The 48,953-nt window shown below is 44.6% G+C and carries 44 protein-coding genes, 1 pseudogene and 2 riboswitches (1 of these 47 only partly in view); of the genes and pseudogenes, 34 read left to right on the top strand and 11 right to left on the bottom strand.

The window, feature by feature from the left end:
- Nucleotides 1-69 precede the first annotated feature (69 nt).
- The 4 genes from FFM73_RS02720 to FFM73_RS02705 are packed head-to-tail and all read right to left on the bottom strand — an operon-like array spanning nucleotide 70 to nucleotide 3,342.
- Nucleotides 70-735, bottom strand: coding sequence for a PhnE/PtxC family ABC transporter permease (locus tag FFM73_RS02720; RefSeq protein WP_137630248.1), 666 nt, complete (start codon nucleotides 733-735; stop codon nucleotides 70-72).
- Nucleotides 732-1,532 carry an ABC transporter permease subunit gene (locus FFM73_RS02715; RefSeq protein ID WP_137630247.1) on the bottom strand — a complete coding sequence of 267 codons (801 nt, stop codon included), beginning with the start codon at nucleotides 1,530-1,532 and terminating at the stop codon, nucleotides 732-734. The genes FFM73_RS02720 and FFM73_RS02715 overlap by 4 nt, the downstream gene beginning before the upstream one ends.
- Nucleotides 1,522-2,292, bottom strand: a complete 771-nt coding sequence (gene phnC, locus FFM73_RS02710; RefSeq protein ID WP_137630246.1) for a phosphonate ABC transporter ATP-binding protein — start codon at nucleotides 2,290-2,292, stop codon at nucleotides 1,522-1,524. The genes FFM73_RS02715 and phnC overlap by 11 nt, the downstream gene beginning before the upstream one ends.
- A 24-nt stretch (nucleotides 2,293-2,316) precedes the next feature.
- On the bottom strand, nucleotides 2,317-3,342 hold the full coding sequence (locus tag FFM73_RS02705; RefSeq protein ID WP_137630245.1) for a phosphate/phosphite/phosphonate ABC transporter substrate-binding protein: 1,026 nt from the start codon (nucleotides 3,340-3,342) through the stop codon (nucleotides 2,317-2,319).
- 222 nt (nucleotides 3,343-3,564) lie between these two features.
- On the opposite strand from FFM73_RS02705, the gene FFM73_RS02700 reads away from it, so the two are divergent.
- From FFM73_RS02700 to FFM73_RS02660, 9 genes are all read left to right on the top strand, one after another.
- Nucleotides 3,565-4,902 (top strand): dihydrolipoyl dehydrogenase family protein, encoded by a 1,338-nt coding sequence (locus FFM73_RS02700; protein ID WP_137630244.1) that lies wholly within the window; start codon nucleotides 3,565-3,567, stop codon nucleotides 4,900-4,902.
- Nucleotides 4,903-4,992: 90 nt separating this feature from the next.
- Entirely contained in the window at nucleotides 4,993-5,577 is a 585-nt protein-coding gene (locus FFM73_RS02695) for a uracil-DNA glycosylase family protein (RefSeq protein ID WP_137630243.1), read from the top strand.
- Between the two features lie 135 nt (nucleotides 5,578-5,712).
- Complete coding sequence (locus FFM73_RS02690) at nucleotides 5,713-6,375, top strand: HAD hydrolase-like protein (RefSeq protein ID WP_137630242.1); 663 nt, start codon at nucleotides 5,713-5,715, stop codon at nucleotides 6,373-6,375.
- Between the two features lie 104 nt (nucleotides 6,376-6,479).
- Nucleotides 6,480-7,424, top strand: coding sequence for an ABC transporter ATP-binding protein (locus FFM73_RS02685; protein WP_137630241.1), 945 nt, complete (start codon nucleotides 6,480-6,482; stop codon nucleotides 7,422-7,424).
- Nucleotides 7,417-8,943: an ABC transporter permease/substrate-binding protein gene (locus tag FFM73_RS02680; RefSeq protein ID WP_137630254.1), complete on the top strand. Its 1,527-nt coding sequence runs from the start codon at nucleotides 7,417-7,419 to the stop codon at nucleotides 8,941-8,943. Before FFM73_RS02685 ends, FFM73_RS02680 begins: the two co-directional genes overlap by 8 nt.
- 344 nt (nucleotides 8,944-9,287) lie before the next feature.
- Complete coding sequence (locus FFM73_RS02675) at nucleotides 9,288-10,661, top strand: Nramp family divalent metal transporter (protein ID WP_137630240.1); 1,374 nt, start codon at nucleotides 9,288-9,290, stop codon at nucleotides 10,659-10,661.
- An 83-nt stretch (nucleotides 10,662-10,744) separates the two neighbouring features.
- The gene (locus FFM73_RS02670; protein ID WP_137630239.1) at nucleotides 10,745-11,350 is read left to right on the top strand and encodes a TetR/AcrR family transcriptional regulator; all 606 of its coding nucleotides are present in this window, start codon (nucleotides 10,745-10,747) and stop codon (nucleotides 11,348-11,350) included.
- A 122-nt stretch (nucleotides 11,351-11,472) separates the two neighbouring features.
- Complete coding sequence (locus tag FFM73_RS02665) at nucleotides 11,473-12,243, top strand: sulfite exporter TauE/SafE family protein (RefSeq protein WP_171001172.1); 771 nt, start codon at nucleotides 11,473-11,475, stop codon at nucleotides 12,241-12,243.
- Nucleotides 12,244-12,424: 181 nt separating this feature from the next.
- Entirely contained in the window at nucleotides 12,425-13,042 is a 618-nt protein-coding gene (locus FFM73_RS02660) for a LysE/ArgO family amino acid transporter (RefSeq protein WP_137630238.1), read from the top strand.
- A gap of 62 nt (nucleotides 13,043-13,104) precedes the next feature.
- On the opposite strand, the gene FFM73_RS02655 is transcribed toward FFM73_RS02660, so the two are convergent.
- Nucleotides 13,105-14,994: a heavy metal translocating P-type ATPase gene (locus tag FFM73_RS02655; protein ID WP_137630237.1), complete on the bottom strand. Its 1,890-nt coding sequence runs from the start codon at nucleotides 14,992-14,994 to the stop codon at nucleotides 13,105-13,107.
- 141 nt (nucleotides 14,995-15,135) lie between these two features.
- On the opposite strand from FFM73_RS02655, the gene FFM73_RS02650 reads away from it, so the two are divergent.
- From FFM73_RS02650 to FFM73_RS02635, 4 genes are all read left to right on the top strand, one after another.
- Nucleotides 15,136-15,471, top strand: coding sequence for an ArsR/SmtB family transcription factor (locus tag FFM73_RS02650; protein WP_137630236.1), 336 nt, complete (start codon nucleotides 15,136-15,138; stop codon nucleotides 15,469-15,471).
- Between the two features lie 153 nt (nucleotides 15,472-15,624).
- Nucleotides 15,625-15,996, top strand: coding sequence for a cupredoxin domain-containing protein (locus FFM73_RS02645; protein WP_137630235.1), 372 nt, complete (start codon nucleotides 15,625-15,627; stop codon nucleotides 15,994-15,996).
- A 57-nt stretch (nucleotides 15,997-16,053) separates the two neighbouring features.
- Nucleotides 16,054-17,982, top strand: coding sequence for a copper-translocating P-type ATPase (locus FFM73_RS02640; RefSeq protein WP_137630234.1), 1,929 nt, complete (start codon nucleotides 16,054-16,056; stop codon nucleotides 17,980-17,982).
- Between the two features lie 166 nt (nucleotides 17,983-18,148).
- Entirely contained in the window at nucleotides 18,149-19,465 is a 1,317-nt protein-coding gene (locus tag FFM73_RS02635) for a Na+/H+ antiporter NhaC family protein (protein WP_137630233.1), read from the top strand.
- Between the two features lie 87 nt (nucleotides 19,466-19,552).
- Here the strand turns inward: FFM73_RS02635 and FFM73_RS02630 are convergent, their stop codons facing one another.
- The gene (locus FFM73_RS02630; RefSeq protein WP_137630232.1) at nucleotides 19,553-20,959 is read right to left on the bottom strand and encodes a C69 family dipeptidase; all 1,407 of its coding nucleotides are present in this window, start codon (nucleotides 20,957-20,959) and stop codon (nucleotides 19,553-19,555) included.
- 214 nt (nucleotides 20,960-21,173) lie between these two features.
- Between FFM73_RS02630 and FFM73_RS02625 the strand changes: the two genes are divergently transcribed.
- Both FFM73_RS02625 and FFM73_RS02620 read left to right on the top strand, forming a co-directional pair.
- Nucleotides 21,174-22,004, top strand: coding sequence for a YitT family protein (locus FFM73_RS02625; RefSeq protein WP_235874433.1), 831 nt, complete (start codon nucleotides 21,174-21,176; stop codon nucleotides 22,002-22,004).
- A 102-nt stretch (nucleotides 22,005-22,106) separates the two neighbouring features.
- Nucleotides 22,107-22,337 carry a hypothetical protein gene (locus tag FFM73_RS02620; protein WP_137630231.1) on the top strand — a complete coding sequence of 77 codons (231 nt, stop codon included), beginning with the start codon at nucleotides 22,107-22,109 and terminating at the stop codon, nucleotides 22,335-22,337.
- Nucleotides 22,338-22,491: 154 nt separating this feature from the next.
- On the opposite strand, the gene FFM73_RS02615 is transcribed toward FFM73_RS02620, so the two are convergent.
- Nucleotides 22,492-25,233: an HAD-IC family P-type ATPase gene (locus tag FFM73_RS02615; protein ID WP_137630230.1), complete on the bottom strand. Its 2,742-nt coding sequence runs from the start codon at nucleotides 25,231-25,233 to the stop codon at nucleotides 22,492-22,494.
- A 341-nt stretch (nucleotides 25,234-25,574) separates the two neighbouring features.
- Here FFM73_RS02615 and FFM73_RS02610 point away from each other — a divergent pair, with 341 nt between their 5' ends.
- The 7 genes and pseudogenes from FFM73_RS02610 (at nucleotide 25,575) to ribH (ending at nucleotide 33,216) form a co-directional block, all read left to right on the top strand.
- Nucleotides 25,575-27,143: an Nramp family divalent metal transporter gene (locus tag FFM73_RS02610; RefSeq protein WP_137630251.1), complete on the top strand. Its 1,569-nt coding sequence runs from the start codon at nucleotides 25,575-25,577 to the stop codon at nucleotides 27,141-27,143.
- A gap of 13 nt (nucleotides 27,144-27,156) precedes the next feature.
- Nucleotides 27,157-27,597, top strand: coding sequence for a universal stress protein (locus tag FFM73_RS02605; protein ID WP_137630229.1), 441 nt, complete (start codon nucleotides 27,157-27,159; stop codon nucleotides 27,595-27,597).
- Between the two features lie 154 nt (nucleotides 27,598-27,751).
- Nucleotides 27,752-29,557 (top strand): annotated as a pseudogene (locus FFM73_RS02600) (heavy metal translocating P-type ATPase).
- A 61-nt stretch (nucleotides 29,558-29,618) separates the two neighbouring features.
- A riboswitch (FMN riboswitch) is annotated at nucleotides 29,619-29,775 on the top strand.
- Nucleotides 29,776-29,900: 125 nt separating this feature from the next.
- The gene (gene ribD / locus FFM73_RS02595) at nucleotides 29,901-30,944 is read left to right on the top strand and encodes a bifunctional diaminohydroxyphosphoribosylaminopyrimidine deaminase/5-amino-6-(5-phosphoribosylamino)uracil reductase RibD (RefSeq protein ID WP_137630228.1); all 1,044 of its coding nucleotides are present in this window, start codon (nucleotides 29,901-29,903) and stop codon (nucleotides 30,942-30,944) included.
- Between the two features lie 2 nt (nucleotides 30,945-30,946).
- Nucleotides 30,947-31,549, top strand: a complete 603-nt coding sequence (locus FFM73_RS02590; protein ID WP_137630227.1) for a riboflavin synthase — start codon at nucleotides 30,947-30,949, stop codon at nucleotides 31,547-31,549.
- Nucleotides 31,546-32,754, top strand: coding sequence for a GTP cyclohydrolase II (gene ribA / locus FFM73_RS02585; protein ID WP_137630226.1), 1,209 nt, complete (start codon nucleotides 31,546-31,548; stop codon nucleotides 32,752-32,754). The genes FFM73_RS02590 and ribA overlap by 4 nt, the downstream gene beginning before the upstream one ends.
- Nucleotides 32,755-33,216 carry a 6,7-dimethyl-8-ribityllumazine synthase gene (gene ribH, locus FFM73_RS02580; protein ID WP_137630225.1) on the top strand — a complete coding sequence of 154 codons (462 nt, stop codon included), beginning with the start codon at nucleotides 32,755-32,757 and terminating at the stop codon, nucleotides 33,214-33,216. It begins immediately after the preceding gene.
- 131 nt (nucleotides 33,217-33,347) lie between these two features.
- Here the strand turns inward: ribH and FFM73_RS02575 are convergent, their stop codons facing one another.
- On the bottom strand, nucleotides 33,348-34,037 hold the full coding sequence (locus FFM73_RS02575) for a GTP pyrophosphokinase (protein ID WP_137630224.1): 690 nt from the start codon (nucleotides 34,035-34,037) through the stop codon (nucleotides 33,348-33,350).
- 157 nt (nucleotides 34,038-34,194) lie between these two features.
- On the opposite strand from FFM73_RS02575, the gene FFM73_RS02570 reads away from it, so the two are divergent.
- The 8 genes from FFM73_RS02570 to FFM73_RS02540 all read left to right on the top strand — a co-directional run bounded on the left by FFM73_RS02570 (nucleotide 34,195) and on the right by FFM73_RS02540 (nucleotide 42,181).
- Nucleotides 34,195-35,079 (top strand): LysR family transcriptional regulator, encoded by an 885-nt coding sequence (locus FFM73_RS02570; RefSeq protein ID WP_137630223.1) that lies wholly within the window; start codon nucleotides 34,195-34,197, stop codon nucleotides 35,077-35,079.
- Nucleotides 35,080-35,201: 122 nt separating this feature from the next.
- Nucleotides 35,202-35,945, top strand: a complete 744-nt coding sequence (locus FFM73_RS02565; RefSeq protein WP_137630222.1) for an SDR family oxidoreductase — start codon at nucleotides 35,202-35,204, stop codon at nucleotides 35,943-35,945.
- A 13-nt stretch (nucleotides 35,946-35,958) separates the two neighbouring features.
- Nucleotides 35,959-36,366, top strand: coding sequence for a cupin domain-containing protein (locus FFM73_RS02560; RefSeq protein WP_137630221.1), 408 nt, complete (start codon nucleotides 35,959-35,961; stop codon nucleotides 36,364-36,366).
- A gap of 11 nt (nucleotides 36,367-36,377) precedes the next feature.
- Complete coding sequence (locus FFM73_RS02555; protein ID WP_137630220.1) at nucleotides 36,378-36,704, top strand: carboxymuconolactone decarboxylase family protein; 327 nt, start codon at nucleotides 36,378-36,380, stop codon at nucleotides 36,702-36,704.
- Nucleotides 36,705-36,793: 89 nt separating this feature from the next.
- Entirely contained in the window at nucleotides 36,794-36,961 is a 168-nt protein-coding gene (locus FFM73_RS12710) for a hypothetical protein (RefSeq protein ID WP_171001171.1), read from the top strand.
- 166 nt (nucleotides 36,962-37,127) lie between these two features.
- Nucleotides 37,128-39,887, top strand: a complete 2,760-nt coding sequence (locus FFM73_RS02550) for a cation-translocating P-type ATPase (RefSeq protein WP_137630219.1) — start codon at nucleotides 37,128-37,130, stop codon at nucleotides 39,885-39,887.
- Between the two features lie 129 nt (nucleotides 39,888-40,016).
- Nucleotides 40,017-41,219 carry a class I SAM-dependent methyltransferase gene (locus tag FFM73_RS02545; RefSeq protein ID WP_137630218.1) on the top strand — a complete coding sequence of 401 codons (1,203 nt, stop codon included), beginning with the start codon at nucleotides 40,017-40,019 and terminating at the stop codon, nucleotides 41,217-41,219.
- A 149-nt stretch (nucleotides 41,220-41,368) separates the two neighbouring features.
- Nucleotides 41,369-42,181 carry a hypothetical protein gene (locus tag FFM73_RS02540; RefSeq protein WP_137630217.1) on the top strand — a complete coding sequence of 271 codons (813 nt, stop codon included), beginning with the start codon at nucleotides 41,369-41,371 and terminating at the stop codon, nucleotides 42,179-42,181.
- Nucleotides 42,182-42,225: 44 nt separating this feature from the next.
- Here FFM73_RS02540 and rpsN read toward each other — a convergent pair whose 3' ends face one another.
- The gene (rpsN, locus tag FFM73_RS02535; protein ID WP_137630216.1) at nucleotides 42,226-42,495 is read right to left on the bottom strand and encodes a 30S ribosomal protein S14; all 270 of its coding nucleotides are present in this window, start codon (nucleotides 42,493-42,495) and stop codon (nucleotides 42,226-42,228) included.
- Nucleotides 42,496-42,712: 217 nt separating this feature from the next.
- Nucleotides 42,713-42,810, top strand: a riboswitch (TPP riboswitch).
- A gap of 77 nt (nucleotides 42,811-42,887) precedes the next feature.
- Between rpsN and cytX the strand changes: the two genes are divergently transcribed.
- Complete coding sequence (gene cytX / locus FFM73_RS02530; protein ID WP_137630215.1) at nucleotides 42,888-44,072, top strand: putative hydroxymethylpyrimidine transporter CytX; 1,185 nt, start codon at nucleotides 42,888-42,890, stop codon at nucleotides 44,070-44,072.
- A gap of 77 nt (nucleotides 44,073-44,149) precedes the next feature.
- Here the strand turns inward: cytX and FFM73_RS02525 are convergent, their stop codons facing one another.
- Nucleotides 44,150-45,094 (bottom strand): FAD:protein FMN transferase, encoded by a 945-nt coding sequence (locus FFM73_RS02525; protein WP_137630214.1) that lies wholly within the window; start codon nucleotides 45,092-45,094, stop codon nucleotides 44,150-44,152.
- Between the two features lie 501 nt (nucleotides 45,095-45,595).
- Between FFM73_RS02525 and FFM73_RS02520 the strand changes: the two genes are divergently transcribed.
- From FFM73_RS02520 to FFM73_RS02510, 3 genes are all read left to right on the top strand, one after another.
- The gene (locus tag FFM73_RS02520) at nucleotides 45,596-46,030 is read left to right on the top strand and encodes a GNAT family N-acetyltransferase (protein ID WP_137630213.1); all 435 of its coding nucleotides are present in this window, start codon (nucleotides 45,596-45,598) and stop codon (nucleotides 46,028-46,030) included.
- A 195-nt stretch (nucleotides 46,031-46,225) separates the two neighbouring features.
- Entirely contained in the window at nucleotides 46,226-47,572 is a 1,347-nt protein-coding gene (gene gdhA, locus FFM73_RS02515) for an NADP-specific glutamate dehydrogenase (protein ID WP_137630212.1), read from the top strand.
- Between the two features lie 166 nt (nucleotides 47,573-47,738).
- Complete coding sequence (locus FFM73_RS02510; RefSeq protein ID WP_137630211.1) at nucleotides 47,739-48,338, top strand: hypothetical protein; 600 nt, start codon at nucleotides 47,739-47,741, stop codon at nucleotides 48,336-48,338.
- Nucleotides 48,339-48,406: 68 nt separating this feature from the next.
- Here the strand turns inward: FFM73_RS02510 and FFM73_RS02505 are convergent, their stop codons facing one another.
- Nucleotides 48,407-48,953, bottom strand: the 3' portion of a protein-coding gene (locus tag FFM73_RS02505; protein ID WP_137630210.1) for a hypothetical protein. Its footprint extends 275 nt past the window's final position; 547 of the gene's 822 nt are visible here — the last part of the coding sequence; its start codon lies off the right edge, out of view — the gene reads right to left on this strand; it ends in the stop codon at nucleotides 48,407-48,409.

Here is a 48,953-nt window from a genome sequence, read left to right as displayed (position 1 = left end):
TCCAGTGCTGTGTGTTTGGATCTAGGCATACAAAAATCCCTCCATAGTCATCAAATGAATTATTGTATTTCATCTGACAACCATAAAGGGATTATCGCAACTAGAGACGAGGTAGGGGATGATTGCTTGACGAATAATCGTCCCCTTTTTAAGCCCCATGGCCTGCATTGTGTCGATGATGTCAGGTGAAAGTTCATCCATGCTGTCGGCGTAGACTTTAGTGAGGTAGGCAACACTGTGGAAGGTGATACCAACCACTGCGGCGTCAGCACCTAATCCGAAGACCACACTATAGATCAGTACCCAGAGAACGGTTGGAATCGCACGGATGACGGCCATCAGGCTTTGAATACCGAGGACTAAAGACGTGGGTGCCAATCGTCTCGTACTGGCTAGAGCGAAGAAAAAAGCCAATACTGAGCCAAGTAGCGTGGTTAAAAAGGCTAATAAAATACTTTGACCTAATGCACCTAAGAGGGTGGAAAAGGTGGTGTTGGTAAGTCGCGGTTGCAGGAACATGATTTTAATGTTTTCGGCAAAACTTACGAGAGCTGCACCTAATTTAAAGTGGCTTGGAATCATCGTTGGTAACGTGATGAGTGTGATATAGGTCAGTACAAGCAGTGTCAGCATAATGGTTATTCGGCGTCGATCCCGAAAGCGGAGGGGAATTGTCAGCCTCGGACCTGCTGGTATTTGAGTGGGCAATGAAATTTGATTCTCAGGTTTGATCATGATAATAACCTCCCAATCAGATTGGAAATCAGCTCAACCGTGACGACTAAAATAATGACTGACAAAACGACTAGACCGGCAGCCCCGTATCTAAGGCTTTTAAAGTAGAGGTTAAAAATAAAGCCAATACCAGTTCCTGTCAGCAAACCCACTAAAGTTGCATCACGAACGTTATTTTCAATCATATAAAGGATCCAGGACATGAGTGCCACGGCGATTTCCGGTAATAATCCTTGAAAGATAACCTGAAGGTAAGTGGCACCGGTAGCCTGTAATGCCTGAATCTTTTCGGTGCCAAAATCCTCAATGGTTTCCATAAAGGCCCGCGTCAGAAAACCCAGAGTCATGAAAAAGAGTGCGAGGAACCCAGTTAGGTCGTTTTGCTTGAACGAGAAGAGTAGGATCATCGCCCATGCAACGATTGGAATGTTTCGAAGCAGGGATGAAAATCCACGAATGACCCAACTGACAGTAATGGCTGCGGTCAGTGTTTTGGCACCGATAATCGCTAGAAATAAGGCACCGATAGCGGCACAAGTAGTCGCTGCTACGGCTACTAAAAAGGTTCGGAAGAGTTGCTGGCTGATTTCTTGCCAATAACCTTGTGAAGCTTCATTGGGAATGAAATTTTGAATCAACCAAGCAATACCATCCTGAATATTTAATAACGAATGGGTCTGAAATCCCAGTCCAAAAGATGCACCGGCATAGGCTAGTCCGAGAATGACTAATATGAGTGACAGCCGGAAACGTTTTTTATTGAAGAAATGGTTTACTTGCTGAAGGTTAGAATTCATGGACTAAACTCCCTTCAGAATGGGCATCCTTTCGGTATATTCCGGTAACTGCAGTATCGGAAAGGGCTGGCGTACGATCATCGAAAACGACCTGGCCGTTGTTAATACCAATCACATGATCGGCATATTTGCGTGCAATATCGACTTGGTGGAGGTTGATCAAAACGGAGATACCCTCATTAACAGCAAGGTCTTTCAAAATATCCATGACGGTAATGGTTGATTTAGGATCTAGTGAAGCAATCGGTTCATCACACAAAATAATTTTGGGATGTTGCATGAGTGCCCGGGCAATCCCAACCCGCTGTTTTTGACCGCCACTGAGATTCCGGCATTGCTGATAGGCAAATTCTTCGAGGCCAACTTTTTGAAGCAGTTTTAAAGCTTCTTCTTTTTCGCGGGTATTGTAAATCGAGAAAATGCCAGCGAAATTTGACTTGGTCCCTAAGCACCCATGCAGAACGTTTTCAATGGCTGTTAGCGGTTCAATGAGGTTATAACTCTGAAAAATCATCCCGATATGACTGCGGGCACGACGCAATTGTGCTCGATTTAACTGACGCATATCGACCTGATCAAATAGGATTTCACCTTCATCGTCACGAATAAGTTGGTTGATACTGCGCAAAATGGTTGTTTTACCGGCACCAGAAGGCCCGATAATGACGGTTACTTCACCGGGCTGAACGCTAAAAGAAACATCCGTCAGCGACATTTTTTCGCCATCGTAGCTCTTAGCTAGATGATTCACGGTTAGCATATGGAGGACCTCCTTTGTCAGTAATTACTCACCTAATACTTTATGAGTGGGTGCGTACCATTTATCGGAAATGGCAATGAACTGAGTATCACCATTCTTAGGCAGCAAACTGTGCACTTTGGAATTGGCTGGTGCGAAGAACTTTTTATCTTTAGTGATTCGCGATGAGGTTAGCGCTGCGATAATCTTCTTGGTATCTGATTTGCTAACTGTCTTTGTATTCACCGCAATCGGTTCATTTTGGACTGGATAAGCTGCCAAAGCGATGCTTTCCTTACCGCGAACGTGATTAAACGGTGCCGGTGCATTGGCATTGATCTTAAAGTCAGCCCCTGCTTTGGTTGAATCGTTGGTAAACTTACCGTATGATACCAGATCCATATCATCGAAAGCCGCTACATCAGCGTCTCCCTTAAGTAGGTTGACGGCTGAACCTTGGTGCGAGCCGCCAAACAGGACCTTAGAGAAGAATTTATTGCTTTGTTGAAGATCATCCTTATTTTTGAGTTTAAAGCTGGTTTGGATGGCTCCCGCTGGAATGGCAAAGCCAGATGTTGAGGTGTTTGAAACGAACGACATCTTCTGACCTTTGATTTTTTCCAGGCTAAATTTACCATTCACTTTGTACTGGTTGGCCTTATCTTTCGGGACCATAATGTAACTGTGGTACTGTGCGTCTTTTAATGTGCCGGACTTACCAGAGTAGGTTAAAATTGGTTCAACTGAAGCGTTTTGCTTATGTGCTTGAATGTAACTGTCTGGCCCCATTAGTGCGATCTGGGCCTTTCCAGATGAGATTGCTTGAATGGCTACGTTATAGTCAGTAGTGGTCTTAACGGTAACCTTTTTTCCGGTTGCTTTGTGAATCTCGTTAGCTAGTGCTGTTCTAGCAGGACCAGCTTCTTTAGCTGAGTCGCCAGGTAGGAAAACGACTGTGAGATCTTTAGCTTTTTGATGACCGCCTGATGTATTCGAAGAACTACAGCCTGCAGCTGCAAGTGAAAGGCCGATGATCCCCGCGGTAAATAAACTTGATTTTAAAATATTCATGTGAATAACCCCTATCTAGTTTGATAGGGTTAATAGTAACGGGTGATTGTAAATACAACATAAATCCTTCGTAAATGTTTATAGATAACGTGTAAATATTTGGTAAATAAGACTAGCAATGGTATTAGAAAAAGCTATGGAAAGGCGTAATTTTGGTGTCATAGTCCAGTTTGTAGTATGTTGGAAGGGAAAAGTAGTTAGTTGTAAACAGGAGGGATGAATATGGCATTTGATTACGATACGATTGTGATTGGTGGCGGACCAGGCGGATTAGCCGTTGCATATGGTTTAAATGATAGTCAAAGTGTTTTAGTGATCGAGGGCAACCTATGGGGTGGCACGTGCCCTAACTTCGGCTGTGACCCGAAAAAAATGCTTTATGGGGTCGTTGAAGCTCGGCGACAGGCTATCCGCTATCAGGAGAGCGGTTTGCCGGTAGAGCCCAAAATCGACTGGTCGGCAATGATGGCGTTTAAGCATAGTTATACGGATAAAGTGCCGACTGGGACTGCGGCTGGTTTAAAAAGTGCGGGAATCAATCAGCTTCACGGCACCGCTTCATTTGTAGATAAACACACCTTACGAGTGGGAGATCAACAGGTCACGGGTAAGCAAATTGTCATTGCAACTGGTGCTAGGCCTAATATTCCTGATATTCCTGGTAAAGCAGCCTTTAAAACGAGTACTGATTTTTTGAACTTGGCGCATTTACCAAAGAAAGTTGGTTTCGTGGGTGCCGGCTACGTGGCTATTGAACTGGCAAACATTGCGGTGGAAGCGGGTGCTGAAGTCCATATTTTTCAGCATAATGATCGGCTGCTGCGTAATTTTCCGCGAGCCTATACTGAACGCTTAAAAAAGCTTTTGGCAGATAAGGGCATCCAGTTTCATCTGAATACAAACGTGACAGAACTCAATGCGGTTGGTAATGATCAGATCAAAGTTATCACCGATCATGCGGCCCCCATCACGCTGAACGCTATTTTTGCGGCGGCTGGACGGCGACCAAATCTAGATCAGCTAAATCTGACCGGTATCGGCGTTGACATTGAACCGCAAGGCGTTAAAGTTGATGATCATTTAAGAACCAATGTGTCATCGATCTATGCGATTGGTGATGCAATTGCTAAATCGGTACCTAAGTTGACGCCAGTTTCTGGTATTGAAGGGCGTTACGTGGCAGGACTGCTCACTGGTGAAAATAGTGGACCGATTCATTATCCAGCAATTCCGCATACCGTGTTTGCAGGACCAGAACTTGCTCAAGTTGGGATGACACTGGAAACAGCTGAACGGGAAACGGAACAATATGTGATTCATGATCAGCCTGTGGGGACTTGGTATACGTACCACCGGCTGCAGGATAAAGATGCCCACGTGACGACGATCGTTGATAAAGCCACTGGCAAATTAGTTGGGGCTGTCGTTTTAGCGGTCAACGCTGAAGAGCTGATTAACGATTTCTCTGAGTTGATCACCCATCAAACGTCAGCTGAAAAGGCCACTGACTGGACGCCAGTTTATCCCAGTGTTACCAGTGATTTAGGCTATTTTTATTAATTGAATAAACGACTAAGATCCCTCGTGTGCACCTGCATACGAGGGGTTTAGCGTGTTAAAATAAATCATTAGAATTTAGGAAGTGGCAAAATGAATAAAGCAGCAGATATTTACCAGCAAATTATGGCTGATCCGCAAAACGCGACCTTTACGCAACAGGGGATTGAGCCGTTGTATCACGTGGAACCAGAAGCACGGATCCTGATTATCAGTCAGGCACCCAGCCGTAAGGGTCAAGAATCGATGACGTACTGGGATGATCCCAGTGGTGACCGGTTGCGCGCATGGATGGGTATGAGTCGTGAAGAATTCTATCATTCTGGGGAATTAGGGGTGGTGCCCTTGGACTTTTATTTCCCGGGAAAAGGTAAGCAGGGTGATCTACCGCCACGAAAGGGTTTCGCCGAAAAATGGCACAAACCAGTTCTTGAATTGATGCCAAAGGTTTCGTTGACGCTGTTGATCGGTGCCTATGCGCAAAAGTATTATCTGCAAAAGCGCCGGCAAAAGACGCTGACGGAAACGGTGGCCCATTATCAGGATTATTTACCAGAATATTTCCCCATCGTTCATCCTTCACCACTAAATTACGGCTGGATGCACCAGCACCCTTGGTTTGAGGAATCAGTGGTACCGGAATTACAGGCGGATATTAGACGGTTACTGGCTGAATAAGCAGACTGTGGGTAATGTGCAGCCAGTTAACGGTCTATTTATTAATAAAAAGTAAGTATTTTTGATTAATGGCTTGAAGATTCACCAAATTTACGGTACTGTATACGCCAGGATTACTAGAAATGGAGTAAGAGTATGGATGAGCAGGTATTCTTTGATTTTGATGGTACCATTGTTGATTCTGAACGCGGAATCGTTTCAGCCGTTAAAAAAATGGTCACGGAGATGCAGTTGCCACGGTTAACGGATGCTCAGTATCGGTTATTTATTGGACCAACATTAACGGTTAGTCTGAAACGGTTTTTCCCAACTCTGTCCCAAGAGCAGGTGACCGCTGCCGTTAAACAATACCAAGCAGAATATGATACTAAGGGGTTGTTTCAGTTAGATGTTTATCCTGGGATTGAAGCGGCACTGACAACGTTGAAGTCTACTGGCTACCAGTTGAACGTGGCTTCGGCTAAACCAGAATGGGTGCTGCGCCGAATCATTGATAAATTTCAGTTAAACACGTATTTTAATGGGATTTATGGCGCTGCTTCAGACGAACGGGTTCGCTCCAGTAAAACGGCGATATTGGCTTACGGCATTGAAAAAAGCGGTGCTTCACGAGATCACAGTGTGATGGTTGGCGACCGCTATACCGATATGGCTGGCGGTAATGCAAACCAAGTGAAAACTTTGGGTGTGACGTATGGTTTTGGCGATGCAGCAGAGCTCAGAGCTTCCAATGCAACGGCACTGGTTGCCTCTCCAGCAGAGTTACCGGCTGGTGTGACAAAATTATTGAGATCTTAAAGTTAAAGAGCGCTTTAAAAATGGCGACTCTTTTTTAGTCAAATTAAGTAGTATCAAGTGGTAGTTAATGCGTAAAACGAGAAAGTAAAATCGAGGTAATTCTAGTGATTGAACTGCTTAACGTTAACAAGGAGTATCAAGATCAGCACGCCCTGGATCATTTAAGTCTCACCATTAATGACGGTGAGCTCTTTGTGCTGGTCGGACCTTCCGGTAGTGGAAAAACCACGCTGTTAAAAACGATCAATCGGTTGGTCGTCCCAACGTCTGGACAGGTTAAAATTGATGGCAAAGATGTGGCAACTGTTAATTTACAGCAGTTACGCCGGCGGATTGGCTATGTTTTGCAGACTGGGGCTTTATTTCCCAATATGACTGTGGCTGAAAATGCCAGCGTGCAACTGGATAACTTAAAGTGGCCAGCAGAGAAGAAGCACAAAAGAATTGCTGAACTCATGACGGAAGTTGGTCTGGACCCAGACCATTTTCTGAGCCGGATGCCCAGCGAGCTTTCCGGTGGAGAGGCACAGCGGGTCGGCATTGTGCGGGCCTTAGCTGCGAAACCTAGTTTAGTTTTAATGGATGAATCATTCAGTGCCTTAGACCCAGTTTCACGAAGACAGCTGCAGCAAATTGTCATTAACCTTCATCGGGATCTAGACAGTACCATTGTGTTTGTGACTCATGATATGCACGAAGCTTTGCGGCTAGCAGACAGGATCGCTGTCGTGTACAATGGCAAGCTGCAGCAGGTAGGCACGCCCACTGAGATCCTGACAGAACCGGCGAACGCTTTTGTTAGCAACTTCTTTGCGGATGAACAGCAGGCGAACCAGTTATTGGGACAAGTCTTGGCGGCTGGTTTTGGTCGACCGGCCAAGGCTCACGAACCAGGGACAAAGATGGTCAAGGGGCAAAGTATCTTCGAATGGGCAACTGCGCTTCAAGAGTCGCAGATCGATCAAGTTATCGTGGGTGACACAGTCTTGAGTGATCACGATTTAATTGATTATTTAGCTTCACTGGAAACGGAAGGTGACCATCATTAATCAATTGATCAGTTATATTAATAAGAACCATAGTGATCTGTTACAAGCTTTGTGGCAGCATATTTCGATTTCTCTGATTGCCATGCTGATCACAATTTTGATTGCCATACCGTTAGCCATCGTCCTGATCAATCATCGCCGTATTGGTGAATTTTTCTTACAAGTTACTGGGGTGATTCAAACGATTCCCAGTCTAGCGGTCTTAGGGATTCTCATTCCGTTCGTTGGGATTGGGACGGTTCCTGCAATTATTGCTTTAGTACTGTATGCAATCATGCCGGTTTTTCAAAATACCTATGCCGGGCTCACCAATATTGATCCCGTTTTGTTAGAGGCTGCGGATGCGCTTGGTGTCACGCCACAATTTAAACTGTTTAAAGTTGAATTACCGTTAGCTATGCCGATGATCTTATCGGGGATTCGAATCGCCACCGTGCTCGTTATTGGGACCGCGACGTTAGCTGCCTTGATTGGCGGTGGCGGTTTGGGGACCTATATTCTGTTGGGTATCCAAACCAATAACAACACTGCGCTACTGGTGGGTGCGATTCTCTCAGCTATTTTGGCATTATTAGCTAATTGGCTGATTGCGGCGTTATCAAAAGTACCTTTAAAGCGGCTAGGAATCGGTGTTTTAGCGTTGGTTATCATCGGTTTTGGCGGCACCGTTGGCCGTAACCTATTGAAGCCGCAGACTGAAACTGTGACGATTGCTGGTAAATTAGGCGGTGAACCTGAAGTCCTGATCAATATGTATAAGGATTTGATTGAACAAAATGATACCAAGGTTAAAGTGACGCTAAAGCCTAACTTTGGTGGCACTAGCTTCCTGTTTAAGGGACTTCAAAGTAATAAGATCGATATTTATCCTGAGTTTACGGGAACCATTTTACAGACGTTGGTCAAGGGTAACCATACTGTTAATCATGATCCGCAGATTGCTTATCAAGACGCCCGTCACGATGTCAAACAGCAGTTCAACATGACTTACTTGAAACCGATGGCTTATCAGAATAACTATGCGGTGGCCGTTCGCAGGGAGACCGCAACGCGTTATCATTTACGCACGATTTCTGATTTAGCACGGGTTTCTAATCAGCTCTCCGGAGCGTTTGATCCGGACTTTTACCAGCAAAGCAATGGTTATCCAGGGTTGACTAAGGCTTATGGGCTGCGCTTGAAATCAGCCAAAACTATGGAACCGTCATTGCGCTATGAAGCGCTGGCTGATAAACGGGTGGACGTAACGGATGGGTATACAACTGATCCGCAGATCAAGGAATATCACTTAGTTGTGCTCAAAGATAATCAGCACTTTTTCCCAACGTATCAGGGAGCGCCTTTGATGAAAGCTAGCTTTGCCAAGCAGCATCCGGCAATCGTTAAACAGCTCGACCGATTAAGCGGTAAAATTTCAATTAGTGATATGCAGAGTATGAACTATCAGGTGACCGTTAAGCACCGTAAAGCTTCAGTGATTGCGCGGCAATATTTAACAGCGCATCATTATTTGAAGTAAACTAAAGCACCAAACAAGCTGGCAACAGTTTGTTTGGTGCTTTTTTTGGGAAAGATTTAGGCATTCCAAATTATATTTTCATGGGGATTCCAGGTGAATATAACTAAAGCCTTAATTAATCCGCTTACATCATGAAATTTTCCTTGTAATTAAAATTTATGGTGGTAATATTAGTTTTGGAAATTGAGCGGGCGCTCAGTCGAAAACAATTGAATTGCTTTGAATGTTTGGATCAAAGAAATGATAACTTGATATGGAATTAAACCCGGACGCTTATCTTTATATCAAATTTGGATTTCAATGACCAACCGAATTTCTAAGCCAATAGAAAAGAGGTTTTAACGATGAAAGAAACAAATACAGAGAAACATAACTTCGTACAGGGCGTTAACGGTGAGGGTAAGAGCCTGGATGAGGTTAACGGTTCAGTCGAGGTTCCGAAGAACGCAGGTTTTTGGAAAACCTTGATGGCGTATACCGGCCCTGGTATTTTAATTGCCGTTGGCTACATGGATCCCGGTAACTGGATCACGTCAATTGCTGGTGGGGCACAGTTTAAATATAAGTTACTTGCCGTGATCCTGATTTCTAGCTTGATTGCGATGCTGCTGCAAGCTATGTCAGCTAAACTGGGTATTGTAACTGGTAAAGACCTAGCTCAACTGACCCGGGAACGGACGAGTAAGGGCATGGGCATCGTGCTTTGGGTAATTGCTGAATTAGCGATTATGGCAACTGATATTGCCGAAATTATTGGTTCAGGGATTGCCTTGCAGCTGATTTTCAAAATCCCGTTAGTTGTTGGTATTTTGATTACAGCTGCCGATGTTTTGCTGTTACTGGTACTGATGAAATTAGGGTTCAGAAAAATCGAAGCAATCGTGGCAACGTTAGTGGCTGTTATTTTATTGGTCTTCGCTTATGAAGTTGCTTTATCAAATCCAAGTATTGCGGGTATTATCGGTGGTTACGTTCCGAAGACGGATATTATTACTAATCATTCAATGTTATACCTCTCCTTAGGAATTGTGGGTGCCACGGTGATGCCCCATGACCTGTATCTAGGCTCATCGATTTCACAAACCCGTCAGCTTGACCGTTCAGATAAAAAAGACATTGCTAAAGCAATCAAGTTTTCAACCATTGATTCTAACCTGCAATTGTTCATCGCCTTTATTGTTAACAGTTTACTGTTGATCCTTGGGGCTGCATTATTTTTCGGAACGAACAGTTCGTTAGGCCATTTCGTAGATTTGTTCAATGCTTTGAACAACAGTCAAATCGTTGGTGCGATTGCTAGTCCAATGTTGAGTATGTTATTTGCCATTGCACTGCTGTCGTCAGGTCAAAGCTCGACCATTACAGGTACGTTGGCTGGACAGATCATCATGGAAGGCTTCATTCGGCTACGGATTCCGCTCTGGGCACAACGGTTAGTGACACGGTTGCTTTCAGTTACACCAGTGCTGATCTTCGCTATCATCTATCATGGTAATGAAGCCAAAATTGAAAATCTACTGACACTTTCGCAAGTATTCTTAAGTATCGCTTTACCATTTGCAGTGATTCCACTCGTGATGTTTACGAGTAGTAAAAAGGTTATGGGTGAGTTTGCCAATCATGCCTGGGTAAAATACAGTGCATGGATAGTGACCATCGTTTTGATTGTGCTAGATGTTTACCTTTTAGTACAACAAGTTGCAGGAATGTTTAGTTAAGATTTGTAGGGACAGTTTTCAGGAGCAACATTAGAAAGCTGTCTTTTTTCGTACCGTAATCAGCGACAAAGTAGGGAGAAACAATGAGTAAAAGTGGCACTAAAAGTGACCAGCATAGAGAAAAGATCCTAGGAATTTCCCGGGAAATGTTTGCTAATAAGGGTTATGAAGCAACTACCACGCGAATGATCAATCAAGCAGCCGGGACGGCCGAAGGATTAATGTACTATTATTTTCCTCACGGTAAGCATGAGATCTTAGATACAATCGTTTATCAGGGAATCATTAATCGCGTTAATCAGCTGCAGTTCACATTTGCTGACTGCTTAACTAAGGATGAACTGGAACAGCGTTTGATGAGCATCTTTGAAAGTATTTGGCTGGCTTTTCAAGAAGAGGAAAACTACCAGTCCTTTATGATTACGATCCATGAGCGGATGTTATTGTCTGATGACCAGGCAGGCTGGTTACTTCAGGTTTTAGATGGGATCGTCGGCCAGATTGCGACTCAATTAAAAACGGCACCGACCCTTCAGCCGATGTCCGAAAAGCAAGCACAACCGTTGGCACGGGTAATTGTGTCAATCTTTCAGAAGGTTATTTATGATGAATTGCTGATTAAAAATAACCGCCAGTTGACTGAACGGATGAAAGATCAGATTCGACCGGAATTAAGTGTGGTACTTTAATTTATTACCAGTAAGATGAATTTTAAAACGTGTTTTTTGGCTATTATTAACCAAGAAGCACGTTTTTTGCTCGTCAGCTTTGCGCTATACTGGTTAGGTAAATGTTTTTTGAGGAGGGTGTCATGCTGCACGTTATTTTAATTACAATTTATTTGGTGCTGGCAGGGACCACTGCCGGTTTTTTAAGTGCCACCGCTGGGCTTGCTTCGCTGGTGTCCTATCCAGTGTTATTAAGTGTTGGGATACCACCAGTGAGTGCTAATGTGACCAATACGGCTGCTCTGATTTTTACCGGTCTGGGTTCAACGCTGTCATCGTCTAAAGAGCTCAAAGGTAATCACGCAACTATGTGGCATATTGGCCTTTTAACAGCTTCAGGTGGGATTCTTGGGTGTATTATTCTCGCTTATTTGCCTTCTTCGAGTTTTGAACACGTGGTGCCGTTTTTGATTTTTCTCGCGGCCCTCATGATGATGTTGTCGGGGAAAAAGAAGCGGACGGCTAGAACCGATCAACCAACGAAATTATGGGTGCGTATACTGAAAAATGTGTCCATCTTTTTGGTGGGTGTTTACATTGGTTACTTTGGTGCCGCTGCTGGGATTTTTCTGTTATCGATCTTAACGGTGACGCTGGCCAAACCATTCATCGTCAGCAATGCGATCAAAAATTTTTCAGCGTTACTCACCAATACGATTTCACTGGTCATCTACGCGTTTACCATTAAAGTTTATTGGTTAATGGCGGTTCCCTTAGCAGTGGGGATGTTTATTGGTGGCTATATCGGGCCCGTTGTGGTTCGACACGTGCCGGTTAAATTACTGCGCAATGTGATCACCATCGCCGCGTTCTGTCTGTCTGGATATCTCTTCTACACGGCCTACTTGAAATAGTTCTGACTTGACATTTTAATTGGGTTCCCGTATGCTATCTGGAGTCAATTAAATCGCTATTAGCAAGGTCATCATCGGGTGGCCTTGATAGGCAGCTACTTCTAGTCGAAGATACAGCGTTTAAAAACGTTGAAGACTAAGAGCAGCTGCCTTTTTCTATGCGAAGTGAAGGGAGTTAACTATGACATCAGTAGTATTACGGGGAATGTTGATCAGTTTTGCACTAGTATCCTCAATTGGGATGCAGAACCTATTTGTTGTTAACAGTGCCATGAGTAACCGCCTGCGCCGGGCATTATTAATCGGTGTTTTTGTATGGGTAGCAGATACCACCTTAACCTCTGTCGCCTTCTTGGGAATGGGCGCATTGGTGAGTCGCTATTTATGGCTGAAAATTGCGATTATGCTGATTGGCGGTCTGATCGTCGTTTGGATGGGATTTGGTATCCTACGCTCGGCTAGTCAAATTGAACTGGGAAATAACAACTCGCAAATGCCATTGAAAGAGGCCTTTGCCAGCGCTTGGATCGTCGCCTTTGCCAATCCGCAGGCAATTATTGATACCAGTGTGACCATGGGCGCCTTACGGGGTACGTTAACCGCTAGCCAAGTCTTGCCATTTTTAGGCGGGATCGTTTTAGCCACTGCCATTTGGTTTTTTACCATCACCATGATCGTTGGTATTTTAAAGAATCGCTTACCGAAACGCGTCTTGATGTGGGTCAACATTATTTCAGGTATCGTCGTCATGGGGTATGGTATCTTATTACTCATTAACGGCACCCGCTTGATTTTTTAAATAAAAAACAGCCTTGAATCAAGCCCGATAAACGTTATCGAGTTTGATTCAAGGCTGTTTTATTAGTCGCGCTGAAGCCGCAGTGCATTAAGAATTGCAATGAGGGTCACACCAACATCGGCGAAAACGGCTTCCCACATGCCGATAAGGCCCAAAGCCCCAAGCAGTAGGAAAATGATTTTGATCGTCAGCGCAAACGTAATGTTTTCCCAGACGATTCGCTTAGTAGCTTTGGCGATTTGAATGATGGTAGCCACTTTTGACGGTTTATCATCCATGATTACAATATCCGCAGCTTCAATCGCTGCGTCAGCACCCAGGCCACCCATAGCAATGCCCACATCGGCACGGGCTAAAACCGGCGTATCGTTAATGCCGTCACCAACGAAACCGACTTGATGGTTGGTCGCGTGGGCCGCTTGATTTAATTTTTCAATTTCAGTTACTTTTTGAGCAGGTAACAGTTCAGAGATAACGTGATCCAATGATAGCTGCTGGCCAATCTGCTCAGCAACGCCCTGATTATCACCAGTTAATAGTACGGTGTTGTCAACGCCCTGGTGTTTGAGTGAGGCAATGGCATCTGCAGCGTCTAACTTTGGTTGATCAGCAACCTTGATGCTGCCAATAAACTGATGATCGACAGCAACGTAAACGGTTGTGGTACTGGTTTTATCAGCTGGCATCGTAATTTGTGCTTTGGTCATTGCCTTGGCATTTCCAACCACAACAGCGTGGTCATCAATAGTTGCACTAATGCCATGACCGGCAGTTTCTTTGATATCATGTATGTTGAACTGGCTCAGATCACCCTTGTAAGCTGCCAGAATTGACAGCGCAATGGGGTGGTTAGAGTGCTGTTCGGCCGCCGCAGCAATCCCCAGTAATCGATCACAGGTTGTGGGTTTAATTGGTTTAATTTCGCTCACGGCGAATTTTCCTTGCGTTAAAGTGCCCGTCTTATCAAACGCAATCGTGTTCACGTGCGTTAAAACTTCCAAAAAATTACTGCCCTTGACTAGGATACCGTGTCGTGAAGCTGCGCCAATCCCGCCGAAGAAACTTAATGGGACGGAAATTACCAGTGCGCAGGGACAACTGATGACTAGAAAAACGAGTGCCCGATTGATCCAGGTTGCCCAAGAGCCGACTTGGAGTAAGGGTGGAAAAATTGCTAATAGGACCGCTAATCCTACCACGATCGGCGTATAAATTTTAGCAAAGCGCGTGATGAATTTTTCCGTCGTCGTTTTCTTTTGAGTAGCGTTTTGAACGAGGTCTAAGATTTTGGAGATCGTTGATTCTTCGTAGGGCTTGGTGACCCGAACATCGATTACGCCGGTGAGGTTGATGGCACCGCTCAAAACGGTTTCACCACCCTGCACATCACGGGGCAGAGATTCACCAGTTAATGCAGAAGTATCCAGGCTAGTAGTGCCACGGACTAGTTCTCCATCTAAGGCGATCTTTTCACCCGGTTTGACTCGAATCATCTGACCGGGGATCACAGTCTCAGGTTTAACGGTTCGTTCACCGGTATTCGTTAACAGCGTGGCAGTGGTTGCTTTAAGTTTTAACAGTGAGGAAATCGATTGTTTAGACTGTTGAACTGCAATCGCTTCAAATAAATCACCGATTTGATAAAATAGCATAACTGCGATAGCCTCAGGATAGTCACCTAAGGCAATAGCACCAACCGTGGCAACGGTCATCAAAAAGTTTTCGTCAAAAAGATCACCATGGATGATGTTCTTTAACGATACCCAAATGACGCGGTAGCCAATAATGGCGTAGGAAGCTAAATAGAGTATCATTTTTGGTAGTGAGACTGGTAAACTGACCGCAATTAATAATATAATGGTTGAACTGGCGATCATTAACAGATCGCGTTTATGATTCAGAAAACCACGCAGCGTCTTACGTGTGTGAGAGGGAACAGTAGCTGCTTTCATCGTATCACCTCAATACATATTAACATATGTTCATATCTCAATATGTATTGTAACTGTCCCGTCATTAAAATGCAAACGCATCCTTGCTTTCTGTAGCGCATTAATATTGGAAAAGAATAATTATGGGGGCATTGGAAAATAATGGAAGATCCAAAACATTTAGAAGTTGTTAGTCATCTCAAAGATCACTTAATTGTGTCATCAGAGTTAGAAAACGTGGTCGCGCTATTCAAAACGCTGGGTGATGTGACTCGGGTCCGGATTATTTTAGCCTTAGCAGAATCTACCTTAAGCGTGACGGAAATTACGCAGGTCTTAGATTTGAACCAATCGACAGTTTCTCATCAGCTTAGTTTACTGAAACAGCAAAACCTCGTAAAGGGGACCCGCAACGGTAAAAACATTCATTATGAGCTGTCCGACCGGCATATTATGACCATTGTTGATCAGGTTAAGGCGCACGTGACCGAACGCTAGACACAGTACTAGGTTAATTGAGTAGTAACGACTGAAGAAGGGCAATCTGCATGATGCGGATTGCCTCACTTTTTGGTTGACAACTGTAAACATAGCCTTTATGATATAGACAAGGTTTACAAATGTAAACGTAAAATAGAGGAGGATCCAAAAATGATTAGAATTCTAGTATTGATTGTTGGTTTAGCACTTATTGGTTTTATCGCCTGGTGGTTCTTTGGTAAGCATGCGGTAGCGACAGAAGCCGCCGATGTGGCTGATAACGTTCAGCAGATCGAGGTTGATGTTAACGGCGGCTATTCCCCTGAAAGAATCGTTTTAAAAAAGGGTGTGCCCGCTGTCTTGAACTTTACCCGTCGTGATCCGTCAAGCTGCTTGGATCGCGTTGTTTTTTCGGATTTTGGGATCAATCGTGAGTTACCCAAGGGCGAGAAGCAGGCGATTAACATTGATACCAGCAAAGCTGGCGAATTTCAGTGGGCTTGCGGCATGGATATGTTCCATGGCAAATTGATTATTAAGTAGGTCGATTTAAGCAACTATACAGCAGTGAAACTATTCTTGAAAGAGTGGTGAACGATCATGTCAATTACGAATCGGTTTTGGGTTTCATTGATCCTGTCGCTACCCATGTTAGCGGAAATGATCTTACATCCGTTTGGCTGGATGCTGCCTGGCGGTGAATGGACCATGCTGGTGCTGACGACCAGTATCATGGCGGTTTCAGCTGGCCCGTTTATACAGAGTGCCTGGGCCTCCTTTAAGAAACATCATTCTAATATGGATACCTTGGTGGCAATTGGGACAGCAACTGCTTATTTTTATAGTGTCTATGCCATGATCACTCACCAAGCTGTCTTCTTTGAAAGTGCCGCTTTTGTGACGACGTTTGTCCTGTTAGGGCAAGTGTTTGAAGAACGGATGCGTAACAATGCTTCTAATGCCGTTGAAAAATTAGTTAATTTACAGGCTAAAGAAGCTGAAGTGATGCGCGATGGTAAGTTAGTTAAAGTGCCGTTGAGTTCAGTCGTGGTTGGTGATTTGATTCGGGTTAAACCGGGTGAAAAAATTGCGGTTGACGGTGTGATCACCAAGGGTAGTTCTGCAGTTGATGAATCCATGGTGACCGGTGAATCGATGCCCGTTGAAAAGCGCCAAGGTGATCACGTGATCGGGTCCACGATCAACAGTAACGGCACCTTTATGTTCAGAGCTGAAAAGGTTGGCAGTGATACGATGCTTGCTCAAATCGTCGAACTCGTTAAAAAAGCGCAGAATAGTCATGCGCCCATTCAAAAATTAACCGATCAGGTCTCCAATATTTTTGTGCCCATCGTTTTGATGATTTCCATTCTGACTTTTTTGATCTGGTACGTGCTGATTGGTGCAAGTGTGGCCAACGCGCTGATCTTTGCGGTTTCAGTCGTCGTTATTGCCTGCCCGTGTGCCCTAGGTTTGGCAACGCCGACTGCTTTAATGGTTGGTACTGGCCGTTCAGCTAAAATGGGGATTCTCATTAAAAATGGTGAAGTTCTCGAAAAAGTGAATGATCTTACTACGGTTGTGTTCGATAAAACTGGCACAATTACGCGCGGTAAACCTGAAGTTACCGATATCGTCGGGGATCATAAACAGGTCTTATCCCTGGCTGCCAGTTTGGAAGCTAATTCTGAACACCCATTAGCCACCGCAATTTTGGCAATGGCGAAAACGGAGGGTGTTCAGACAGCTGCTGTGACAGATTTTCAGGCGATTGAAGGTAAGGGTGTTCGAGCAACGATCAACGGTCAGACAGCGTTTATTGGAAATGATAAATTATTAGCTGATTATCCGATCACACCTGATCTAAAACAGCGTGTAGCACAGTTGCAAGCAGCAGCCAAAACAGTTGTTTTCGTTGGTCTAGCTGATCAAGTAATCGGTTTGATTGCGATTCAGGATACACCTAAAGTGACCTCGAGAGCAGCCATTGCAGCGCTGAAAAAACGTGGCCTTAAAACGGTCATGCTGACTGGTGATAATCAGCGGGTCGCACAAGCCATTGCGGATCAAGTTGGCATTGATTCAGTAATTGCGGATGTGCTTCCTGCCGATAAAGCCAATCACGTTAAAGCCTTACAGCAAGCAGGCGACGTCGCCTTTGTTGGCGACGGCATCAATGACGCACCGGCATTAACGGTGGCGGATGTTGGTATCGCCATGGGTTCTGGTACGGATATCGCCATTGAATCTGGGGGTATCGTTCTGGTCAAAAATGATTTACGCGATGTTGACCGGGCACTGGCAATTAGCCGGAAAACGTTTAATCGCATTAAGCTTAATCTATTCTGGGCCTTCGTTTACAACGTACTGGGAATTCCAGTGGCCGCCGGTGTGTTCTACGCCATCGGAATAACGTTGAGTCCGGAACTGGCTGGCTTGGCCATGGCGTTAAGCTCACTGTCAGTAGTAACTAGTTCAGTCTTGCTGAATCGCGCCAAGATTTCGACTAATGTTTCTGAAGCAGTTTAACTTAAAATTGCAGCTAAAGGCAGCTTAATGATCAGGTAGCGTTACTGATGATTAGGCTGCTTTTGCGTTACCCAACAATGTGATAACTCTCAGTAATCTCCCATTTTTCTCAAAATCCAGACCGTTATAATGTTTTCAGTAAACATTTTGAAAGTGGGAATTGATCATGAAAACGAATCAACCGTCACCCAAGGGGAACTTTGTGGGATTGCTGCCACTCTTGTTTTTCCTGGTTCTTTACATTAGTTCGGGCGTGTTAACTGGCAGTTTCGACAATATGCCGCTGTTAGTAGCCATGATGCTAGCAAGTATCGTTGCTTTCTTATTAAAGGGTGATAATAAACAGGATACTTTTAACGATAAGTTAACCGTTTATTTCAAAGGTGCTGGGCAGGAAACCATGATTTTAATGATTATTATTTTCCTGTTAGCGGGGGCCTTTTACTACGTGACTAAATCGATGCATGCGGTGGAGACGATTACCGATATTGGATTGACGTATTTACCCAAGTCGTTTTTGGTCCCAGGGGTCTTTATTCTGGGGTGTATTCTCAGTTTTGCTATGGGAACTTCTATGGGGACTGTGGCGGCGTTGATGCCAATTGCGGCCAGTATTGCCCAAATGGCTCACATTAGTATGCCGTTAATGGCGGGGGTAGTGGTTAGTGGTGCCATGTTCGGCGATGATCTATCGCTTATTTCCGGCTCTGCCATCGTCTCCGCTAAGACTCAGGGCGTAACGATTTTTGATAAATTCAAGACTAACGCGATTATGGTCATTCCGGCGGTGCTGATCACTATCGCACTACTAATGACGGTACACGTTGGAGATGCCAATGTAGGTGGTCTTGGTACGATCCACTGGCTGGATATTTTACCGTACATCGTCGTCATCGCCTTATCGTTTATGAACATTAATGTGTTGATCGTTTTGTTGATGGGAATCGTGACTGCAACGGTCATCGGTATCAGTGCTGGGAGCTTTGATTTTATTGGCGCGTTGGATTCAATTCATAAGGGGATGCTGTCTATGGCAGACATCTCACTGATTTCCATTGTAGTGGGCGGATTAGCCGCTTTAATGACGCACATGGGCGGCATTCAGTGGCTGCTTGATAAGATTACTAAGCATGCCCACGGTGCCTTAGGTGGTAAATTTGCCGTTGCCTTTTTAATCCTGTTATTGGATCTCATTACTACCAACAACACCGTTTCAATTATGATTGCCGGTCCGATCTCAAAAGATCTGTCAGATACCTACCAGATTTCCAAATCGTATACTGCTAGTATTTTGGATGTCTTTTCCTGTGTCGGTCAAGGGCTGATCCCCTATGGCGGCCAATTATTAATGGCCGGTGCAATTGCCCAGGTTTCCGCGGCGTCCATCGTACCGTATAGCTGGTATTGCATGGTACTAGGAGTGGTTTCTGTGCTTTTCTTGTTCAGCCATTTCTCGCCAAAAGAAGCACGAGCCAGAATCTAGTGTGTTAAATTAAAGGTTGAACTAGAAAAAGCCTGTATTCCAATCATTGATGACTGGAAATACAGGCTTTTTGCTGATTCAGCGTTACTAATCGTTCAAGGTAAATTGTAATTTCATTTGGGCTTCACCTAAGCCTAACATTTGACCCAGCAGAACGTTTGAGTTCTTCTGGTCAATATCAGCCATTTGGTTATTGACCTTTTCTAGATAAGCGGATAGATCAGATTGTTTTGTAGCTGTCTGATCGGTCTTAATTTGCAGGTTCCGACACTGAGCAACAGTGTGTTCTTCAAACAAGTTTTCCTGATCTTCATACAGAGCAAAATTTTGATCACCGATCAGCGCTAACACGTTTGGCAACCAGTACATATTGGTTGGATCGCAGTTAGTCGTCGTATTCTTGTAAGCCTCTGGGGTATCCGTAACGTTAGCGTAGAAGGGAACGACCGCGTTGAAGGTATTGGGACCAAAGGCGAGCCAGTGAATCCCGGCAATTTCGGCTGGAACATCGTTACGAATCTGCAGAATATGCAGTTCTTGGTTCCGGTTGATGCCAATTGGCCGGAACTGTTTCTTTTGCGCTTCAGTACCAGTACCGTAGGGATCATATGGGGTGTTTTGATAGTGTGAACTCAAAACAAATTTCATATCCTCAATGGTGATCTTCTTATCAGTTCGGCAAATGAATGGCAGGTCCTGATCGATTGGAGTGGTATCAAATTCTGGATTGAAGTACTTTTGACCATACCAAGCCCGTGGGTTGTTGTAGCGGGTATCCTTGATCGTTGAACTACCAAAGATATGCCGTAGATTGACCTGATCTTTATCAGGATTCATGTGATACTTTTCAATCATATCAGGCAGATCCTTGGCAAATAGCGTATCGTCAGAGTTGAAATCAAATTGATCGATATTTAAGCGGTTGGGTGCGATGACATAGGCGTCGTCAGGAATGCGGATGGCAGCCCAGTGATGACCACCGATTGATTCAAAGTACCAAACTTCATCCTTATCGGAGAAAGCCATGGCATTCATTTCATACGTACCATATTTTTCCAGTAAGCTGCCTAAACGCTTAACGCCTTCACGAGCGGAATGCGCATAAGGCAAAGTAATGGCGGTGATATCTTCTTCACCGATACCATCTTCTACCAATGGATCGACACCTTGAATCCGAGAATTTGAGGTAATGGTCTCAGTCGCCGTCATGGCAACGTTGGCACTATTGATGCCAGCAGCAGCCCAAATACCGTGACCGTCAGTGGCGTCAGGTGTTGACGTGTACCGTAACGGATCATCTGGTAAATCCATTTCAACTTTACTTAACACAGCCTTGTAATGCCGTGGCTGATCTTTAGGGTTAACGACGACAAACTTTTGTAGATTCAGCGGACCGGCGCCATCCTCATTTCTTGCAATTATAGTGGAACCGTCAATGGAGGCTTTTTTGCCCACAAGCATCGTGGTACAAGAGCCCTTGATCCGTTTAGTCATGCAAACACTCCCTTTGATTTGGTTATACGTTTCTATTGTATCACGTTAAATCGCTACAACCCGAGTAACCGCGTTTAACCTGAATGTTTCATGTGAAACCGCAGTTAGCAATTGCTAGTAATGATCTAAAGATGCAGGATATAAGGTTGATTTAAATAATCTTTATAGCGTAGAGTAGATAGTAAACATTAATACGCGTAAGGGGAATTTATCATTGAGAGCAATTTTAAAAAACGGTCTGCAGATCATTATTGGTGCCTTAGTTTACGCCCTGGCAATCAACTATTTTTTGATTCCTAATCGCATTGGTGAGGGTGGGGTTACCGGTTTAACCGCGTTGGGTTATTATACGCTTAGAATTTCACCGGCACTGACCAATATTGTCTTAAACGGGATTTTAATTTTAATCGGTTTTAAGTTTTTAAAGCGGGAAACTGTGTTTTATTCACTGTGGGCGGTACTTTGGATCAGTATTTTTTTAAGAGTGCCAGTATTTTGGCCATACCATACGACCCAAACGGTAATTGCTGCGATTACGGGTGGCGTGTTAATGGGGATTTCCATGGGACTGATCTTCCGCGCTAAGGGAACCATTGCCGGCAGTACGATCCTGGCGAAAATCGTTAATCGCTATTTCGGGATTCGTAATGGGTCTGCCATGCTCTTTTTTGATCTGATCGTAGCGATTCCGTCAGGGCTGGTGATTGGCTTTCAAAACATGTTATTAACGGTACTGGAACTATACGTCTCAGCGGTTGTGCTGAATAAATACTTGGATATGGTTGGTGCCAAGCGGTCGGTATTAGTCTTTTCTCCCAAAAACCAAGCGATTGGCGAAGCTTTATCGACTCAGTTAGGACAGGGAATCACCATGCTAAAAGCAACGGGTTTTTATAGCAAGAAAGATACGGATGCGTTATTCTATGTCTGCAGTAACCGGGATTGGACGGCCGTGATGCCAATCATTATGTCCGTGGACCCGGACGCCTTAGTGGTGACGGATCAGATTCGCAGCGTGCGGGGGGTTCATTTACTAGATTTGTAAAAATTAGCCGAAAAATACCATCTCAAGGGTGGCTATTTTTTTGAGCGAATTATTTTTAGGCATTCCTAAAATATGTTACCATGCAACATGGAGGTAGAAATTATGACAACTATTTACATGCATCCAACGAAAGGTTTTGAAATGGTCAAGTTATCGGATGGCAGTCAGGCGTCAGTTGATGTAGAGAAGACCCCCGAAGGTCCACGGTATCAGTTTTGGTTTAAGGGACATACTCACTCTGATTTCTGGTGTGATGATTCCTTGGAAAACGGGCAAAAAATTAGTGTTGAGTCGATTAATGGACCAGAAGAATTTCAGATTAAATTAAGTTGATGAGTTGAAACATGGTCATATATTAGTAGTGAAAATATGTGGGAATATTTCAGATTAACAGCATAAGAGAAGAACTGGGAAATTATGCCCCGGGAAATACTAAAAGCGCATGATGATAAGTCATCATGCGCTTTTAGTATCTACTACTTGTTTGTTACCTAATGCGATCTTTATGCAGCTGATTCCAGTGTAGCCTAAACAATTTAACGATTTCCGTTACCACCAGGACAATGAAGCCCATGATGATTGGAATACCCCAACCGTAGTGGAAGTCGATGGCCGTCGTGTGGAAGATGCCTTGCATGAAGGGCAGGTAAATGATACCCAGCTGCAAGACGATCAACAGTGCGATGATGTAAAACGCCATTTTGTTTTGGAAGAAGTATTTTGAAACCACTGGATGGTTATTTCGCAGGTTGAATAGGTAGAAGATCTTCCCAAAGATAACGATATTTAACGTCATTGTGCTACCCATTAAGGCGGTAATACTGTGATTGACCAACGTGTCGTAAGCAAATATTCCTAAGCCAGAGATCAATAATGAGACGTAGATAACTTCAACTACGTCCATCCGTGACAGAATACCGGCTTTAACGTTTCGCGGCCCCCGTAACATGATGCCGGATTCAACTGGTTCAAAAATAAACGCGAATTGAATCGTGAGGGCGGAGACCATGTTGATCCACAGCAACTGCGTCGGGTAGAGCGGTAACGACTGATCCAAGACGATACTTAACACCACGATAAGTCCTTCAGCAAAACTGGTTGGTAATAGGAAACGAATCGTTTTACGGATGTTATCGAACACGTGGCGGCCTTCCTTAACGGCTGCCAGGATCGTGGTGAAGTCGTCATCGGCAAGCACCATATCAGCAGCGCCCTTGGCAACGTCAGTTCCTTTGATTCCCATCGCAACACCAATGTCAGCTTGTTTCAAAGCAGGGGCGTCATTGACCCCGTCACCGGTCATGGAAACAACGTGACCCAGTGACTGCTGGGCGCGGACGATGCGGAGTTTATCAGCAGGCGTGGTTCTGGCAAACACGGTGTAGTTATCGATGACTTTGGCCAGTTCATCGTCTGACAGCTGATTTAATTCCGGACCCGTAATGGCTTTTGGTGAATCGGCTAAGTTTAACTGTTGGGCAATTGCGGCTGCTGTATCCGGATCATCACCGGTGATCATCTTAACTTGAATGCCCGCGTAGCGCAGCTTTTTGACCGCAGCAGCAACCTCTGGACGTGGTGGATCAATGATCCCCACTAGGCCGACTAACGTTAAGCCCTTACCAATCATATCGGGATCGATTTCGGTTATTTCCTGGGAAATAACCTGATAGCCTAATGCGACAACTCGTTTACCTTGCTGCGTCAGTTGACTCATTTGCTCTTTCATGACGCCGGCGTTAACGGTACCGCCACGTGCTTCAATGAGGTTTGCCAGTGTCTGGGGAGCTCCTTTGACCATCAGCACTCGCTGACTGTTGTAATCGACTAGCCGTGCGGAATAGCGAAAGGCTGAATCAAAGGGCAGTGAGTCGATCTCGTTTACATTTGGTTCGGTGTGATTGAGCTTATGATAAAGTGCTGTGAGCGCACCATCAGTTGGCTCACCGGTGAGGACCCATTGACCATCTTCTTGGTTAAAAACGGCATCTGACGTTTGTCCGGCAATTTGGACCAGCCAGTTCAAATGCTTATTTTGCTGCCAGTTAACCGTGTTACCGTCCTGGTTTTGGATGGCACCTCCTGAATCATAGCCAACCCCTGATACTTGGTAGTGATGTTCAGGTGTCAAGATATCAGTTACAGTCATTTCGTTTTTAGTTAGGGTACCGGTTTTATCGGTGTTGACAATGTCTACGGCGCCCAGCGTTTCAACAGCTGGCAAGGTCTTCACAATGGCGTTTTGTTTTGTTAGCCGTCTAGTTCCCATGGCCAGCACCACCGAGGTACTAGCTGGCAGACCTTCTGGCATTGAACCAACAACCATTGTGATGACGGCAATCAATAAGGTAGGTAAACTATAGACGTGGATCACCGCGCCTAAAATGAAGAGTAAGATTGCCGCAACCACGATGGCAATTGAGAGGCCCACGCCTAACCGGTTTAAGTTTTGCATCAGCGGGGTTGGTTTAGCTTTAACTTCCGCAACATCTTGTTGAATCTTACCAATTTCAGTATGACGCCCAGTAGCGATGACGATTCCTAATCCAGAACCGCTAGTGACGGCGGTAGAGGCAAAAGCTTGATTTTGCCGTTCCGCTAAGGGGACATCGTCAGCATCAATGGCTTCTTCAATCTTTTCTACTGAATCAGTTTCACCAGTCAGTACCGATTCTTGAATGTTTAAGTTATCAGCTTCAACTAATCGCAGATCAGCTGGAACGGAATCGCCAGCTTCCAGTCGAACGATGTCGCCAGGCACTAATTCTCGGGATGGTAACGTGATCTTTTGACTATCACGGATCACAAAACTTTCTGATACTAATAGATCTTTGATTTTTGCTAAGGCATTATCAGCTGATATTTCCTGAAAATAGCCTATTAATGCGTTGGCAATGATCACTAATCCAATAACAATTGAATCGGAGTATCTGTGCAGCACAAACGTGATGATGGCTGCAGCTAACAGAATATAGATAATACTGTTATTAAATTGTTTGATAAACCGCAACAAATTTGACACTTTCTTGGCTTCTAGCTCATTTGGGCCATGTTCTGCGAAGCGTTTTTTTGCTTCAACTGTACTAAGACCGTCTTCACAGTTGGTCTGCCAGTTTGTTTCTAGTTGGGAAGTCGATTGGCGCCAGATTGGTTGCTGACTGGGGCCGGCGTCTTTTTGTTCGTCGGTTGCCTGGGGTGTGACTTGATTATTGTCTGAGTGGATTGCCATATATAAATCATCCTTTCGTGATTAACAATTCATTAACGATCTGGTAATGCCAAATTGATGAATAAGTCTCTCAATGTAATCCCTTCTTTCGTTGTTCTTACTTATAAGATTAAATATTAATAATAGTGAATACAAGCAAAGTAGCTCTAAAAACAGGCAAAATTCCTAGTTTGTAAAAAAAGTTCAACTTTTTTTGAACGGGCGCTCAGGGTTAATGGCTAGTACATGAAAGCGGACCCATAAAAGCAGATTGAGGTTAAGGAATGCCTAAACTCTATTTTACAAACGTAAAAAAAATTGTACAATAAACACGCTTAACAAATTTATGAAGGGTGGCACTTATTTTGAAGGATCAAAAAACACCACGTAAGCACCATTTGATCGAATATGCCAACGGTAAATCGTTGGAAGAGATCAATGGCTCAATCGAAGTTCCCAAAGGAGGTTTCTGGAAAACTTTATTCATGTATTCGGGGCCTGGCGCACTAGTTGCTGTCGGATACATGGATCCAGGTAATTGGTCAACTTCAATTACTGGTGGTCAAAATTTCCAGTACTTGCTGATGTCTGTTATCTTAATGTCAAGTTTGATTGCGATGTTATTGCAATACATGGCAGCTAAACTTGGCATCGTGACGCAGATGGATCTGGCACAAGCGATTCGGGCGCGTACCAGCAAAGCATTAGGAATCGTTCTTTGGCTGTTCACGGAATTCGCAATTATGGCGACTGATATTGCGGAAGTTATTGGGGCTGCCATTGCGCTTTATCTATTATTCCATATTCCGCTGGTATACGCGGTTTTCATTACTGTTTTTGACGTTTTGTTATTGCTATTATTAACCAAAATTGGGTTCCGTAAAATTGAAGGACTTGTTGTTTGCTTGATTCTGGTTATTCTGTTTGTCTTTGCTTATGAAGTTGCATTGTCAAATCCTAACTGGTTGGGTGTTTTTGGTGGCTTAATTCCAACCAAGGATACTTTCTCCAGTTCGATTAAAGTGAACGGTTCAACACCTTTGACTGGTTCATTAGGGATCATTGGTGCGACTGTTATGCCACATAATCTATATTTACACTCAGCTATTTCACAAGCACGTAAAACTGACCATACTGATGAAGAATCGATTGCACGTTCCGTTCGTTTTACAACTTGGGATTCAAATATTCAACTCTCACTGGCTTTCGTAGTCAACGCACTATTGCTGGTGATGGGGGTTGCTGTATTTAAGACGGGTGCTGTTAAAGATCCTTCATTCTTTGGTTTATACCAAGCGCTATCTGATTCTTCCATGTTGAGTAACCCAATTTTGATTGCCGTTGCCAAGTCCGGTGCTTTATCGGTACTGTTCGCCGTTGCACTGCTTGCTTCAGGTCAAAATTCCACTATTACTGGGACTTTAACTGGTCAAGTAATTATGGAAGGGTTCATTCACATGAAGATGCCACTATGGGCACGTCGGTTAGTGACCCGTTTAATTTCAGTTATTCCTGTTCTGATTTGTGTTGGCATGACTAGTCATGAGAATCCAATCCAACAACACGAAGCACTTAATGAGTTAATGAATAACTCGCAAGTCTTCCTAGCATTCGCTTTACCATTCTCAATGCTGCCATTATTAATGATGACTGACAGTAAGCTGGAAATGGGTAATCGGTTCAAGAACAACTTAGTTATTAAGATCCTTGGCTGGTTCTCAGTGATTGCTTTGACCTTCCTTAACATGGATGGTCTACCAGCTAACATCGAAGGCTTCTTGCCAGCCCATGCGACTGCTGCACAATTTGCCATAGCTGATGATATTGCCTACTTCCTGATCTTCTGTGTGATGGCATTATTGATATGGATGATTTACGATCTGCATCAAGGTAACAAGCGGCTTAAAGCTAAACTTGGTACAGAAGACTAGATAGGAGTTCATGATGGCATATAAAAAGACTGAATTTCAGCATATCTTGGTTGGTGTTGATGATTCTGAAGATGCACTGTTAGCTTTTCAGTATGCGATTGCTACAGCTAAACAGCGTCATGCAGCATTAACGATTGTTTCAGTACTTGAGGATCGCGAAATTAGCGTTTACGAAGCACTGGATAAGGACTACATTCATGGGGAACGTAGTGGACTTGTTGAACACATTAAGACGTACGTTAAGCAAGCACAGGACGCTGGCGTCGAAGAGGTCAACGCACTGGTTTCTGAAGGGAAACCTGGCGAAGTGATCGTCAAAGATGTGATTCCGCACGTTAAACCAGATGTGTTGATCATTGGTTCCATTGCTAAAAAAGGGTTAAAACGTCGCGTGGGCTCTCAAGCCGCTTACATGGCGAAATACGCACCGATCTCAGTGATGGTGATTCGTTAAAATTTATTATGGGGCAAAACAGTCTGTTTATCGTTAAAATGATAAGCAGACTGTTTTGTGTCTGCCTATCGTTTATAAAACTTACCTTATTGCTAACAGTGTAAAAATCATTTCAGGTATAATAAAAGAAAAGTATGCTCTAGGAGGTGACATCATGCAAAAACTTTCTAACTATCGACGGTTGTGGGCGGTTGTAGGTGTTGGCACGATTTCTCTGATTTTAGCTTTTGGCTTGCATCAGCCAATTTGGGCGCAAGTGTTAGTGACGGTTTTAGGCTCATTGATTGCATTGCTGATGTTCATTGATATGGTGAAAACCTTGCGTTCTGGTAAGTTTGGGGTGGATCTTTTAGCGATTACCGCAGTGATTGCGACCTTGGCTATCGGTGAATACTAGGCCGCTTTGATCGTGTTACTGATGTTGACCGGGGGCGATGCGCTGGAGGATTACGCTGCCCACAAGGCTAATGCAGACCTTCAGTCGCTGCTAGATAAGTCACCGCAGCAGGCTCACCTGATGGTAAATGGGGATATCAAAGCCATTGCAGTGGATCAGGTTAGCGTTGGTGATCAACTCCTTGTGAAACCAGGTGAAGTGATTCCCGTTGATGGTACGATCCTATCGGGTAACACAACGTTAGATGAATCGTCATTAACCGGGGAATCGCGTCCAATCGATAAAACGACTGGTGACACCGTTATGTCAGGTTCTGTTAACGGAGATGTTTCCATCCAGATGGTGGCAGATCAAAAAGCCGCCGACAGTCAATTTCAAAACATTGTCCGGTTAGTTAAACAGGCGGAGTCACAGCCCGCTCACTTTGTCCGGATGGCTGACCGCTATGCTCTTCCATTTACCATTTTAGCCTACGTGATCGCGGGGACTGCCTGGATCGTCTCAGGTGATCCAGTACGCTTTGCCGAAGTGCTGGTCGTGGCGTCACCGTGTCCGTTAATTTTAGCGGCCCCAATCGCGTTAGTTGCCGGGATGAGCCGGGCCAGTCAGAGCGGCATTGTTGTGAAAACTGGGACGACTTTAGAACGACTGGCAAAGGTTAAGACGATGGCATTTGATAAAACTGGGACGATTACTAAGGGTCATTTACAGGTGAGCAACATTCTGGTACAGCCCAACGTTTCGAAAGATCAATTATTGATCCTGGCAGCAGCTACCGAACAGCAGTCTAATCATATTTTAGCGCGTTCGCTGATGCAAGCAGCTCCTGAACAGCTGCCAACGGTGACTGACGTTAAGGAAACTACTGGCGGGGGCGTTCAAGCGATGATTGACGGTCAGCTGATTCGGGTAGGTAAAGCCGACTTTGCAATGCCTGCTGGTGCCATTCAAAAAGTTGAGGATACAGCAGTGTACGTTTCGACTGACGGTCAGTATTTAGGCTGTGTCACCTTTACGGATGAATTGCGTCCTGAAGCAGTCACGACCATGACCGAATTGCACAAGCTGGGGATTAAAAATTTGATGATGATCTCCGGTGACAGGCAGTCCATTGCCCAAAAAATTGCTCAAGCGGTTGGCATCGACCAGGTTCATGCAGAATGTTTGCCAGGCGAGAAGATCAAGGTGCTTAAACAAGTGCCAGCAGATCTGAAACCGGTGGCCATGGTTGGTGATGGGGTGAACGATGCGCCGTCATTGGTCACTGCGGATGTGGGAATTGCCATGGGTGCTAGCGGTGCGACCACGGCCAGTGAGTCGGCGGATGCCGTAATTTTAAAGGATGATCTGCGGCGCACCGTGGTTGCCGTCCAAATCTCCCGGTCAACGATGCAGGTTGCTCGTGAATCGGTGATGGTGGGTATCGTGATCTGTACGGTATTAATGTTAATTGCCAGCTTTGGTGTTATTCCGGCGATTATTGGAGCTTTGTTACAAGAAGTCGTTGATACCGTGACGATTCTGTGGGCATTGCGGGCACGGAGTATTGCGATTAAAGAATAAGTTAGCGATGCTTCTTGCATTCTAAATTGATTCATAGTACGATACTCGATGAAAACTGAATAGATTTCTTCGGGGCAGGGTGTAATTCCCGACCGATGGTGACAGTTAGATTGAACAAGCGATCGCAACATGGCTGAAGTCCGTGACCCGCGTTATTCGCGGTTGACCCAGTGAGAGTCTGGGACCGACAGTTAAAGTCTGGATGGGAGAAGAAACGCACTATTTCGTACCATTGGTGTACACTTTTTTGTGTACTATTCCGTATGAAATCTTGTTTAGCTTATCAATCAATTAGGCCCCGCATTTTATTATGCGAGGTCTTTTTTCGTGAGGTGAATGAGGTTTGGTAGTATCAAAATATCTTCAAATGGCGGTCGATGCCGCTAAAAAGGGTCAAGCCACTTGGACTAATCCGCAAGTTGGCGCAGTGATCGTCAAAGATCAGCAAGTCTTGGCAGTGGGTTATCATCATCAGTTCGGTCACCGACATGCAGAAATTGACGCGCTGGCACAGCTAGCAGATATCAGTCAGGCTAAGGGTGCCACAATGTATGTCACTTTGGAACCGTGCAGTCATTATGGGAAAACGCCGCCATGTGCGAAACGGCTAACGGAAGTCGGTATTACCCGCGTCGTTATCGGACTGCTGGATCCTAATCCGCTGGTCAGCGGCAAGGGAGTCGCAATCCTCAAGGCGCATGGAATCCAGGTTGAGGTTCTTGGTGAGTCACTGGGATTAAACGTTGCGTATCGCTTTTTTTACCAGCATCAGCGACCGTTAGTGACCTTAAAGTATGCGATGTCACTGGACGGTAAGATCAATAGTGCTCAAAAGGAACGGACATTACTCACACAACCGGCAGCTCAGCAGGATGTCCAGCAGTTAAGACACCGGCAGCAAGTGATTTTAGTGGGCGAACATACGCTATCAATTGATAACCCGCGCCTAACTGTTAGAACTAATCCGATGGTATTTCCGCCAATTCGAGCAGCACTCGTTTGGCATATCGATGACGTGGACCGACAGAGCTATCTCTTTGATCAGTCTGCGCCCACCTGGTTCTTCAGTGCAACGGCATCGTCGACCAAGCTGCCCCCAAATATTCAAGTATTCGTTAACCCGCACTGGACACCGAAAACAATGGTTCAAAAATTAGCGGATGAGGGTGTTCAATCACTCTTAGTTGAAGGCGGCAGTCATCTGCAGGCAGACTTTATTGCAGCTGAACTAGTGGATGATCTGGTGATTTACGTGGCACCAATAGTGTTGGGTGGTACCGGTTTACCCGCTGTAATTGGGCAGCCGCTGACAGCACGAACAGGGTTTGAAAAGCCAACAGTCTCAATGCTGGGATCAGATATTCGGATTCAGACTAGGAGGGTGTAAAGATGTTTACCGGAATTATTAAGGGTACTGGTCGCGTTGTGGCACTGAAACGATCGGCGGATACCGCAAAATTAACTATTAGCGCTCCCGTACTGACCGAATTAAGACCGCATACTGGCGATAGTTATGCCATTAATGGAATCTGCTTGACAGTGACTAAAGCTGTAGCTGGTCAAATTACTGTCGAAGTGATGCCGGAAACCAGCCGACTAACTAATCTCAAGCAATTAAAAACAAATGACCGCGTCAATTTAGAACCTGCACTGGGTGTCACTGAACGGTTAGATGGTCATTTTGTACTAGGACATGTTGATACTACTGCGAAACTCGTTCAACGTGAGCAAGACCAAAATGCCATCATATTAAGTTTTGAAATTGCTTCTCAATATGAGGATTATATTGTTAAAAAGGGGTCAATCGCAATCGATGGTGTCAGCCTAACAGTGACACAGACCCATGCTCGGCGATTTAGTGTGAGTTTAATCCCGTATACTCAAGAGCAAACAACCTTAGGAGATCGCCAAATTGGCGATTTAGTCAATATTGAAACGGATATTTTGGGAAAATATGTGGTGGCGAGGCAGCGAAAGGAAGCAATTCAATGACAAATCAAGCATTGACTCAAAAAATTGAAGCAGCAATCAAAACGCTTAAGCAGGGCAATTTAATTATTGTGGCAGATTCGCTGAACCGTGAAGCTGAAGGGGACATGGTGGGACTTGCCGAATATGTTTCGCCGACAACTGTTAACACAATGGTAACCAAGGCTCGGGGACTGCTCTGCGCGCCCATGAGTGCGACGGTCGCACAACGATTAGGCTTAAAACCAATGGTAACGGATGCAACGGATGCGTTCGGGACGGCATTTACAATTAGTACTGATGCGCGGACGACCAGTACCGGGATTTCCGCTTACGATCGGGCAACCACCATTGCGGCGTTAGCTCAGACGGGTAGTCAGTTTGCTGATTTTTATCATCCAGGCCATGTCTTTCCCTTAATTGCCCGGGATAATGGCGTGTTAGAACGCGATGGGCATACTGAAGCAGCGGTTGATCTGGCGAAACTTTCGGGCAGTCAGCCAGTCGCTTATATTTGTGAGATCCTTAAAAAAGATGGGACGATGGCTCGGCGCAAGGATCTTAAAGCCTATGCAGAAGGGACCCAGACACCAATGATCACAATTCCAGAACTGCAACAGTATCGCCAGCTCAAAATGATTCAAACAATTACTGAGGTTAACTTACCGACTAAGTATGGCAACTTTAAATTGAAAGCGTTTAAGACCAGTGTCGATAGCGAACCGACACTACTGATTACAAAGGGGAATATCCAAGGTAATGAACCATTATTGCTACGGCTTCACTCGGAATGTTTAACGGGTGATGTGTTTGGTTCAAAACGCTGTGATTGCGGTGCTCAACTGGCTGAATCACTAAAACGAATCGAACAGGCTGGCCGAGGGGCAGTGCTATATTTGCGCCAAGAAGGACGTGGCATTGGTCTTGCTAATAAGTTAAAGGCCTACGAACTGCAAGAACAAGGACTTGACACGGTCGAGGCAAATTTACATTTAGGCCTGCCGGCTGATGACCGTAATTATGGTCTGGCAGCGACCATTTTACGGCAAGAAGGTGTCAAAACGGTTAACTTGATGACGAATAATCCGGATAAAATTCAGCAGTTAGAACATCATGGCATTCAGGTTAATCAGCGAATAGCGCTTGAAACGGGGCTAACACCAGAAAACAAAGCGTATTTAACCACTAAAAAGAATAAATTCCATCATCTTTTAAAGGAGGTCAATTAAATGAACGTCTTAAATCATTCGAGAATTAACCATGATTTTAAAGTGGGTATCGTGGTGGCGCAATTCAATGCACTGGTAACGGAGAAGTTGCAACAAGGGGCAGTTTCACAATTGGAAAAGTATGGTGTGAGTAACGCTGATATTACAGTAGCGACCGTCCCTGGTGCTTTAGAGTTACCACGGATAGCCAAGAAGTTGGCGGACAGTGGCCAGGTGGATGGCATCATTGCGCTTGGTGCTGTAATTCGCGGTGAAACTTCGCATTATGATTATGTATGTGCTGGAACCGCTGATGGCCTAGCACAGGTGTCTCTGACTGGACCAGTGCCAGTCATGTTCGGTGTTTTAACCACTGATAATCTCGAACAAGCAATTAGTCGCGCTGGTGGCAAAGGTGGTAATAAGGGCGCTGATTGTGCGGATGGGTTAATTGAAATGCTTAATTTGGAGAAACAGCTTTAAGAAAAGTAGCGCTTAACATATAGTAGTAAACTGTTAAAGAAGTAAAGCGGACGGACACTGATCTTGATGGTGTCCGTCCGCTTTATTAATTGAAATGTTTCACGTGAAACATATTTACCAAAGAATCGGCCTTATTTTTCCTGTAAGTTATTAAAAATACCCTGCATATGCGTCTCAATCTGATTGAGTTCAGTCGAGTAGCCCTTCAGTTCATCGCCAAATTGTTCGACTTTTTGTTTATCAACATCGGTTTTGTAGCGTAGTTTGTGTTCCAAACTGGCCCACATATCCATGCCAACCGTTCGTAGTTGAATTTCCACGGGAGTTGTTATTGGTCCGCTGGCTTGAAAGACAGGGACGGAAACGACCAGATGCAGGCTTCGGTAACCGCTTGGTTTGGGATTAGAAATGTAATCCTTACGTTTCAACAGCGTGACATCGGATTGTTTAGTCAACGCGTTTTCAACGGTTTCGATATCATCAAGGTAATTGGTGATCACCCGAATGCCAGCAATATCGAAAATATTATCTTTAATGTCATCAAACGTGAAGTCTAACCCCTTTTTAGTTAGTTTGCGTAAAAGACTTCGGGGGGATTTCATCCGTGTTTCCATATGGTGAATCGGGTTATGATTTTCAAGCATTTCAAATTCACTATCTAGGTTTTCCAGCTTAGTCCCAAACTCTTTGGCACCAGCTTGGCACTGCTGATAATAAACAAAGAAACGGCGTATTTCAGTGGTGTCATAGTCACCTAACACATGGCTCATTTCATCAGAGATCTGATTGATGTTAGGTAAATTAGTACGTTGTAAAATCATATTAGTACTCCTTTGAACGTTAATGCTGTTATTTTAGCACTTAATGCTGAGACGAGTGAAGTTAAGATTAACATGTAAATGTTTTTTAACTTGATAGCCGGCTTTACAATCCAGTGACCAGCAATTAGACTTAAACAAAATGCAGGGAGGTGAGATTATGGAACTAAGATTGCTGCGTTATTTTTACACGATTGCGGAGGAGGAAAACATCTCCAAAGCAGCCACGATTTTACATATTACCCAACCAACTTTGAGCCGGCAGCTAAAACTTCTGGAAGACGAATTGGGGACGGCGTTATTTATTCGTGAACATCATCATTTAACACTCACGGATGCGGGGTTGTTTCTAAAAAGTCGGGCGGCGGAAATCTTAGAATTGTCTCAGCAAACCACCCTAGCATTTGAGACCCGCAAACAGCAATTATTTAGTGGTAACATCAAAATTGGCTGTGTCGAAGCAGATAATTCTGATACGCTGTCTATGATATTAGAGGAGTTTGTGCACGATTATCCGCAGGTGACCTTTGACATCTTTAGCGGTACTAGCGACATCATTAAAGAACGGCTGGATAAGGGTTTACTAGATGTGGCGATCCTATTGCAGCCAGTGGATACGACAAAGTATAAAACGTTGACTTTACCACGGCGTGAACGTTGGGGATTATTGGTGTCAGCTAACTCTTCATTGGCCCGACAGGCTTCGATTTCCCCCACTGATCTGACACGGATACCCCTGCTCCTATCCGGTCGGCATGAGGTTCAAGAGATGCTTAGTCACTGGGCGCAGGTGCCAATTTCAAAACTGCAGGTAAAAGGGCACTTCAATCTCTCCTTTAACGTCATTTCACTGGTTGCCCACGGGGTTGCGCCAGCCTTAATGATCGAAGGGGCCATTAGCGGGCGGAAACCTAAAGAAGTCAGCTTCGTTCCGTTAGCACCGTCAATTGAAACTAACTGTGTGTTAGTTTGGCGACGAGAACGAATTTTGACGCCCGTTGTTGATCAGTTTATTAAGAGTTTCAAAGACAGTTTTCAAAATTAATTCTGAAACGGCTACTATGCTTGTTGAGCATGGTAACCGTTTTTTTAAGTATTAGACGTATACTATATTTCAACCTAAACTAAGCTTTGTTGAAGTCACAAGGGCAATGCAAAGGAGAAAATATGACAATTAAAAATAAAATCGTGCTGATTACCGGTGCATCATCTGGTATTGGTGAGGCGACTGCTAAATTATTAGCTCAACATGGCGCAAAATTGGTTTTAGGTGCCCGCCGCGCCGGTAAGTTACAGACCATTGTCGATGACATACAGCAAGCTGGTGGTCAGGCAATCAATCGGGTAACTGATGTGACGCAGCCAGCAGATTTGACTGCACTGGTGGCCGTTGCGCAAGAAGCCTTTGGCGAGCCAGACGTGATTTTTAACAATGCCGGTATCATGCCATCCTCCCCAATCAGTGCGTTAAAAACGGCTGAGTGGAATGACATGATCGACATTAATTTAAAGGGCGTGTTAAACGGCATTGCGGCCGTGATGCCGATCTTTACTCAACGGCGGTCAGGTCAGATCATTACGACTTCTTCAGTTGCCGGCATCAAGAGTTTTCCGGGATCAGGTGTTTATGGGGCAACCAAATTTGCTGTTCGCAATTTAATGGAAGTGATTCGGACGGAAAGTGCGCAAGAAGGAACCAATATTCGGACAGCTACTCTGTATCCGGCAGCTATCAATACCGAATTACTACAGACGATTACGGATCAGCAAGCCCTGACCGGAATGAAGCAACTGTATGCCAAAGTCGGCATCACGCCGGATGCCATTGCCCGGGTAGTGGACTTTGCGATTGATCAGCCGGCAGACGTGAACGTGAATGAATTTACGATTTATCCGACTAAACAGGCTTAGGAGGCAATTAAAGATGAACAGAGACGAACAACTTAAAAATAGTATTTTCCCATTAGGAGATAAAAATGAGGCTTACGCGCAGTATTTTGTGGGTCAAAGCTACTTACAGAGTTTAGTGAATGACCCTGCCGTAAACGTTGGTGTTAGTAACGTCACCTTTGAACCCGGCTGCCGTAACAATTGGCATATTCACCACGATGGGTTTCAGATTTTACTCGTTACTGGTGGTCGTGGCTGGTATCAAGAAGCGGGGAAACCAGCTCAGAAACTAACTGCTGGCGATGTTATTGTGACTCACGATGGGGTTAAACACTGGCACGGTGCTGCTAAGGACAGCTGGTTTGCCCACGTTGCGATTACTGCGGGAACGCCAGAATGGCTGGCACCGGTGAGTGACGCTGACTATGATGCATTAGATTAGGAGGTACAATAATGGTAGAAAAACAAACAGCCGGTCGGGATAATTTAGGCGACTTCGCACCGCAATTTGCAGCTTTGAACGATGACGTGTTATTTGGTCAAGTCTGGTCACGCGAAAAACAGTTACCAGCTCGCGACCGTAGCCTAATTACCTATGCAGCATTAATGGCACAAGACCTCTTTCCGCAATTAGAAGCCTACATGAAAATCGCAAAAAAGCATGGTGTGACGAAAACTGAAATGGTGGAATTAATCACCCAATTAGCTTTCTATACCGGTTGGTCCAAGGCGTGGTCAGCGTTTGGCATTGCGCGAACGGTTTTTGAACCGGCTAAGTAATCGTCGAAAAGAAGGTTTCTAGCTTGACTTCATATTAATTAAGCGTAGAATGTTCCCCAACTAACACACGCTTGAAGGGAGCTGGGCATATGAAACGAACTTGGATGATTACAGGAATGAGCAACAGTTTTGGTCAGCGATTGATTCAAAACCTCATTAAAAAGGGGAAGCTGGCTACTACTAATGCCCAGAACGAATTAAAAATTAAATCACAAGATCAAGGTCGCGTTGATTTAATGATTAACTTACGCGGGTAAGCATTTAATTTTAACAGCTGATGAAGAGGCTGAACCCAATGCGGTTCAGCCTCTTTTTGCAGTGATTTAAATACAAAACTGAATAGAAGATGCATAATGTGCATAAGTGAACAATCATGCTGAGTGAGCACGCATTCATTAATTTGAAAGTAAGCTGGCGATAGTGATGAGTGATGAAAATCCAGACGCAACAAGACCGTTAGATGAGCTCTTGAGTGATTTGAAGACGAATGAGACGGGTCTCAGTGAAGATACGGCAGTCAAACGATTGCAAACATACGGTCAAAATACGATTCATCGGCAAAAGCAGCAATCACAGCTAGTGATCTTTTTGAAGAATTTTACCAGTTTGATGGCGATCCTACTGTGGGTTAGCGGTATTATTGCGATGCTGAGTGGCTCCGTGGAGCTGGGAATCGCCATTTGGGCAGTCAATATTATTAATGGCGTTTTTAGTTATTGGCAGGAGCATCGAGCGGCTAAAGCGACAGATTCCCTAATGGCTATGCTACCAACTTACACGCGGGTTCATCGGGACGGTAAAGTTAAACAAATCGACGCGTTGAACCTCGTCCCCGGCGATGTGTTTGACCTTCAAGCTGGCAATGCGGTGCCAGCGGATGCGCGATTGATGGCAGCGACTTCGCTGCAGGTCGATCAATCGGCGTTGACTGGTGAAACGGTACCGGAGTCCAAAAGCGTTGAATTTACACCTGGTGAAGGTAAATATTCTGAATCAAACATTGTTTACGCCGGTACCGCGGTGGGTGCTGGTACTGCAGAAGCGGTGGTTATTGCTACAGGTATGAACACTGAATTTGGTAAGATTGCGTCGCTAACTGAAAAACAGAGTAACATTACTAGTCCCTTAACACTGGAACTGAACCGATTGACGAAGCAGGTTTCCATCATTGCGATGATTATTGGGGCTTTGTTCTTTATTACCGCTATTTTCTTTGTTCATTATCCAATCAATAAATCATTCATTTTTGCATTAGGCATGATTGTGGCGTTTATCCCAGAAGGATTATTACCAACTGTGACCCTATCATTAGCGCAGGGGGTGCAGAAAATGGCGAAGCGCCACGCTTTGGTCAAGGATCTAAATAGCGTGGAGACGCTTGGTGAGACCACGGTGATTTGTTCTGATAAAACGGGGACACTGACGCAAAACCAAATGACGGTCAATCATATCTGGTTACTGACGGGGGAGTTTACCGCCTCTGGTCAGGGTTATGTTAATAATGGCCAAGTCCAGCAACATAATCAGCCGGTGGCTAAAGCTGGCACGCCGGATTTAAACCGGTTGATTTCAATTGCTGCGCTGAATAACGATACGCAAGTTGAAAATGATACGAAGTCAAAGAAGCCTAAAATTTTGGGAACACCGACCGAAGCTGCGCTAGTGATTCTCTGCCAAAAAGCGGGCTTCAATACCAAACAGCATTTAAAAATTATGCCGCGCATCAAAGAGTTATCGTTTGATTCACGCCGTAAGATGATGACCACGATCCATCAAGAAGATCAACAGCTCTATATTTACGTTAAGGGTGCTCTGAGTGATCTGCTGGGCCAATGCACCATGATTCAAGAAAATGGCATTGCCCGGGAAATAACCGATGCGGATAAACAAGCTATTAATGCCGCCAATAAAAAATACGCCGCTCAGGGGCTACGGTCGCTTTCCTTTGCTTATCGGGCAGTACCGTTTAAAAACCAGAACCAAGTTGATGGTCTAGAAATTGCCAACGCTGAAAGACAGCTGACCTTCGTGGGCTTAACGGCGATGTCTGATCCGTCGCGTCCCGAAGTTTACGATGCCGTGAAGAAGTGCCATGAAGCGCAAATCAAGATCATTATGGTGACTGGTGACAGTCAGTTAACTGCTAAATCAATCGCGGTTCAGATTGGCTTAACCTCTGACCAGGTCCGGGTGGTCACGGGGACCGAACTGGACAGTATGAGTGATGTCGATTTGAAAGCAGCCTTAAAGGGTGAAATTATTTTTGCCCGGGTGGCGCCTGAACAGAAATACAGGATCGTATCGACTTTGCAGACCATGGGCGAAGTGGTGGCTTCCACCGGTGACGGTGTAAATGACGCCCCCGCTTTGAAGAAAGCGAACATCGGGGTGGCCATGGGTGTGACGGGTACGGATGTAGCTAAGGACGCCGCGAATATGATCTTAACGGATGATAACTTTGCCTCGATCGTGGCTTCCGTTGAAGAGGGCCGGGCCGTTTACAGTAATCTGCAAAAGTTCCTGCTCTATATTCTGAACTCCAACATGCCAGAAGCAGTGCCATCAGCACTGTTTCTGTTTAGTCGCGGGCTGATTCCGTTGCCGCTGACCATCATGCAGATCCTAACGATTGATCTGGGAACGGATATGCTGCCAGCACTGGGACTTGGTTCTGAAATGGCCGAACCAGGGGTGATGAAGCAACCACCGCGGGCCCATAACGCCCACTTATTGAATAAACGCATTTTATGGAAAGCCTTTGCTTGGTATGGCGCGATTGCCTCCGTTGTTTCCACAGTGGCCTACTTCTTCGTTAATATCCAAGCGGGCTGGCCGAATCAAGCATTGCTTGCAAGCGGTATCGGGTACAGTCGGGCCACGACGATGACGCTGGCAGCCATTATTTTCTGTCAGATTGCGGCTGCTTTGAACTGCCGAACCAAGGATGAGTCGTTATTCAAAATTGGTTTATTCAGCAATCACATGATCTGGACGGGGATTATTTTTGAAATTATCCTGTTAACGATCTTGTCATACACACCAGTGCTGCAAGGAATGTTTCACATGACGCCGTTATTAGGAACAGATTGGCTGTTCTTGTGTATTATTCCAATCCCAATCGTATTAATTGAAGAATTTCGTAAGTGGCTCTTGAGAGGGAAAAGACGGGCGATAACTAATTAAGGTAAAAGTGTATCCCGTTGACAAATCTTTTGAGGACTTGTAAGGTAGTGAATTAGTTAGTTTTGTCAATTAAGTTAACAGAGTATGATCATGTTTCAGTATTAATTCTATAAGAGAGAAGGCAGTTACGTGTTAGAGAAAACCGTATATCGACAATTATTGAGCCATGCATTTGATATTCCAATTTCTGTGACCTATTGGGATGGTAAAGAGGAAACTTATGGTGAAGGCGAACCGGTCGTTAAAGTCCGGATGAATGAAGAGCTCCCGTTGAAGAGTTTTACTGACGAGCCGACTTTGACATTAGCTGAAGATTACATGCGAGGTGCTCTTGAAATCGATGGCAGCATTGAAGAACTGGTGGCCTCTGCTTACCGTACAGACCATAGCTTTTTGACGAATAATCCATTTATCAAGCATTTTCCAAAGGTCTCACATTCTGAAAAGAATAGTGAAAAAGACGTTCAGAGTCACTACGACATTGGTAATGACTTCTATGAAATGTGGCTGGACAAGACGATGACGTATTCATGTGCCTACTTTGAACATGATGACGACACTTTGGAAGAAGCCCAAGTGAACAAGATGCACCACATCTTAAATAAATTAAAGACTGAACCTGGTAAGCGCCTATTAGATATTGGTAGCGGCTGGGGAACGTTATTGTTTATGGCTGCTGAAGAATATGGCTTGCAAGCCACGGGTATTACTCTTAGTCAGGAACAATACGACTATACCCAACAGCAAATCAAAGACCGTCACCTTGAAGGCAAAGTTAACGTGTTGCTAGAAGACTATCGTGAAGTGGATGATCAATTCGATTACGTCACTTCCGTTGGAATGTTCGAACACGTGGGTAAGGAAAATCTTGGCCTGTACTTCAAGAAAGTGGCCGACTTCATGAAGCCAAATGGCCGTGCCTTGATTCACGGGATTACTGGTCAGCATGAAGGCGCTGGGGTCGATCCCTTTATTACCAAGTACGTCTTCCCTGGTGGCTACATTCCAAACGTGGCTGAAAATCTGAAGCACATTATGGATGCCAAACTCCAGTTTTCTGACATTGAACCATTGCGTCGACATTATCAAAAGACCCTTGAAATGTGGTATCAAAACTACAAGAAGGTTGAAGATAAGACCGCCGAAAAGTACGGCAAAGAATTTGCTCGTATGTGGGGAATGTACCTGCAAGCTTGTGCCGGTTCATTTGAAGGTGGCAACATTGACGTTATGCAGTACCTATTGGTTAAAGCACCTAGTGGTACTGGCCTACCAATGACCCGTGAGTACGTTTATGAAGCCGACGATAAAAAGGTTTCACAAAACGCTTAAAAAGTAGTAGATCTTAACATAGGTGGTTAAAGACGAGTTGCCTGATTTTGAAGGCAACTCGTTTTTGGTGTCGGTTGAGCTGTGAGAGTTTACAAACCCACCGGTCAGTTGCTATGATGAGCTTAGACACATTAAGAAGGGGCGATAGGTTGGCATCAATTCAGGTTCTAGAATCATTTATTCGCGGTAAAGTCAGTGATGAAAAGTGTGAAGATACCATCGTTAATACAGCGGATTTCATTGCCATTGTTGATGGGGTTACCAGTAAGTCGCACTTTAAGTATCAGGGTAAAACCACTGGTAAATTAGCGTCCACCATGATTGCGGGTATTCTTGAAGGCCTGCCCAAGAAAACAACATTGTCAGAGCTGATCAAACGAGTCAATCAGCGGTTTGCAGCCTTTTACCAGCAAGTTGATTTTACGGCTGATCCTAAAAGTCAGGGCTTACAGGCCGTCGCTGTTATTTATTCGCGGTATTACAATCAGCTGTGGCAGGTCGGTGACGCCCAGATCAATCTGGACGGTCAGCTGCTGACCAATCCGAAACCGAGTGATCTGGTATTATCGAATATGCGCAGTTTGATCCTGCGCTTGTCTTCCGATAGCGACCAGCAGGCAGATCCCGGTCGTAAGGCGATTTTACCGTGGATCTTAAAAGCCACTCAATTTGCTAATTTGGCTGACAGTGAGTGGGGTTATAGTATTTTTAATGGCCAGCCCATTCCCGAAACACTTTTGAAAGTTTATTCGTTAACTAATGAGCCCCATCAAATCGTTTTAGCCAGTGATGGCTACCCGAAAGCGGCTGAAACTTTGGCGGTATCAGAAGCTGGTTTAGACGATGTATTGAAAAATGATCCCAATTGCAGCCACACTTATCGGTCAACTAAGGGGCTGGTGGCTGGTAATCGGTCCTTTGACGATCGCAGCCTGATTCATTTCACGGTTACGCCAGAATAATAAAAAATTCTCCTAGACTTAGGTCTGGGAGAATTTTTTATTGCTTACCAAGAAGCCTTACGAACACCTGGAATTTGGCCAAGGTGCGCGTATTGGCGGAAATTCAGACGAGACATATTGAACTTCCGCATGTAACCGCGTGGACGGCCATCTAGGCTGTCCCGGTTGCGCAGGCGGTTAGGGTTAGAGTCCCTTGGCAGTTGTGCCAACGCCTCGTAGTCGCCTGTAGCCTTTAATTCGCGCCGAATCGTTGCGTATTTTTCGATCAGTTCACGTTGCTTGTTATATCGTGCAATCTTTGATTTTTTGGCCATGTTTTCCTCCAATGACTTAGTGATGTACTGTAATCAACTCATTAAGTAATTGCGGTCAATGGTGTTAGTAGTATTTATCTGCCACAACAATGTTACTAATTTACCAATAATTGATCCAAATTGCTACTGATTCGACTTGATGTAATTAAACTGTAATAATTACGCTTTACGTCTGACGCTCGATTACTGTAAGTATGTTAAAATAATAACTGTCAATTTGATGCACTAGGGGCGCCATTTGGCTGAGATAGATGAATCTGGTCCCTTTGAACCTGTTAAGTTAATGCTTGCGAAGGAAAGTGTACACGAACATCTAGATGAATGATGACCTTTCGGTGCGCGGAACTAACTGTGGCTGAAGGGTCTTTTTACTTGAAGAAAGGGAGATTTTAATGGGTAACACAAAACCAAGCGGCTTATTTCTGCTTTGGATGGGTGCGGCGATTTCGATTGCCGAGATTGTGACCGGGACGCTGATTGCACCACTAGGCTGGAAGAGTGGTCTGCTAGCAATTTTTATTGGGCATATCATAGGCTGTTTTGTCTTTTTGCTGCCAGCTGGTTACTTATCAGCACAGCAGAACCGAACCGCGATTCAGGCCACTAAAACGGTCTTTGGCAAACAGGGTGTCTGGTTGTTTTCAGGACTGAATGCCTTACAGTTACTCGGCTGGACGGCGGTAATGATCGTCAACGCCCAGTTAGCGATGAACGGGCTGTCAAAGACGTTGTTTAACTACCATTCAGTCTTGGTGATGTCCTTGATCGTGGCCGTGCTGATTGTGGTATGGCTGCTGATGGATCACGACTGGCTGTTTAAAGTCAACAACGTGATCGTGGTGTTATTAGCAATTGGCATGTTGCTGATGCTGTGGACCATTATCAAAGAGGGCCGTTTGCAAAATAGCGCCAACCTCTCACCGTTGAGTTTTGGTAGCGCGGTTGAACTGAACGTCACCATGGCCTTGTCCTGGCTGCCATTAATTGGGGATTATACCCAGCATACTGACCATCCGTTTAGAGCCAGCATGGCCAGTGTGAGCGGTTATTTTGTCGCTAGTTTTTGCATGTTTTCACTGGGATTGTTCACCGTGATTTTAACCGGACAATCTGACTTTACGACGGTGCTGTCGCATTCTAGCATGGGCATGATTGCGCTGCTAGTCATTGTGTTTTCAACGGTGACAACAACCTTTATGGATGCCTTTTCAGCGGCAACGAACGTGGCTAACTTGGTTAAAACTAAGCGAGTCAACCTGATTGCGATTGGGGTGACGATCTTAGGCTTACTGATTGCCCTGTTTGTTTCGATGTCGTATTACCAGAACTTCCTGTACGCGATTGGGGCAGTCTTTGCACCACTGTTTGCGATTTTATTCGTGAGCGTCTTTTTGATGCACCAACGGCTGTCAGTACCGTTAAACTTTATTTGGTGGCTGATCGGCGTAGTGGGCTATTCATGGCTGCAGAAATTAGACTTCTTCTTGGGTACCACCTTCTTTTTACTCTTAGTATTGGGACTGGGTGTGTACCTGACTGGATTAGTTACGAAAAAATACCCGTTGATGACGGATTGAATTTAAGCAGATTAAAACGCAGCCAGCTGACCTGAATTTTAGGCAAGCTGGCTGCGCTTTTTTAATTTAATCGTTGTTTAAATGAGGTGGTAATGATCGTCTGTCAATTCAAAACGATCCTTTAAACCGGACGTGATGGCGACTTTGAAGTCACGAGTGACAAAAATGGCGTCTAAGCCTGGCTGTTTTTCAATCAACGGAATTCCCTTATCGATATCCTGATAGAAGGCCTCGGTCGTCCAGATATCACCGTCGATGGAAACGTCACTCACAATGGTGACACTTTCCAAGTCATTTTGAATGGGATAACCGGTCTTGGAATCAAACATATGGTGGTAGTTATGCCCATTAATGACAAGGTAGCGTTCATAAATGCCCGAAGTCACGATCGATTTGGCGGGGGTGGTGAGAATACCTAGCGCAGTGTGACGCTGTTTAAGCGGGTTTTGGACCCCGATGCGCCATAGCCCATTGGGGCGCGCGCTGTCACCAACCAGTAAGATATTGCCGCCTAGGTCGATGATGCCGCTTTTGACGCCCATGGAAACCCACAGATCCTTGATGGCATCGGCAATGTAGCCCTTCGCGATGGCTCCCAGATCGATTTCCATACCGGGCTTGGTGAGAAAGACCGTTTGCTGATCATCGTCCAAGTGAATATCGTTGGGATCAATTAATTGGAGCCGTTTTTTAATCTCGGTATCAGCCGGTAAATTAGCGCCATCAAAGCCGATTTTCCATAACTTGACTAACGGCCCAATAGCGGTGTTAAAGCCCAGTTGCCATTTGCTGACGGCCACCGCGCGTTTGATTAGCTGGTAGGTAATTTTGGAGACCTGAACGGGCTTTTCTCCCGCCGCGTGGTTAACGGACATAACTTCAGAGACGGGGCGGTTGACCGTCAGAATATCTTCGTAGTGTTTGATCAGACGGTTACCTGCATCGAGATCAGCTGTTGTTGCTGGTTCATTTACCGAGAGGGTGATAACTGTTCCTAAGCCATAATATTGTTTTTGAATCATCTAGGGGTCACGCCTTCCATAAATTTCGTATAGGTTTAAGATAACACAAAACCGCGTTGGCTGATATATTCAGTCAACGCGGTCGGTCTTCTATCGTGAAACATCTAAATGGTGAAGCTATATGAGTCGCAAGTGTGCCATCAATAAAGTCACTTTGATGAGCCTTATGAAATCCGATAACTTGATGAGTAAAAAATGAGTAAAAAACTGCCGGATTCATAAGGATGATCAATTATTATGTAGTCGTTTCTTTCATACGCATACCCTCCATTTCAGATTAAAGATATATGTACGACAATGTGAAACTAAGTGGATGTCACCTCTGTTTAATTGGATTAAAGTTACTATAACATTAAAAACAAATGAGTGCAACATTAACACAAGATTAAATAGGGCCAAACGTGGAAATACCTATTCAAGTTGTGAAAACTTGCCATTTAGTGCTGAGCGGCGTACCTTAAAGATTGTGTTAAAGAGTAAAAGAGAAGAGAGGGTCAAAAAGTGAAAGCTGAAAAGCTGGAGAACTTGACTGAAACTGATCAGAAGGTACTGATGAGCATTTGGCTCGCCGGTAATTTGGATGCTCACCCGTTTGTTGCTGCTAAATACTGGCAAGATCAGGCTACCGAAGTGTCACAGCAATTGGCTAAGGCCACTATTTATGTCGTTCAGCAAGATGATCAGATCATTGGCTTTGCTGGGATGCAGATGTATAATTTGGCGGGACTGTTTGTTAAACCGGGTTATCGTAACACGGGTATCGGCAGTCTGCTGTTATTTGCCTTAAAATCAGACTATCAACGAATTGATCTGGCGGTTTATGAAAAAAACGAAAAAGCTGTCCGTTTTTACCAAAAACATGACTTTGATGAAAGTGATCGGGTAGTGGATCAGGATACGGATGAAGTTGAACTTAAAATGAAATGGCGTGCGTAAGCAATCAACGCCCGTGACAAGTGTCAGTTGGTTTAGTAAAGAGCCGCTAGATTTCCTCAATTAGGAAATTTAGCGGCTCTTTACTTTAGAATGCTTTCTCATTTATTTTTAATTTAGACGTTTATTAGTAAACGTTATCGTGCTATACTAACATCAACGTATGGCTTAGAACTGATTATAGAAAGGATCGATTTCATGACAACTGCAACCGATTATTTAACGCGGGTTCGGGCTGATATTGCACGGCGTGACCCTAACCAAACTGAATTTTTAGAAGCCATTGATAACTTCTTTAAGACTTTAACACCGGTACTTGAGGCGCATCCAGAGTACGTTAAGGCTAACATCGTTGGTCGTTTGACGGAACCGGAACGGGTCATTCAATTCCGGGTACCCTGGGTGGATGATCAAGGCAACGTTCAAGTTAATCGTGGGTTTCGGGTTCAATTCAGTGCAGCTATCGGTCCTTATAAGGGTGGGTTACGGTTTCACCCCACCGTTAATTTATCGATCATTAAATTTCTAGGTTTCGAGCAGATCTTTAAAAACAGCCTGACTGGCCTGCCAATTGGTGGCGGTAAGGGCGGTTCTGATTTCGATCCTAAGGGTAAGTCTGATAACGAAGTGATGCGGTTTACGCAAAGCTTCATGACGGAGCTGCAAAAGTATATTGGACCAGACCTAGACGTTCCAGCAGGCGATATTGGTGTCGGCGCACGTGAAATTGGCTTTATGTATGGGCAATACCGTCGCTTAAATGGTTATCAGGCAGGGGTTTTAACCGGAAAAGGATTATCTTTTGGCGGCAGTTTAGCCCGGACGGAAGCGACTGGGTATGGTCTGCTATATTACACGGAAGCTCTATTAGCAGCGCAGGGCGATCAGCTAACGGGTAAGAAGATCAAAGTTTCAGGTGCCGGCAACGTGGCCATCTACGCGATTCAAAAAGCCACCGAGCTTGGCGCAACCGTACTCACTGCCTCAGACTCAGATGGATTTATCTATGATCCTAATGGCATTGATTATCAACTGATTAAGCAAATTAAAGAAGTGGAGCGGGGCCGAATCAAGGAATATGCTGATCGGGTTGAGACAGCCACCTATCAGACCGGTTCCGTTTGGGACTTTGATACTGATTATGATATTGCGTTACCCTGCGCGACTCAAAATGAAATTGATGGTGCCAAGGCTAAACGCCTGGCTCAAAATGGGGCAACGGTGATTGCCTGTGGTGCTAACATGCCATGTACACCCGAGGCAGTTGAAGTCTTTAAACAGGAGAACGTCATTTTAGGCCCTGCTAAAGCAGCTAACGCTGGTGGGGTTGCTGTTTCTGCCCTTGAAATGAGTCAGAACAGTGAACGGTTATCATGGACTTTTGAAGAAGTTGATAACCGGTTGAAGACGATTATGAAGGGTATTTTCGATGAATCAGCGGCCGCTGCCAAGCAGTATGATCTGGGGACTGATTACCTGGCTGCCGCAAACATTGCCGGTTTTAGTAAAGTAGCTGAGGCCATGCTGGCACAAGGCGTGATTTAAAAGATAAGGGCAGGCTGATCAATGCTAAGACTGTCTTTTCAAATACAGCAATAAATTGATTCTCTTTGCGTATCCTTAGCCTTACCCACTAGAAAAGAATTATAATAGATAGGTAAATCAACGAAATCTAAAACAATTAAATTTTAATTTTCTAGGGGGATACGACATGGGAATCATTCTGGTATTTATCTTTAGCCTCATGACTATCATGGGCGCACTGTCATGGTGGTACGCAGCTCATTATAACGGGTTAGTCGGCACAACCATGATACTCACGATTATCAGTGTGCTTGGATTGTTATTTAGCTTTGGCTATGTTTATGAAAAGGGCTGGGTCAGACCTAAGCAGACGCAAACGACCTCAACTAAAAATAACGTCAATTCCAATCTCTATTTTGCGCAAAAAAGCTCCGAATCTGAATCAATCAGGCAGCAGCATCAAAATGAACAGAGTATCTTGCAGCAACTGCAGAAATCGTATGGTAAAAATGTCGGCGATGTGAGCTTCAATCAGGATACTAAGACCTACACAGTGACACCCACTAATGCGAAATACATTCAGTCGGTCACGACGATGTGGAAATATCCTAAAACCAATGCCAAATCAATTAAGACAATGTCAGCTAACTATGTAAAGATGTCGCAGTCCATTGATCAGTCGTTAAAGGGCAGCTATACCTTGCAAGTGAAACGGTCTAAGAGCGGTCCAGTGATCTTGTCTATTAAGAACGGGCAGGCTACGGCCATGAACGAGAGTAAGCAGTAGTGAATAAGTAGTAGTAAAAAAGCGCAATGATCAGGTGTCATAACTGGTCATTGCGCTTTTTCGAGTAGTTAGTCAGTTGTACCGGTCTTCACAATATTAGCCGATTTTTGTCGATCATAAACGATGCGGGTGTGCTTCGTCACTCGGGTCAGCATGAAATAGTGATGCGCGTTAATAGCGGAACTGTAACCACCGTAGTAGTGGCCGGCAATTTTGTCAGGCTGGATGCGGTGATTAAAATTATAATTACTCAGCGATAGTTCACTGGCCGTAATGATGTTAGCATCACCGTACTGAACGGTCTTTACCGGATAAAGTTTCAGCCCGAATTGTTCACTATGAGCTTGGCTGACAGCGGTTAGCGGATAAGCAATTGGTGCTGCATAGCTGCTGGGATTATCGTGAATCGCTTGATTGATTTTCAAATACTGCTGTAATGCTTTGATTTGTGATGGTTCGCCATTGGTTCTTCGTAGTTGTTTTAAATCAGATTTAATGCCTGCAATATTATTAGCTGTTTGAGCTTGCTGAGCAGTAACGCCAGTGTGAAAAGCCTCTTGGTCCTTATTTTTCGCCCACCTGATCTGTTCAGCAGTCGACATTTTGGCTAATTGC

Origin of the sequence: Secundilactobacillus hailunensis, assembly GCF_005405185.1 — a bacterium.
GTDB classification, from domain to species: Bacteria; Bacillota; Bacilli; order Lactobacillales; family Lactobacillaceae; genus Secundilactobacillus; species Secundilactobacillus hailunensis.
Note: the sequence above shows the minus strand (reverse complement) of the source record. Positions and strands in the feature narration are given on the sequence as shown.

Excerpts from the sequence above, each read along its gene's own strand:
- FFM73_RS02720 (WP_137630248.1), bottom strand. The coding sequence starts at position 735 with ATGATCAAACCTGAGAATCAAATTTCATTGCCCACTCAAATACCAGCA.
- FFM73_RS02715 (WP_137630247.1), bottom strand. The coding sequence starts at position 1,532 with ATGAATTCTAACCTTCAGCAAGTAAACCATTTCTTCAATAAAAAACGT.
- phnC (WP_137630246.1), bottom strand. The coding sequence starts at position 2,292 with ATGCTAACCGTGAATCATCTAGCTAAGAGCTACGATGGCGAAAAAATG.
- FFM73_RS02705 (WP_137630245.1), bottom strand. The coding sequence starts at position 3,342 with ATGAATATTTTAAAATCAAGTTTATTTACCGCGGGGATCATCGGCCTT.
- FFM73_RS02700 (WP_137630244.1), top strand. The coding sequence starts at position 3,565 with ATGGCATTTGATTACGATACGATTGTGATTGGTGGCGGACCAGGCGGA.
- FFM73_RS02695 (WP_137630243.1), top strand. The coding sequence starts at position 4,993 with ATGAATAAAGCAGCAGATATTTACCAGCAAATTATGGCTGATCCGCAA.
- FFM73_RS02690 (WP_137630242.1), top strand. The coding sequence starts at position 5,713 with ATGGATGAGCAGGTATTCTTTGATTTTGATGGTACCATTGTTGATTCT.
- FFM73_RS02675 (WP_137630240.1), top strand. The coding sequence starts at position 9,288 with ATGAAAGAAACAAATACAGAGAAACATAACTTCGTACAGGGCGTTAAC.
- FFM73_RS02670 (WP_137630239.1), top strand. The coding sequence starts at position 10,745 with ATGAGTAAAAGTGGCACTAAAAGTGACCAGCATAGAGAAAAGATCCTA.
- FFM73_RS02665 (WP_171001172.1), top strand. The coding sequence starts at position 11,473 with ATGCTGCACGTTATTTTAATTACAATTTATTTGGTGCTGGCAGGGACC.
- FFM73_RS02660 (WP_137630238.1), top strand. The coding sequence starts at position 12,425 with ATGACATCAGTAGTATTACGGGGAATGTTGATCAGTTTTGCACTAGTA.
- FFM73_RS02655 (WP_137630237.1), bottom strand. The coding sequence starts at position 14,994 with ATGAAAGCAGCTACTGTTCCCTCTCACACACGTAAGACGCTGCGTGGT.
- FFM73_RS02650 (WP_137630236.1), top strand. The coding sequence starts at position 15,136 with ATGGAAGATCCAAAACATTTAGAAGTTGTTAGTCATCTCAAAGATCAC.
- FFM73_RS02645 (WP_137630235.1), top strand. The coding sequence starts at position 15,625 with ATGATTAGAATTCTAGTATTGATTGTTGGTTTAGCACTTATTGGTTTT.
- FFM73_RS02640 (WP_137630234.1), top strand. The coding sequence starts at position 16,054 with ATGTCAATTACGAATCGGTTTTGGGTTTCATTGATCCTGTCGCTACCC.
- FFM73_RS02635 (WP_137630233.1), top strand. The coding sequence starts at position 18,149 with ATGAAAACGAATCAACCGTCACCCAAGGGGAACTTTGTGGGATTGCTG.
- FFM73_RS02630 (WP_137630232.1), bottom strand. The coding sequence starts at position 20,959 with ATGACTAAACGGATCAAGGGCTCTTGTACCACGATGCTTGTGGGCAAA.
- FFM73_RS02620 (WP_137630231.1), top strand. The coding sequence starts at position 22,107 with ATGACAACTATTTACATGCATCCAACGAAAGGTTTTGAAATGGTCAAG.
- FFM73_RS02615 (WP_137630230.1), bottom strand. The coding sequence starts at position 25,233 with ATGGCAATCCACTCAGACAATAATCAAGTCACACCCCAGGCAACCGAC.
- FFM73_RS02605 (WP_137630229.1), top strand. The coding sequence starts at position 27,157 with ATGGCATATAAAAAGACTGAATTTCAGCATATCTTGGTTGGTGTTGAT.
- FFM73_RS02590 (WP_137630227.1), top strand. The coding sequence starts at position 30,947 with ATGTTTACCGGAATTATTAAGGGTACTGGTCGCGTTGTGGCACTGAAA.
- ribA (WP_137630226.1), top strand. The coding sequence starts at position 31,546 with ATGACAAATCAAGCATTGACTCAAAAAATTGAAGCAGCAATCAAAACG.
- ribH (WP_137630225.1), top strand. The coding sequence starts at position 32,755 with ATGAACGTCTTAAATCATTCGAGAATTAACCATGATTTTAAAGTGGGT.
- FFM73_RS02575 (WP_137630224.1), bottom strand. The coding sequence starts at position 34,037 with ATGATTTTACAACGTACTAATTTACCTAACATCAATCAGATCTCTGAT.
- FFM73_RS02570 (WP_137630223.1), top strand. The coding sequence starts at position 34,195 with ATGGAACTAAGATTGCTGCGTTATTTTTACACGATTGCGGAGGAGGAA.
- FFM73_RS02565 (WP_137630222.1), top strand. The coding sequence starts at position 35,202 with ATGACAATTAAAAATAAAATCGTGCTGATTACCGGTGCATCATCTGGT.
- FFM73_RS02560 (WP_137630221.1), top strand. The coding sequence starts at position 35,959 with ATGAACAGAGACGAACAACTTAAAAATAGTATTTTCCCATTAGGAGAT.
- FFM73_RS02555 (WP_137630220.1), top strand. The coding sequence starts at position 36,378 with ATGGTAGAAAAACAAACAGCCGGTCGGGATAATTTAGGCGACTTCGCA.
- FFM73_RS12710 (WP_171001171.1), top strand. The coding sequence starts at position 36,794 with ATGAAACGAACTTGGATGATTACAGGAATGAGCAACAGTTTTGGTCAG.
- FFM73_RS02550 (WP_137630219.1), top strand. The coding sequence starts at position 37,128 with ATGAGTGATGAAAATCCAGACGCAACAAGACCGTTAGATGAGCTCTTG.
- rpsN (WP_137630216.1), bottom strand. The coding sequence starts at position 42,495 with ATGGCCAAAAAATCAAAGATTGCACGATATAACAAGCAACGTGAACTG.
- cytX (WP_137630215.1), top strand. The coding sequence starts at position 42,888 with ATGGGTAACACAAAACCAAGCGGCTTATTTCTGCTTTGGATGGGTGCG.
- FFM73_RS02525 (WP_137630214.1), bottom strand. The coding sequence starts at position 45,094 with ATGATTCAAAAACAATATTATGGCTTAGGAACAGTTATCACCCTCTCG.
- gdhA (WP_137630212.1), top strand. The coding sequence starts at position 46,226 with ATGACAACTGCAACCGATTATTTAACGCGGGTTCGGGCTGATATTGCA.
- FFM73_RS02510 (WP_137630211.1), top strand. The coding sequence starts at position 47,739 with ATGGGAATCATTCTGGTATTTATCTTTAGCCTCATGACTATCATGGGC.